This is a genomic window from Streptomyces sp. NPDC007088, from assembly GCF_042869355.1.
GTDB lineage: Bacteria > Actinomycetota > Actinomycetes > Streptomycetales > Streptomycetaceae > Streptomyces.
The window spans coordinates 631,552-689,222 of the sequence record NZ_JBIAFO010000001.1 but is presented as its reverse complement, the minus strand read 5'-3'; the positions used below and the strand labels follow the sequence as shown (position 1 = coordinate 689,222).

At 71.2% G+C, this 57,671-nt stretch carries 42 protein-coding genes (2 of these 42 only partly in view); 33 read left to right on the top strand and 9 right to left on the bottom strand.

Annotated elements, in window-relative coordinates:
- Nucleotides 1-368: the beginning of a TAXI family TRAP transporter solute-binding subunit gene (locus ACFYMP_RS02970; protein WP_388849407.1), read on the bottom strand. It extends 628 nt beyond the left edge of the window; only the first 368 of its 996 coding nucleotides appear in the window; it begins with the start codon at nt 366-368; its stop codon lies beyond the left edge, outside the window.
- Between the two features lie 218 nt (nt 369-586).
- On the opposite strand from ACFYMP_RS02970, the gene miaB reads away from it, so the two are divergent.
- Together miaB and ACFYMP_RS02960 are read left to right on the top strand one after the other, a co-directional pair.
- Nucleotides 587-2,080, top strand: coding sequence for a tRNA (N6-isopentenyl adenosine(37)-C2)-methylthiotransferase MiaB (gene miaB / locus ACFYMP_RS02965; protein WP_388849404.1), 1,494 nt, complete (start codon nt 587-589; stop codon nt 2,078-2,080).
- 97 nt (nt 2,081-2,177) lie between these two features.
- The gene (locus ACFYMP_RS02960; RefSeq protein ID WP_388849401.1) at nt 2,178-2,903 is read left to right on the top strand and encodes a class III extradiol dioxygenase subunit B-like domain-containing protein; all 726 of its coding nucleotides are present in this window, start codon (nt 2,178-2,180) and stop codon (nt 2,901-2,903) included.
- Between the two features lie 152 nt (nt 2,904-3,055).
- Here ACFYMP_RS02960 and ACFYMP_RS02955 read toward each other — a convergent pair whose 3' ends face one another.
- Both ACFYMP_RS02955 and ACFYMP_RS02950 read right to left on the bottom strand, forming a co-directional pair.
- Nucleotides 3,056-3,319, bottom strand: coding sequence for an antitoxin (locus tag ACFYMP_RS02955; RefSeq protein ID WP_388849398.1), 264 nt, complete (start codon nt 3,317-3,319; stop codon nt 3,056-3,058).
- Nucleotides 3,320-3,445: 126 nt separating this feature from the next.
- The gene (locus ACFYMP_RS02950; protein ID WP_388849396.1) at nt 3,446-3,784 is read right to left on the bottom strand and encodes a hypothetical protein; all 339 of its coding nucleotides are present in this window, start codon (nt 3,782-3,784) and stop codon (nt 3,446-3,448) included.
- A gap of 181 nt (nt 3,785-3,965) precedes the next feature.
- Between ACFYMP_RS02950 and miaA the strand changes: the two genes are divergently transcribed.
- From miaA to hflX, 6 genes are all read left to right on the top strand, one after another.
- Complete coding sequence (miaA, locus tag ACFYMP_RS02945) at nt 3,966-4,904, top strand: tRNA (adenosine(37)-N6)-dimethylallyltransferase MiaA (protein ID WP_388849393.1); 939 nt, start codon at nt 3,966-3,968, stop codon at nt 4,902-4,904.
- A gap of 108 nt (nt 4,905-5,012) precedes the next feature.
- Nucleotides 5,013-5,489: a hypothetical protein gene (locus ACFYMP_RS02940; RefSeq protein ID WP_388849609.1), complete on the top strand. Its 477-nt coding sequence runs from the start codon at nt 5,013-5,015 to the stop codon at nt 5,487-5,489.
- 54 nt (nt 5,490-5,543) lie between these two features.
- Nucleotides 5,544-6,449, top strand: a complete 906-nt coding sequence (gene dapF / locus ACFYMP_RS02935) for a diaminopimelate epimerase (protein ID WP_388849391.1) — start codon at nt 5,544-5,546, stop codon at nt 6,447-6,449.
- A 196-nt stretch (nt 6,450-6,645) separates the two neighbouring features.
- Entirely contained in the window at nt 6,646-8,841 is a 2,196-nt protein-coding gene (locus ACFYMP_RS02930; RefSeq protein ID WP_388849388.1) for a RelA/SpoT family protein, read from the top strand.
- A gap of 140 nt (nt 8,842-8,981) precedes the next feature.
- Nucleotides 8,982-10,637 (top strand): M1 family metallopeptidase, encoded by a 1,656-nt coding sequence (locus ACFYMP_RS02925; RefSeq protein ID WP_388849384.1) that lies wholly within the window; start codon nt 8,982-8,984, stop codon nt 10,635-10,637.
- A gap of 212 nt (nt 10,638-10,849) precedes the next feature.
- Nucleotides 10,850-12,391: a GTPase HflX gene (gene hflX, locus ACFYMP_RS02920; RefSeq protein ID WP_388849381.1), complete on the top strand. Its 1,542-nt coding sequence runs from the start codon at nt 10,850-10,852 to the stop codon at nt 12,389-12,391.
- A gap of 120 nt (nt 12,392-12,511) precedes the next feature.
- On the opposite strand, the gene ACFYMP_RS02915 is transcribed toward hflX, so the two are convergent.
- The gene (locus ACFYMP_RS02915) at nt 12,512-13,747 is read right to left on the bottom strand and encodes a trypsin-like serine peptidase (RefSeq protein WP_388849378.1); all 1,236 of its coding nucleotides are present in this window, start codon (nt 13,745-13,747) and stop codon (nt 12,512-12,514) included.
- A gap of 282 nt (nt 13,748-14,029) precedes the next feature.
- On the opposite strand from ACFYMP_RS02915, the gene ACFYMP_RS02910 reads away from it, so the two are divergent.
- From ACFYMP_RS02910 to ACFYMP_RS02890, 5 genes are all read left to right on the top strand, one after another.
- Nucleotides 14,030-15,385 (top strand): diaminobutyrate--2-oxoglutarate transaminase family protein, encoded by a 1,356-nt coding sequence (locus ACFYMP_RS02910; protein WP_388849375.1) that lies wholly within the window; start codon nt 14,030-14,032, stop codon nt 15,383-15,385.
- Nucleotides 15,386-15,455: 70 nt separating this feature from the next.
- A complete protein-coding gene (locus ACFYMP_RS02905) occupies nt 15,456-17,654 on the top strand; it encodes an IucA/IucC family protein (protein WP_388849372.1) in 2,199 nt (732 codons plus the stop codon).
- 247 nt (nt 17,655-17,901) lie between these two features.
- The gene (locus ACFYMP_RS02900) at nt 17,902-18,645 is read left to right on the top strand and encodes a GNAT family N-acetyltransferase (protein ID WP_388849606.1); all 744 of its coding nucleotides are present in this window, start codon (nt 17,902-17,904) and stop codon (nt 18,643-18,645) included.
- Nucleotides 18,646-19,367: 722 nt separating this feature from the next.
- Nucleotides 19,368-21,464, top strand: coding sequence for an IucA/IucC family protein (locus tag ACFYMP_RS02895; RefSeq protein WP_388849369.1), 2,097 nt, complete (start codon nt 19,368-19,370; stop codon nt 21,462-21,464).
- A gap of 193 nt (nt 21,465-21,657) precedes the next feature.
- The gene (locus ACFYMP_RS02890; protein ID WP_388849366.1) at nt 21,658-23,673 is read left to right on the top strand and encodes an ATP-dependent DNA helicase; all 2,016 of its coding nucleotides are present in this window, start codon (nt 21,658-21,660) and stop codon (nt 23,671-23,673) included.
- Nucleotides 23,674-24,764: 1,091 nt separating this feature from the next.
- Here the strand turns inward: ACFYMP_RS02890 and lexA are convergent.
- Nucleotides 24,765-25,550, bottom strand: a complete 786-nt coding sequence (lexA, locus tag ACFYMP_RS02885; protein ID WP_388849363.1) for a transcriptional repressor LexA — start codon at nt 25,548-25,550, stop codon at nt 24,765-24,767.
- Nucleotides 25,551-26,481: 931 nt separating this feature from the next.
- Here lexA and nrdR point away from each other — a divergent pair.
- The 8 genes from nrdR (at nt 26,482) to ACFYMP_RS02845 (ending at nt 37,823) form a co-directional block, all read left to right on the top strand.
- Nucleotides 26,482-27,021, top strand: coding sequence for a transcriptional regulator NrdR (nrdR, locus tag ACFYMP_RS02880; RefSeq protein WP_388849360.1), 540 nt, complete (start codon nt 26,482-26,484; stop codon nt 27,019-27,021).
- Nucleotides 27,022-27,314: 293 nt separating this feature from the next.
- The gene (locus ACFYMP_RS02875) at nt 27,315-30,206 is read left to right on the top strand and encodes a vitamin B12-dependent ribonucleotide reductase (RefSeq protein WP_388849357.1); all 2,892 of its coding nucleotides are present in this window, start codon (nt 27,315-27,317) and stop codon (nt 30,204-30,206) included.
- A 209-nt stretch (nt 30,207-30,415) separates the two neighbouring features.
- The gene (locus ACFYMP_RS02870) at nt 30,416-31,213 is read left to right on the top strand and encodes a DUF1883 domain-containing protein (protein ID WP_329268142.1); all 798 of its coding nucleotides are present in this window, start codon (nt 30,416-30,418) and stop codon (nt 31,211-31,213) included.
- 176 nt (nt 31,214-31,389) lie between these two features.
- Nucleotides 31,390-31,527, top strand: a complete 138-nt coding sequence (locus ACFYMP_RS02865) for a hypothetical protein (protein ID WP_329268144.1) — start codon at nt 31,390-31,392, stop codon at nt 31,525-31,527.
- Nucleotides 31,528-31,630: 103 nt separating this feature from the next.
- Nucleotides 31,631-32,680, top strand: coding sequence for a tyrosine-type recombinase/integrase (locus ACFYMP_RS02860; RefSeq protein WP_388849353.1), 1,050 nt, complete (start codon nt 31,631-31,633; stop codon nt 32,678-32,680).
- Nucleotides 32,681-32,749: 69 nt separating this feature from the next.
- Nucleotides 32,750-33,073: a helix-turn-helix domain-containing protein gene (locus ACFYMP_RS02855; RefSeq protein WP_388849351.1), complete on the top strand. Its 324-nt coding sequence runs from the start codon at nt 32,750-32,752 to the stop codon at nt 33,071-33,073.
- Nucleotides 33,074-35,328: 2,255 nt separating this feature from the next.
- On the top strand, nt 35,329-35,670 hold the full coding sequence (locus ACFYMP_RS02850) for a hypothetical protein (protein ID WP_388849347.1): 342 nt from the start codon (nt 35,329-35,331) through the stop codon (nt 35,668-35,670).
- Nucleotides 35,671-35,894: 224 nt separating this feature from the next.
- Nucleotides 35,895-37,823, top strand: a complete 1,929-nt coding sequence (locus ACFYMP_RS02845) for an AAA family ATPase (protein WP_388849344.1) — start codon at nt 35,895-35,897, stop codon at nt 37,821-37,823.
- Nucleotides 37,824-38,315: 492 nt separating this feature from the next.
- Here the strand turns inward: ACFYMP_RS02845 and ACFYMP_RS02840 are convergent, their stop codons facing one another.
- Complete coding sequence (locus tag ACFYMP_RS02840; RefSeq protein ID WP_388849341.1) at nt 38,316-38,846, bottom strand: TerD family protein; 531 nt, start codon at nt 38,844-38,846, stop codon at nt 38,316-38,318.
- Nucleotides 38,847-39,003: 157 nt separating this feature from the next.
- Between ACFYMP_RS02840 and ACFYMP_RS02835 the strand changes: the two genes are divergently transcribed.
- The 5 genes from ACFYMP_RS02835 to ACFYMP_RS02815 all read left to right on the top strand — a co-directional run bounded on the left by ACFYMP_RS02835 (nt 39,004) and on the right by ACFYMP_RS02815 (nt 42,847).
- Complete coding sequence (locus ACFYMP_RS02835; protein WP_388849338.1) at nt 39,004-39,609, top strand: YdbC family protein; 606 nt, start codon at nt 39,004-39,006, stop codon at nt 39,607-39,609.
- Between the two features lie 102 nt (nt 39,610-39,711).
- On the top strand, nt 39,712-40,371 hold the full coding sequence (locus tag ACFYMP_RS02830) for a histidine phosphatase family protein (protein ID WP_388849335.1): 660 nt from the start codon (nt 39,712-39,714) through the stop codon (nt 40,369-40,371).
- 12 nt (nt 40,372-40,383) lie between these two features.
- Nucleotides 40,384-41,295 (top strand): ADP-ribosylglycohydrolase family protein, encoded by a 912-nt coding sequence (locus ACFYMP_RS02825; RefSeq protein ID WP_388849333.1) that lies wholly within the window; start codon nt 40,384-40,386, stop codon nt 41,293-41,295.
- Between the two features lie 168 nt (nt 41,296-41,463).
- Nucleotides 41,464-42,165: a ribonuclease HII gene (locus ACFYMP_RS02820; RefSeq protein WP_388849331.1), complete on the top strand. Its 702-nt coding sequence runs from the start codon at nt 41,464-41,466 to the stop codon at nt 42,163-42,165.
- Between the two features lie 67 nt (nt 42,166-42,232).
- A complete protein-coding gene (locus ACFYMP_RS02815; protein WP_388849329.1) occupies nt 42,233-42,847 on the top strand; it encodes a hypothetical protein in 615 nt (204 codons plus the stop codon).
- A 321-nt stretch (nt 42,848-43,168) separates the two neighbouring features.
- On the opposite strand, the gene ACFYMP_RS02810 is transcribed toward ACFYMP_RS02815, so the two are convergent.
- Together ACFYMP_RS02810 and ACFYMP_RS02805 are read right to left on the bottom strand one after the other, a co-directional pair.
- Complete coding sequence (locus tag ACFYMP_RS02810; RefSeq protein ID WP_388849326.1) at nt 43,169-43,825, bottom strand: hypothetical protein; 657 nt, start codon at nt 43,823-43,825, stop codon at nt 43,169-43,171.
- A 243-nt stretch (nt 43,826-44,068) separates the two neighbouring features.
- Nucleotides 44,069-46,231 (bottom strand): RecQ family ATP-dependent DNA helicase, encoded by a 2,163-nt coding sequence (locus tag ACFYMP_RS02805; protein ID WP_388849323.1) that lies wholly within the window; start codon nt 46,229-46,231, stop codon nt 44,069-44,071.
- 172 nt (nt 46,232-46,403) lie between these two features.
- Here ACFYMP_RS02805 and ACFYMP_RS02800 point away from each other — a divergent pair, with 172 nt between their 5' ends.
- The 6 genes from ACFYMP_RS02800 to ACFYMP_RS02775 all read left to right on the top strand — a co-directional run bounded on the left by ACFYMP_RS02800 (nt 46,404) and on the right by ACFYMP_RS02775 (nt 56,183).
- Complete coding sequence (locus ACFYMP_RS02800; protein WP_388849320.1) at nt 46,404-48,599, top strand: DUF4192 family protein; 2,196 nt, start codon at nt 46,404-46,406, stop codon at nt 48,597-48,599.
- Between the two features lie 488 nt (nt 48,600-49,087).
- Nucleotides 49,088-51,004, top strand: a complete 1,917-nt coding sequence (locus ACFYMP_RS02795) for a glycogen debranching N-terminal domain-containing protein (RefSeq protein ID WP_388849603.1) — start codon at nt 49,088-49,090, stop codon at nt 51,002-51,004.
- An 83-nt stretch (nt 51,005-51,087) separates the two neighbouring features.
- Nucleotides 51,088-51,861, top strand: coding sequence for an NUDIX domain-containing protein (locus ACFYMP_RS02790; protein WP_388849317.1), 774 nt, complete (start codon nt 51,088-51,090; stop codon nt 51,859-51,861).
- 290 nt (nt 51,862-52,151) lie between these two features.
- The gene (locus ACFYMP_RS02785; RefSeq protein ID WP_388849314.1) at nt 52,152-53,090 is read left to right on the top strand and encodes a FadR/GntR family transcriptional regulator; all 939 of its coding nucleotides are present in this window, start codon (nt 52,152-52,154) and stop codon (nt 53,088-53,090) included.
- Nucleotides 53,091-53,619: 529 nt separating this feature from the next.
- Entirely contained in the window at nt 53,620-55,167 is a 1,548-nt protein-coding gene (locus ACFYMP_RS02780; protein ID WP_388849311.1) for an RNA polymerase sigma factor, read from the top strand.
- 182 nt (nt 55,168-55,349) lie between these two features.
- Nucleotides 55,350-56,183, top strand: a complete 834-nt coding sequence (locus tag ACFYMP_RS02775) for a S1 family peptidase (protein WP_388849308.1) — start codon at nt 55,350-55,352, stop codon at nt 56,181-56,183.
- 218 nt (nt 56,184-56,401) lie between these two features.
- Here the strand turns inward: ACFYMP_RS02775 and ACFYMP_RS02770 are convergent, their stop codons facing one another.
- Entirely contained in the window at nt 56,402-56,629 is a 228-nt protein-coding gene (locus ACFYMP_RS02770; RefSeq protein ID WP_363146327.1) for a hypothetical protein, read from the bottom strand.
- A 446-nt stretch (nt 56,630-57,075) separates the two neighbouring features.
- Here ACFYMP_RS02770 and ACFYMP_RS02765 point away from each other — a divergent pair, with 446 nt between their 5' ends.
- Nucleotides 57,076-57,671 carry the start of a type IIA DNA topoisomerase subunit B gene (locus ACFYMP_RS02765; protein WP_388849305.1) on the top strand. It continues 1,525 nt past the right edge of the window, so only the first 596 of its 2,121 coding nucleotides appear in the window; its start codon is at nt 57,076-57,078; the stop codon falls past the right edge of the window.

Genomic DNA, 57,671 nt, shown 5'->3' with positions numbered 1-57,671 from the left:
CGGGCGCAGCCGCGCAGCCGTGCCGCCCCCGGGCCGCCCTCCTCCTTGTACTTCTCGACGGCGTCGGCCGCCGCGATGGTGAAGTCGGCCTTGCCCGTGGCCACCCGCCGTACGTTCTCCTGGGAGCCCTGACTGCTGAGCAGTTCGACCCGCACATGCGGCAGGTCCTCGTCCGCGGCGGCCTTCAGCAGGTGGCCGTACCGCTGGTAGACGCCCTTCTTGACGCCCGTACTGAAGACGACCGTGCCGTGCGGGGAGTCCTCGCCCAGCGGGAGCAGCCACCACAGCAGCAGCGCCAGGACGACGGCCAGGGCCGCCGGGACCTGGAGCGCGCGACGCCGGCCGAACCGGGCGAGAGTCTCTGACATGCAGCAGATCCTGCCAGCGCGCGCACGGTCGGCACCAGAGCGGACGGGCTTCGGCCGGGGTCCGGCGTGCGCCGGCGGGCGACGGTCCCGGGCCGCGGGGGCGGGAGGGGACGGGGAAGGCCGGTACGGGGCGCGAAACCGTAGACTGTCTCGTCAGCCGCTCTGCCAGGTTGTGCCGGGCGCACGCCGTCACCGTCTCGTCTGGAACGTAGTTGATCATGACCGAGCTTCCCCGCACGTACGCCGTCAAGACCTACGGCTGCCAGATGAACGTCCACGACTCCGAACGGCTCTCCGGCCTGCTGGAGGACGCCGGCTACGTACGTGCGCCCGAGAGTGCCGAGGACGGGGACGCCGACGTCGTCGTCTTCAACACCTGCGCCGTCCGCGAGAACGCGGACAACCGGCTGTACGGCAACCTCGGCCGGCTCGCCCCGATGAAGACGAAGCGTCCCGGCATGCAGATCGCCGTCGGCGGCTGCCTCGCCCAGAAGGACCGCGAGACGATCGTGAACCGCGCCCCGTGGGTCGACGTCGTGTTCGGGACGCACAACATCGGCAAGCTCCCCGTCCTCCTGGAGCGCGCCCGCGTCCAGGAGGAGGCGCAGGTCGAGATCGCCGAATCGCTGGAGGCGTTCCCCTCCACCCTGCCGACCCGCCGCGAGTCGGCGTACGCCGCGTGGGTCTCGGTCTCCGTCGGCTGCAACAACACCTGCACCTTCTGCATCGTGCCCGCCCTGCGCGGCAAGGAGAAGGACCGGCGGCCGGGCGACGTCCTCGCCGAGGTCGAGGCGCTCGTCGGCGAAGGCGTCAGCGAGATCACCCTGCTCGGCCAGAACGTCAACGCCTACGGCAGCGACATGGGGGACCGCGAGGCGTTCAGCAAACTGCTGCGCGCCTGCGGCCCCGTCGAGGGCCTGGAGCGGGTGCGGTTCACCTCCCCGCACCCGCGCGACTTCACCGACGACGTGATCGCCGCGATGGCCGAGACCCCCAACGTCATGCCCCAGCTCCACATGCCGCTCCAGTCCGGCTCCGACAAGGTGCTCAGGGCGATGCGCCGCTCCTACCGGCAGGACCGCTACCTCGGGATCATCGAGAAGGTCCGCGCCGCGATCCCGGACGCCGCGATCACCACCGACATCATCGTGGGCTTCCCCGGGGAGACCGAGGAGGACTTCGAGCAGACCATGCACGTCGTACGGCAGGCGCGCTTCGCCCAGGCGTTCACCTTCCAGTACTCCAAGCGGCCCGGCACCCCCGCCGCGGACATGGAGGACCAGATCCCGAAGGAGGTCGTCCAGGCGCGCTACGAGCGGCTCGTGGCCCTCCAGGAGGAGATCTCCTGGGAGGAGAACAAGAAGCAGGTGGGCCGCACCCTCGACGTCATGGTCGCCGAGGGAGAGGGGCGGAAGGACGGCGCCACGCACCGGCTCTCCGGCCGGGCCCCCGACAACCGGCTCGTCCACTTCACGAAGCCCGACGAGCCGGTACGCCCCGGCGACGTCGTGACCGTGGACATCACCTACGCCGCGCCCCACCACCTGCTCGCCGAGGGGACGCCGCGCGGCGTGCGGCGTACCCGGGCCGGCGACGCGTGGGACAAGCGCAACGCACCGGAGGCGAAGAAGCCCGCGGGCGTGCTCCTGGGACTGCCCGGCGTGGGCGCCCCCGCCCCGCTGCCGGTCGCCCAGGGCTGCGGCTGCGACTGACCGGGGAGAGCCGGGCCGCGCCCCACGGGGCGCCGGGCGGTGAGCCGCCGCCCGTTCCCGGCCCGTGTGCCCGCGGCTGCGCGTTACGCTGCGGATCATGCTTGCCGCCGCCGTCGTGTGCCCGTGCCCGCCCCTGCTCGTCCCCGAGGTCGCGGCGGGCGCCGCCCCCGAACTGGACACCCTCCGCGCGGCCTGCGCCGACGCCCTGGGCATCCTCGCCGCGGCACGCCCCACCAGGCTGCTGGTGATCGGCGCCTCGGCCGACACGGTCTCCGCCGGGACCGCGCGGCATCCCGAGGGAGCCGCGGGCACCTTCCGGGGCTACGGGGTACCGCTCGACGTACGGCTGGGCCGCGGCGGAGAGCGCTCCGGGCCGCACGCCGCGCTTCCCCCGTCGCTCACCGTCGCGGCCGCGCTCCTGACGAGCGCCGACTGGACCACCTGCCCCGTCGACGGTCTCAGTGTCGGACCGGCGCGATCGTCGGCCGACTGCCTCGAAACGGGGCGTGAGGCCGTGGCCGGCCCCGGGCGGACGGTGCTGCTCGTGATGGGGGACGGCAGCGCCTCGCGCACCGTGAAAGCCCCCGGCTACCTGGACGAACGGGCCGAGCCCTTCGACGCCGAGGCGGGCCGCGCCCTGCGCACCGCCGACACGGAGGCGCTCGCCGCGCTCGACGCGGACCTCGCACGGGAACTGCGGGCCACCGGCCGCGCACCGTGGCAGGTGCTCTCCGGCGCGGCGTCGGGAGCCGGACTGCGCGGCGAGTCGCTGTACGAGGAGGCGCCCTACGGCGTCGGCTACTTCGTCGCGGCCTGGTCCTGACCACGACCCGCTCGCCCCGCCCTCCACGGAGACCGGGCACGGGAGACCGGGCACGCCCACGAGGCGGACGTACGGATGGCCCGGTACGCCTTCTCGCGTACCGGGCCACCCGCACGTCGAGCCGCGCCCGCGGTCAGCGGTCGCGGTGACCGTCAGCCGGCGGGCGGCGGCGAGGGCGGCGTCGTGCCGCCACCCCCGCCCTTGTTCTTGTCGGCCGCCATCCTGCCGACCGCGTCCTTGGCCTTCTCGGTACCCGACTGAATGCGGTCCGAGTACTTGCCCTTGGTGCGCTCGTCCACCGTCCTGGCCGCCTTGTCCAGACCCTGCCCGACCTTGTCCCCGTGCTGCTGGGCGAGATCCGCGACCTTGTCCTTGGCGGGGGAGAGCCGCGCTTTCATATTGTCCAGGAAGCCCATGGGGTCACCCTCCTCGCAAAAAAGGACGCGCGCGTCTGCTGACGCTGTCCTACTGCTGGCTTACTACGGAATGGCCGGCCGCGCCCCTCGGAGGGCACGCCGCACCCCCCCGCCTGCCCGCTGTCGCTACTTCGAGACGCTCTCCTCGGACGCGCTGTCCACGGCCCGGCCCGCCGACTGCTGCTGGGGGATCTCCACGGCCTCGGCGGCGTCCTTCTCCACGGCCTCGGCATCGGGGGCCGGGGGGCCTGCGACGTCCGCCTCACCGGTCCCGCCGGCCTGGGACACGGGGCCCTCGTCAGCGGTCGTCTTCGCGTCGTCCGCCGCCGAGGAGGACGGCGTGCCGGTGGCCGCCTCGTCCGTGGCGGCCTCGGCCCGCGCCGTCGGAGCGGTCGCGGGAGCCTCGGCGGTGGACGCCTCCTCCGTGGTCTTCGGCTTCCTGCGGAACAGCGAAAAAACGCCCATAACTACTCCAAGAGCTGGCTCATGAGGATGAAACCCCGCCCGTTCCGGTGTGTCCGGTGGTGCGCCGGGGTCTGGGGAACCCGAAGCCGACGGCCGGGACCTCGCAACTGGAAACGAGGTCACCGCCGCTTCGTCACGTAACTCGTTCGAGCAGTGCTCCACGGTTTGGGAGACTTGGAAGGTGAGCACCGCACCCCCCACCCACCGGGTCATCGCCGTCGTCGGTCCCACCGCGGCCGGCAAGTCCGATCTCGGCGTCTTCCTCGCCCAGCGCCTGGGCGGGGAGGTCGTCAACGCGGATTCCATGCAGCTGTACCGGGGGATGGACATCGGTACCGCCAAGTTGACGCAGGCGGAGCGTGGCGGCGTCCCGCACCATCTGCTGGACATCTGGGACGTGACCCGGACGGCGAGCGTCGCCGAGTACCAGGCCCTCGCCCGCGCCGAGATCGACCGGCTGCTCGACCAGGGACGCGTCCCGGTCCTCGTGGGCGGCTCCGGACTGTACGTACGCGGCGTGGTGGACCAGATGGAGTTCCCCGGCACCGACCCCGTCGTCCGGGCCCGTCTGGAGGGTGAACTGGCGGAGCTCGGCCCGGGGGCGCTGCACGCGCGGCTGGCCGTCGCCGATCCCGAGGCGGCCCGCGCGATCCTGCCGAGCAACGGGCGCCGCATCGTCCGCGCCCTTGAGGTCATCGAGATCACCGGCAAGCCCTTCACCGCGAACCTCCCGGGTCACCGGTCCCACTACGCGACGATCCAGATCGGCGTGGACGTGGCGCGCCCCGAACTCGACGCGCGCATCGCCGACCGCGTCGACCGGATGTGGGCCCAGGGCCTCGTGGACGAGGTGCGGACCCTGGAGGCGCAGGGGTTGCGTGAAGGCCGTACGGCCTCGCGCGCGCTCGGCTACCAGCAGGTGCTCACCGCACTCGCCGGCGAGTGCGGTGAGCAGGAGGCGCGCGCGGAGACGGTGCGGGCCACCAAACGCTTCGCCCGACGTCAGGACACGTGGTTCCGTCGCGACCCCAGGATCACCTGGCTGCCCGGCGGAATCGCCGAACGGGGGGAACTTCCCGGGCGGGCGCTCGCGTTGGTCGAACGGGCGGTCACAGCCTGATCACGTCCTGGCATCGGGACGCTCAGGCCGCCGTACGGGCCCTCCGCCCCGTGCCATCATCGACCATCGATCGACCTGGCGTAGTCCGACTGGGAGGGCACAGTGGCGATGGAGGCCGGCCCTCGTGACACCGGACACGGAGAGCGGGAGCAGCTCGTCCAGGACGGCCCCGAGGACTCCGACGGTACCGTCCCCGACGGGGCGGGCGTCGAGGACCTGGCCGCCCTCCAGGCCGGCCACGAAGCCCCCGAGGTCGAGGTCGAGCTGCGTCCGCAACGCCGGATGCGGCTGTGGCAGATCGCCCCGATCGTCCTCCTCGCCGCCGTCGGCTCGCTCATGTTCGCCTTCCCCCTCGCCTTCGAGATCGGCGACGGCGGGGCCGTGGTCGCGATGCTCGGGCTGCTGCTCAGCTCCTCGGCGGCGGGCGGCGCCGTCATGGCGGCGCGCCGGGTGGGCTACCACTGGCCGGGGCTGTCCACGACGGGGGCGGAACGCGGGCCCCGCTGGCGGGTCCTCGCCGTCTACGCGCTGATCGTGCTCGGGGCCGTCGTCCTGGCCGTGTGGCGCGTCGCGCGGCTGCGCTGACCGGCCCGCGTCCCCGCACGGCGCGCTGTCCGCGCCTGCCCGTACGATCGAGGAATGACCACGCGGATCGCCTTCCTCAAGGGGCACGGGACCCAGAACGACTTCGTGATCGTCCCCGACCCGGACAACGACCTCGACCTGAGCCCCGCGGCCGTCGCCGCGCTGTGCGACCGGCGGGCCGGGATCGGCGCCGACGGAGTCCTGCACGTCGTGCGCTCCGCCGCCCACCCCGAGGCGCGCGCCCTCGCGGACGAGGCCGAGTGGTTCATGGACTACCGCAACGGCGACGGCTCGATCGCCGAGATGTGCGGGAACGGCGTCCGCGTCTTCGCCCGCTACCTCCAGCACGCCGGCCACGTCGGCGCCGGCGACCTCGCGATCGCCACCCGCGGCGGCGTCAAGACCGTCCACATCGCCAAGGACGACGAGACGAGCCCCGGCGGGGGAGCGGCCGGGCGCGGCGCCATCACGGTCGGGATGGGCCGGGCGCTGTTCCCCGAGGGGGACGTCAGCGTCCTGGTCGGTACCGGACACCGGCCGGCCACCCACGTCAACATGGGCAATCCGCACGCCGTCACCTTCGTGGACGACCTCGCGCAGGCGGGGGATCTGCTGACCGCCCCGCAGGTGCACCCCGCCACGGCCTACCCCGACGGGGTCAACGTCGAGTTCGTCGTGGACCGGGGCCCCGGCCGTCTCGCGATGCGCGTCCACGAGCGGGGTGCCGGGGAGACGCGCTCCTGCGGCACCGGGGCCTGCGCCGTGGCCGTGGCCGCCGCCCGCAGGGACGGCGCGGACCCGGCGCTCACCGGCAGGCCGGCGACGTACGTGATCGACCTGCCCGGCGGCAGCCTCACCGTGACGGAGCATCCGGACGGGGAGATCGACATGACCGGCGAGGCCGTCATCGTCGCCGAGGGCGAACTGGACGCGGACTGGGCGGCCGCCCTGCCGGACTGACCGCCGGACCCCGTGGAGCGACACACCGCGCATCGCTCGAATGGGTGATCCGTTTCACGCTCGGCGAGAGCGGGCCGACGCGGCGTGGTGGGCTCGGTAGCATCAAGCACCGGCCCGGACGGGGAGCCCGCTCTCCCCCTCAGCGCTTCAGCGGCCTGGGGTGCCCCGTCGACCGGTCGACGCAGCCGGAGGTGCCATGAGTGCGGAGGCAATGAACCCTGTGACACCGGGGAGCCCCCCCCAAGTCCGGGCCGTGGCGGAGCCCCGGCCCGCCGCGCCCGCCCGCAAGCGCCCACGGCACCGCATCGACCTGCGACGCCTCGGCCGGGCCGCACTGCTCGGCTCGACGAGCCGCGACCGCCTCCCGGACGCCATCAGCCACGTCGTGGAGGCGCATCGCGCCCACCATCCCGAGGCGGACCTGGAGATCCTGCGCCGCGCCTACGTACTCGCCGAGTCCTCCCACCGGGGCCAGACGCGCAAGAGCGGCGAGCCCTTCATCACGCACCCCCTCGCGGTGACCCTGATCCTCGCCGAACTCGGCGCCGAGACCACCACGCTGACCGCCTCACTGCTGCACGACACCGTCGAGGACACCGACGTCACCCTCGATCAGGTACGGCGCGAGTTCGGCGAGGAGGTGAGCTACCTCGTCGACGGGGTGACGAAGCTGGAGAAGGTCGAGTACGGGGCGGCCGCGGAACCCGAGACCTTCCGCAAGATGCTCGTCGCCACCGGCAACGACGTCCGCGTCATGTCGATCAAACTCGCCGACCGGCTGCACAACGTCCGCACGCTCGGCGTCATGCGCCCCGAGAAGCAGGTACGCATCGCGAAGGTCACCCGCGACGTCCTCATCCCCCTCGCGGAACGCCTCGGCGTGCAGGCGCTCAAGACGGAGTTGGAGGACCGCGTCTTCGCCATCCTGCATCCCGAGCAGTACGCCGAGACCCGGCAGCTCATCATCGATCACTTCGCGGTCCCCGACCCGCTCGCCGCCGTGGCCGACCGGGTGCGCGAGGTGCTGCGCGAGTCCGGTATCGCCGCCGAGGTGCACATCAGGCCACGGCACTTCGTCTCCGTCCACCGGGTGCGCAGGAAACGCGGGCAGCTCCACGGCACCGACTTCGGGCGGCTGCTCGTCCTCGTCGCGGAGGACGCCGACTGCTACGGCGTCCTGGGGGAACTGCACACCTGCCTGACCCCGGTCGTCGCGGAGTTCAAGGACTTCATCGCGGTCCCCAAGTTCAACCTGTACCAGTCGCTGCACACCGCGCTCGCCACGGCCGACGGGGAGATCGCCGAAGTCCTCATCCGGACCCACCGGATGCACAAGGTCGCCGAGGCCGGCGTCGTCGCCCTGGGCAACCCGTACGCCCCCGCGGCTCCCACCGCGGCCGAGCCCGCCGGGGAGCGGTCCGAGGGCGAGCGCAGCGATCCGACCCGTCCGGGCTGGCTCTCGCGGTTCCTCGAATGGCAGCGGTCCGCCCCCGACTCCGACATCTTCTGGTCCACGCTGCGGGCCGACCTCGCGCAGGACCGGGAGATCACCGTCTTCCGGCCGGACGGCGGGGCCCTGGGCCTGCCGGGCGGAGCCACCTGCGTGGACGCCGCGTACGCGCAGTACGGGGAGGACGCCCACTCCTGTATGGGCGCGGCCGTCAACGGCCGCCTCGCCACCCTCGGCACCGTCCTGGAGGACGGCGACACGGTGCAGCTGCTCATGGGCCAGGACCCGGGGGCCGGGCCGTCGCCGGACTGGCTCGAACACGCCCGTACGCCCGCGGCGCGCATCGCCATCCGCCGCTGGCTCGCCGCCCACCCCGAGGACGGCAAGGACACCGGGTCCGGCGGTGACCGCGCCGACCCGGCCGCCACGCACCGTACCGGCGCGGCCGGCTCGCCCGCGCTCCCCGCCCCGGCCGCCCGCCCCGTCGCCGCGGTCACGGTCGACGAGGCGGGGGCGACGGTGCGGCTGGCCGGTTGCTGTCTCCCCGCGCCGCCCGACGAGATCACCGGCTTCGCCGTGCGGGGCGGCGCCGTCACAGTCCACCGCGCCGGCTGTTCGCGCGCGGACGGCATGGCCGCGACGGGGCGCCGCAGGGTCGGCGCGCGCTGGGGCGACTCGGGGGACCACCGGGTCACGCTGCACGCCGAGTCCTTCGGCCGCCCCCACCTGCTCGCCGACCTCACCGAGGCCATCGCCAGGCAGGGCGTCGCCGTCGTCGCCGCCACCGTCGAACCGCCCAGCGAGCACGGGGTGTGCCACACCTACACCCTGGAGCTCCCCGACCTCGCGAGGCTGCCCGCGCTCGTACGCGCGATGCGGTCGGTGCCCGGCGTCTACGACGTGACGGAGACCGGCCGGCACGCGAGCCCCGCCGCGCCCTGACACGGCGCGCGGGGAGCGTCCCCTCGGGCACGGTGACGCTTCTGTGCGGACGGCTCGCGAAACCCGGTCGACCAGACACGTTCGGGTGGACTGGCGGCGGTCCGCCACGTGGCCCGGTCACGCCCTGGTAACCGTGAGTCATGCAGCTCTCGCCCCGCTCCCAGACCGCCCCGTCGGCGCCTTCCGCGAACGCCGCCCCGGCCGCCCCGTCGCCCCGTGCCGCGAACGGCGCCTGCGCCCCGTCCACGGGTTCCGCGGCGGCCGGCCCGATCGCCGTCCCTCGGCGTACGCCCTCCCGCACCGTCCGGCGGCTGCGTGCTGGGGCGCTCGCCGCCGTGTGCCTGAGTCTCCTGGTCGGCGCCGCTCCGGCCCCCGAAGCACGGGGCATCGGGGACCGCCTCTTCCCGGGTCTCGGAAATCCCGGCTTCGACGTCACCGCCTACGACCTCGCGTTCACGTACTCCGGTGACAACCGGAAGCCGCTCGACGCCGTGACGACGATCGACGCGCGCGCCACCGCGGCGCTGGACCGGGTCAACCTCGACTTCGCCCACGGCACGGTCCGTTCCGTCACCGTCAACGGGGCGCCCGCGGGGCACGTCGCGGTGGGTCAGGACCTCGTCCTCACCCCGGACCGGCCCGTGGAGGAGGGGGAGCCGCTGCGGATCACCGTCCGGCACACGAGCGACCCGAGGACCCCGGCCGAGAGCCTGGGGGAGGGCGGCTGGGTGCGCACCGAGGACGGGCTGGCCATGGCCAACCAGGCCGACGCGGCCCACCGCGTCTTCCCGGGCAGCGACCACCCCTCGGACAAGGCCCGCTTCACCTTCCACGTGACGGTGCCCAAGGGCCTCACGGCCGTGGCCAACGGCCTGCCCACGGGGCGCACGCCCGCCGCGGACGGTGCCACGACTTGGTCGTACCGCACGGCGCATCCGATGGCGACGGAGCTCGCCCAGGTCTCCATCGGCCGCTCCGCCGTACTGCGCCGCGGTGGCCCGCACGGCGTGCCGGTACGCGACGTGATCCCCGAGGCGGACCGCACCGCCCTCGAACCGTGGCTCGCGAAGACCCCCGGGCAGATCGCCTGGATGGAGCGGAGGGTCGGCCGGTACCCCTTCGAGACCTACGGCGTCCTCGCCGCCGGGGCCACGACCGGCTTCGAGCTGGAGACCCAGACCCTGTCCCTGTTCGAACGCCGCATGTTCACGGAGAAGGGCTACCCCAAGGGGTACGTCGACTCGGTGATGGTGCACGAGCTGTCGCACCAGTGGTTCGGCGACAGCGTCAGCCCCCGGACGTGGTCCGACCTCTGGCTCAACGAGGGGCACGCGAGCTGGTACGAGGCCCTGTACGCCGCCGAGAAGGGCGGCACGTCCCTGGAGAAGCGCATGCGGGCGGCGTACGGCCGGTCCGACGCCTGGCGCGCGTCCGGCGGCGCCCCGGCCGCGCCGAAGGAACCCGGCAGCGGGAAGATCAGCATCTTCCGCCCCGTCGTCTACGACGGCAGCGCCCTCGTGCTGTACGCCCTGCGCCAGGAGATCGGGGCCCCGGCCTTCGAGGAGCTGGAGCGTGCCTGGGTGCGTGAGCACCGTGACTCCACCGCGAGCACCGCCGACTTCGTCCGTCTCGCCTCCCGAACCGCCGGACGCGACCTCGACGGCCTCCTCACCCCGTGGCTTTACGGCTCGAAGACCCCGCCGATGCCCGGCCACCCCGACTGGAAGCAGACGTCCGAGAAGCCCAAGGCCGCTACCCGTCCGGGGCCGCACCCCGCCCACGACACCGCGAAGTGACCGCGCGGCGCCCCGGGGCGGCAGGGCCGCGACACGCGTCGGCGTAACTCGGATGACGCCGCGCGAGGCCCCGTGGCACCATCCTGTGGTCGGCAGCGCCCGCCCGGTCCGCCGGGACCGCCGGGCCCGGGGGGAATCTTCGGGAGGGCGGGAGCGTTGCCACAGATGACGGTACGAGACCGTCACCGTCCGATCCTCTACGTAAGGACCAAATGACCCACTCCTCTTCCTTTTCCCAGGACGCGCCGAGCACGGCGAACGCCGCTTCGGACCCCAAGAACACGCGGGACTCCTCCCCGTTGCACGCGGACGGCCTCAAGGCCGATGCCCTGATGGAAGAGGACGTCGCCTGGAGCCACGCGGCCGACGGAGCGCGTGACGGCGAACAACTCGACCGCTCGGAGCGTGCCGCGCTGCGCCGGGTCGCGGGCCTGTCCACCGAGCTGGAGGACGTCACCGAGGTCGAGTACCGCCAGCTGCGGCTGGAGCGGGTCGTCCTCGTCGGCGTCTGGACCTCCGGCACCGTGCACGACGCGGAGAACTCCCTCGCGGAGCTGGCCGCCCTCGCGGAGACGGCGGGAGCCCTCGTCCTCGACGGCGTCGTCCAGCGCAGGGACAAACCGGACCCGGCCACGTACATCGGTTCGGGCAAGGCCGTCGAACTGCGTGACATCGTGCTGGAGAGCGGCGCCGACACGGTCGTGTGCGACGGTGAGCTGAGCCCCGGCCAGCTCATCCACCTCGAAGACGTCGTCAAGGTCAAGGTCGTCGACCGTACGGCGCTGATCCTCGACATCTTCGCCCAGCACGCGAAGTCGCGGGAGGGCAAGGCCCAGGTCTCCCTCGCGCAGATGCAGTACATGCTGCCGAGGCTGCGCGGCTGGGGCCAGTCGCTGTCCCGGCAGATGGGTGGCGGTGGCTCCGGTTCCTCCGGTGGCGGCATGGCCACCCGTGGTCCCGGTGAGACCAAGATCGAGACCGACCGGCGCCGTATCCGCGAGAAGATGGCGAAGATGCGCCGGGAGATCGCGGACATGAAGACCGGCCGCGAGATCAAGCGTCAGGAGCGCCGCCGCAACAAGGTGCCCTCGGTCGCCATCGCCGGCTACACCAACGCGGGAAAGTCCTCGCTGCTCAACCGTCTGACCGGCGCCGGAGTCCTGGTGGAGAACGCCCTGTTCGCCACCCTCGACCCCACGGTGCGCCGCGCGCAGACCCCGAGCGGCCGGCTCTACACGCTCGCGGACACCGTCGGCTTCGTCCGGCACCTGCCCCACCATCTGGTCGAGGCGTTCCGGTCCACGATGGAGGAGGTCGGGGACTCCGACCTCATCCTGCACGTCGTGGACGGCTCGCACCCCGCCCCGGAGGAGCAGCTCGCCGCCGTGCGCGAGGTGATCAGGGACGTCGGTGCCACCGGCGTACCGGAGATCGTCGTGATCAACAAGGCGGACGCCGCCGACCCGCTGGTCCTCCAGCGGCTGCTGCGCACCGAGAAGCACGCGCTGGCCGTCTCCGCGCGGACCGGCCAGGGCATCGAGGAGCTGCTGGAACTGATCGACGAGGAACTGCCGCGTCCCTCCGTGGACGTCGAGGTCCTCGTGCCCTACACCGAGGGCAGGTTCATCGCCCGCGCCCACGCCGAGGGCGAGGTCCTCTCCGAGGAGCACAAGCCGGAGGGCACCCTGCTCAAGGCCCGGGTGCACGAGGAACTCGCCGCCGAACTGGCCCGGTTCGTCCCGGCCGTCCGATAGGCGGCCCGGCGGCCCCGGCCGCCTGACAGGCACAGCCCGCGGGCCCGTGTCCCCTTCTGGGACACGGGCCCGCAGTCGTTCCCGCCGGGGCGGGACCCCGCCCCGGTTCCCTCTCAGGAGTCAGGAAGAGCTGTCCGCCTTGGCGCTCACCGCGCGGTAGACGGCCTCCGCCTCCTTGCCGAGGCGCGGCCCCGCCAGCCAGCCGCCCGTCACCGGGCCGATCGAGGTGTTGGACACCAGCGCCGGCTTCCCGTCGGAACCCTGGGCGACCCAGCCGCCCCCGGAGGCCCCGCCGGTCATCGTGCACCCGAGGCGGTACATCGTGGGAGTCGACCCGGCGAGCGACAGCCGGCCCGGCCTCGCCCCGCACTGGTAGAGCTTCTGCCCGTCGAAGGGCGGGGCCGCCGGATAGCCGGTGGCCGTCAGCGCCGGGATCTCCGGCACGGCCGGGGCCGCGAAGTCCACCGGCAGCGCGCCGCCCACCGTCTCCTCCAGCGATGCGCCGCCGCCGTCCTCGGGGGCCACGTGCAGCACCGCGAAGTCGTACGGGGCGCCCTGGCCGCCCGTGGGGCCGCCCCCGGCGATCCACTGCTGCGAGGTCTGTGCCCAGTCGCTCCACCACACGCCGTACGGGGCGACCTGTTCCTTGCTCGCGCCCCGCAACTCCGCCGTGCTCAGACCCTGGTTGTTGTAGGCCGGCACGAAGGCGATGTTGCGGTACCAGCCGCCGTTCTTACCGGCGTGCACACAGTGCCCGGCCGTCCACACCAGATTGGACTTGCCCGGGTGCGCGGGGTCCTCGACGACCGTGGCCGAGCAGACCATCGAGCCCTCGGGGGAGTCGAACACGACCTTGCCCGCCTGCGGGACCGCGTCGTGGTAAGGCGCGGCCACGGCCTTCGCGGGCACCGGTGCGGGCACCGGGTCGGTCACCCCCCGATCGCCCTGGAGGTCGCCGCCGTCCACCGGCTTGTCGGGGTCCTCCGCCTCGCGCATGCGGTCCGGGTCCCAGAGCCCGTCGATGACGGGATTGACGAAGTCCTCGGCCTTGCGCAGCCACTCGTCCTTGTCCCAGTTCTTCCAGGCGCCGCCTTTCCACTTGTCGAGGTCGACGCCGTGTTCCCGCAGGCGCTCCTTGAGACCGTCGGGCAGATGTATCTTCCCGCCGTCCGCCGAGGACGAGGCCACCGGGGAGGAGCCGCCGCCCGCGTCGTCGCCGTCGTCGCCGGGCCCGCAGGCCGTCGCGGTCAGGGCGAGGACGCCGCACACGGCGACCGCCGCCGCGGCACGGGGCCGCCGCCCGACGCGTCCCGTGCCGGTGGACCTGACGCCGTTTCGCGGACGGAATGGTCGCATGGCTGTTCCCCCTGATACCTCGTGGAGCGTGCCGCCCCGCCCAGGTGGGAGGCCGGTCGGGCCGGCCGGCACGGCTCGGGTGGGGCGGCCGTGACGGCCACCCACACTATTGCCGCGTCTTCCACGACGAACCCCGGAACGGCAACAGTTCGGTCACGGCAAGGATCTTCGGGTCACCCGTTATCCGCGGCCGTCCGCGTCGTTGGTACGTACGGGGGCCATCGGCATGTCCGGGGCAGGCCCCCGTCACCCTGCCCTCGTACCGCCGGAGGACCAACCGCCTTGGCCGTGACCGAGTCCGCTCCCGTCGCACCGACCACCACCCACGAAGGGGTGCTGCGCCGCCAGTCGGCGCGCGAGTCGGCGGCCAGGACCTACGCCCGCTCGCTGCCCATCGTCCCCGTACGCGCGCGGGGCCTGACGATCGAGGGGGCCGACGGGCGGCGCTACCTGGACTGTCTCTCCGGCGCCGGCACGCTCGCCCTCGGGCACAACCATCCGGTGGTCCTCGACGCCATCCGCACCGTGCTGGACTCCGAAGCGCCCCTGCACGTCCTGGACCTGGCCACCCCCGTCAAGGACGCCTTCGTCACCGAGCTGTTCCGCTCCCTGCCGGGCGATCTCGCCTCCCGGGCCCGGGTCCAGTTCTGCGGACCGGCCGGTACCGACGCGGTCGAGGCGGCGCTCAAACTGGTCCGTCGCGCGACCGGCAGGCAGACCGTCCTGACCTTCACCGGCGCCTACCACGGGATGAGCGCCGGGGCCCTGGAGGTCTCGGGCGGCGCCACCGAGACCCGCGCCGCGCGGCTGCCCTACCCGCAGGACTACCGGTGCCCCTTCGGCATCGGCGGGGAGTCCGGCGCGGCCCTCGCGTCCCGGCTGACCGAGAGCTACCTCACCGACCCGAAGTCCGGCATCCCCGACCCGGCCGGCATGATCCTCGAACCCGTCCAGGGCGAGGGGGGCGTGCACCCGGCCCCCGACAACTGGCTGCGCAGGATGCGGGAGCTGACCCGGGAACACGGCATCCCCCTGATCGCCGACGAGGTGCAGACCGGGGTCGGCCGCACCGGCGCCTTCTGGGCCGTCGAGCACAGCGGCGTGGTCCCCGACGTCATGGTCCTCTCCAAGGCCATCGGCGGCAGCCTCCCGCTCGCCGTGATCGTTTACCACGAGGACCTCGACGTGTGGGAGCCCGGAGCGCACGCGGGCACCTTCCGGGGCAACCAGCTCGCCATGGCGGCCGGCACCGCGACCCTCGCCTACGTCCGCGAGCACGGCCTGGCACGGCGCGCCGCCGATCTGGGCGCCCGCATGCTCGGCCACCTGCGCGCCCTGGCCGTCGCCTATCCGTGGGTGGGCGACGTACGGGGCCGGGGGCTGATGCTCGGCGTGGAACTGGTCGATCCCGACGGGGCGCGCCCCGAACCCTCCGCGCCGCCGCCCGCCGCCCCCCTGCGCGCGGCCGCCGTACGCCGTGAATGCCTGCGGCGCGGGCTCATCGTGGAACTGGGCGGCCGGCACTCCGCCGTGGTCCGCCTGCTGCCCCCGCTCACGATCACCGACGAACAGGTGTCCGCCGTACTGGACCGGTTCGCCGAAGCCCTGGCCGCCGTCCACCGTGACCTGCCCGCATGAGTCGCCGCTCCCGCCGCCCCCGCTCGCGGCAGCACCCGCCCCACATCAGCCATTTCGCAAGGAAGCGCCCGTGAACCCCGACACCGCACCCGACGGCCGGTCCCGGCTCCACCCCCGCGAGGCGCACGGCGCGCGCTCCGCGCACACCGGAGAGGCCAGGGCCGTACCCCGGCAGCACTCCGGTGCGCCCGAGGGGGAGCAGCTCGGGGGCACCGCGGCCGACCTGCTGGAACACCCCGACACCCGGACCGCCGCCCAGGCGGCGGCCGTGGAGAACCTGCTGCGTTGCTGGGTGCGCGAGACGGGTCTCCGCGCACCGGAGCGCGGCACGCTGCGCATCCCCCTCCGCACCCAGGGCGGCGCTCTGGTGGTGCCGGTGCGGTACTGGTCGGCCGCGGGCTGGCACCGCTTCGGACTGCCGCGGCTGGAGTACGAGGGGCGGCGCCGTCACGAGGAGCTCGCGCGCGGCGCGACGTCTCGCGAGGAAGCGGCCTCCGCTCGTGCCGCCCAGGGCGGCACGCCCCTCGACGCGGTCACGCTCGCCGCCCTGCTGAGCCGCGAGGCGGCGGCCGGCGCGACGGCCCAGGGCGAGGTGGTGCGTCCCCGGGAGAGCGCAGACGCGGGGGGCGGACTCGACGGTCGCGGCACGGGCCGGACGGCGGACGCGCTGCCCGGCGGAGCGTCCCCGGCGAACGCCCCGGCGCGGGGCGCGACCGGTACCGCTCCGGCGCCCGGCTCCGGGCGGGACCCGGTATCGGCCGCCAGCGAGGGCGCCCCGGCGCAGGACGCCCCGACCTCTGCCGCGCCCTGCGACGACGACCTCGTCGGCCGGGTACGGGACTCGGTCCGCAGGACCGCCGTCTTCCTCACCGACCGCAGGCGGCACACCGCCGACCACTCGGCGCCCTTCCTCGCGGCGGAACAGTCCCTCCTCCTCGGCCACCCCCTGCACCCGACGCCCAAGAGCCGCGAAGGGCTGTCCGAGGCGGAGACCCGGCTCTACTCACCCGAGTTGCGCGGTGCCTTCCCGCTGCACTGGCTCGCCGTCGACCGCGAACTGCTCGCCACCGACTCGGCGTGGACCGAGCGGGGCCGTACGGTGAGCGCCGAGCGGCTCACGGCCCGGTTCGCGGGCTCTGGCCTCACCCTCCCCCCGGGCACCGGCGCCCTGCCCCTGCACCCCTGGCAGGCCCGCGACCTCGCCCACAGGCCCGAGGTCGTCGCGCTCATGGACGCGGGACTGCTCACACCGCTCGGCCCCTACGGGGACGCCTGGTGGCCGACCTCCTCGGTGCGTACCGTCCACCGCCCCGAGGCCGCCGCCATGCTCAAACTCTCGCTCGGACTGCGGATCACCAACTCCCGTCGCGAGAACCTCCGCAAGGAACTGCACCGGGGCGTCGAGGTGCACCGGCTGCTGCGGACCGGCCTCGCGACGCAGTGGCGCGCCGCCCACCCCGGCTTCGACATCGTGCGCGATCCAGCGTGGCTCGCCGTCGACGACACCCACGGCCGGCCGGTGCAGGGCCTCGACGTGATGATCCGGCACAACCCCTTCGGCCCGGACAGCGACGCCGCGTGCGTGGCCGGGCTGGTCTCCGCGCGCCCCGTGTCCGGCGCCCCGTCGGTCGCGGAGCACCATCCCATGCGCTCGCGGCTGGCCGAGATCGTGACGCGGCTCGCCGGACTCACCGGCAGGCCCCGGGGCACGGTGGCGGCCGAGTGGTTCCTGCGCTACCTCGAACAGGTCGTGCGCCCCGTCCTCTGGCTCGACGGACACGCGGGCGTGGCCCTGGAGGCCCACCAGCAGAACACCGTCGTACTGCTGGACCGGCACGGCTGGCCCGTCGGCGGCCGCTACCGCGACAACCAGGGGTACTACTTCCGTACCTCGCACCGTGAGCGGCTGGAGGCGCGGCTGCCCGGGATCGGGGCCACCTCCGACACCTTCGTCCCGGACGCGGTGACCGACGAACGCTTCGCGTACTACCTGGCCATCAACAACGTACTGGGGCTCGTCGGGGCCTTCGGCTCGCAGGGCCTGGCCGACGAGCGTCTCCTGCTCGCCGCGTTCCGCGGGTTCCTGAGCGACGCGGCCACGGGACCGGGCCGGCTCGGCTCCCCGCTGCCCGCGCTGCTGCTGGACACCCCGGTGCTGCGGTGCAAGGCCAACCTCATGACCCGGCTGCACGGTCTCGACGAACTCGTAGGCCCCGTCGACACCCAGTCCGTCTACGTCTCGATCACCAACCCGTTCCACGCGCCCTGATCACGGGGCGGCTTTCGCCCGGGAAGCCCGCACCCGGCGAGCCCGCCCCTTCCCGCCCCTTGATGAACGGAAGAGGCCGGGGCCGACCCCAGGCCGTCCCCGGCCCCGCCCCACCGGCCACACCCCGTCGACCGGCCCGCCGCTCGCTCGACCGAGAGGAACGTCCGTGCCCTCAGCAGAAGCCTCCTCACGCACCCCAGGTACCGATTCCACCGCGCCCCACGCGTCCCCGCGCCCCGACGAGGACATAACCGGCCGGGGCTGCGGGAACGGCGCGGGCGCCCCGTCGCGGGACAGACCCTCGCGGGACGGAACGGCGCGGGAGGAGCCGTCGCACGCGGGCACGGTGACCGCCCCCGTCCCCGGCCCTGTCCCCGTGGCCGCCGAGGCCCCCTCCCCGGACCTCCTCCCTGGCACGGACCTCCTCGACTCGGTCGCTTCCTGGGGCGGGGTCGACACGAAGCACGGCTTCCTGCGTCTCGTGCCCGTCGAACTGCCCCGCGATCTGCGGCTGGTGACCGGCTGGATGAACGAGCCCGAGGTGGCCGCCTTCTGGGAGCTGGCCGGCCCGCCCTCCGTGACCGAGGCCCATGTGCGCCCGCAACTCCAGGGCGACGGCCGCAGTGTGCCCTGCGTCGGCACGCTCGACGGCTCCCCGATGAGCTACTGGGAGATCTACCGCGCCGACCTCGACGTGCTCACCCCGTATTACGCGGCGCGTCCCGAGGACACCGGAGTGCACCTCCTGCTGGGCGGCGCCGTCCACCGGGGGCGGGGGCTCGGCCCCGTACTGCTGCGCGCCGTCGCGGACCTGATCTTCGAACACCGCCCCTCCTGCACGCGCGTCGTCGCCGAGCCCGACGTGCGCAACACGCGCTCCGTCGCCGCCTTCGCCCGTGCGGGATTCCGGCGCACGGCGGAGCTGAACCTCCCCAGCAAACGTGCGGCCTTGATGATCCGCGACAGGCAGCCGCACCCGCCACCTCACTGACGGCCCGGGTACCGCGCGGGGCGCTTGTCGGGCGACAGGGACGCGAGGCGAGGCGGGCACGCGTGACGGGTGCGACAGGACGGCACCGTGCCGTCGGTGTCCCGGTATCCGGTGTTCCGCCGTTTCGTCGGTCCGGTGATCCGCCGAGTGGCCGTGATCCGGCGTGGTCCACGCCGGTCAGCGCTGCTCTCCGTCGTGACCCCGGCTCTCGCGACGAGGCGGGTGGTCGTGCGGAGGGTTCGGCCCGGACGCGCGCGGACCGGTTCCGGCACGGAGCCGGCGAACCGGCACGGGGCCGTCTCAGCGTCGCCGGTCGGGGCCCGCACGGGCCAGGTCGCGGCTCCCCGCGAAGCGAGGGGCCGCGCCCCGTACCGCCTGCGCGGCCCCGCCCCGTGCGCGCCCGGCGGCGCGGGAACTGCCTCCCGGACGCCCATGCCCCACGTCGCCCCGCCCTCGCCTTGCTCCCACGGGCGCGCCGCGGCCCGCCCGTGCCTCCGCGGCCCGCCCACCCTCCGGACGGCGGGGCGGCGTCGGCGGTTCGCTGCTCACGCTCCACCGCATCCGCCCCGTCCCCGGACCCGGCCGGCCGTACCGCGCCCCCGGCCCGCCCCCGGCCCGCCCCTGGCCGGCAACAGGTCGGCACCGCCCGGCACCACCGCCACGCACGTACCGCTCAGCACCGGATCAGCAGCCCCACCGGCACTCACCGAAGGAGCCTCCCCGTGCCGCACTCCGCCGCGAACCACAGCGCGCAAGAGACCACCCCCCACACCGCCCCGCCCCGGGCACACCTCCCCGAACCGGCCCCGGCGCTGTACGACCCTCCGGAGCTGAACCCCGGGGCCTGGCAGCGGGCAGGCCGGCGGCTGCTGGCGAAGACCATCGCCGAGTTCGCGTACGAGGAGATCCTCACCCCCGTACGCAGGCCCGCGGCCCCCTCGCCCGTCACCGACGGGCCCGTAGACCCCGGCGCCGTCCACGGGAGCCCGTCCGATCCGTACGCCGAGTACACCTTGGCGCTCGACGCGCTGGAGGGGCCGGGCGCGCCGTCCGAGCCCGGCACGCCCGGCCGGGGCGGACGGCCGTCCGCCGAGGGCTCGTCCGCCCCGCGCGCCGGTGCGCCCCGCTCCGCGGCGGACGGGGCCCTCCCGGCCGGGGACGGGGCGGCCCCGGCCGCTCCCGCGTGCGCACGGCCGCACCTCCGCTTCCGGGCGCGCCGCAGCGCGTACGGCCACTGGGAGGTCGAGCCCGACAGTCTCCTGCTCGTCGAGGACGGCGCCGCTCCCGCCCCGTTCACCGACCCGTTGCGCTTCCTGACCCGGGCCCGCGCCGTGCTCGGTCTTGAGGGGGCCACCCTGGGACACCTCGTGCGCGAACTGAGCGCGACCCTCGCCGCCGACGCGCGGCTCGAACACACGGGGCTCTCCGGCGCCGCCCTCGCCGAACTCGACTACGCACACCTTGAGGGGCACCAGACCGGTCACCCCTGGATCGTGCTCAACAAGGGCCGCATGGGCTTCTCCGCGGCCGACGCCGCCCGCTGGGCCCCCGAGGCCCGCACCGAGACCCGGCTCCCGTGGATCGCCGTACGCTCCACGCTCGCCACCTACCGCGGCGTCCCCGGACTCGACACCGCCGAGCACCTCTACGCCCGCGAACTCGACGCGCCGGTACGGGCGTCCTTCGACGCCGCTTTAGAAGCCCGTGGGCTGGAGCCCTCCGCCTACCTGTACCTGCCGGTGCACCCCTGGCAGTGGGACGGCACGGTCCTGCCCCTGTTCGCCGCCTCGGTCGCCGCCCAGGACATCGTGCCGCTGCCCACCGACGGGGACGACCGGCTGCCCCAGCAGTCCATCCGCACCTTCCTCAACATCTCCCGCCCCGAGCGGCACACCGTCAAACTGCCTCTGTCGATCCTCAACACCCTGGTGTGGCGCGGGCTGCCCACACGCCGCACCGTCGCCGCTCCGGCGGTCACCGCGTGGGTGCACGCCCTGCGGGACGGCGATCCGTTCCTGAGCGAGGAGTGCCGCGTCGTCCTGCTCGGCGAGGTCGCCTCGGTGGCCGTGGAGCATCCGCTCTACGACGGTCTCGAAGAAGTCCCCTACCAGTACAAGGAACTGCTGGGCGCGATCTGGCGCGAACCCCTCGGATCGCGGCTGGACGCGGGGGAGCGGGCCAGAACCCTCGCCTCCCTCATCCACGTCGACCCGGCGGGCCGCGCCTTCGTCGCCGAACTGGTCCGGCGCTCCGGACTGGCCCCGGAGGTCTGGCTGCGCCGCCTGTTCTCCGCCCTGCTCCCTCCCCTGCTGCGTTTCCTCTACCGGTACGGGACCGTCTTCTCCCCGCACGGCGAGAACGCCATCGTCGTCTTCGACGAACAGGACGTCCCCGTACGGCTCGCCGTGAAGGACTTCGTGGACGACGTGAACCTGAGCGCGCGTCCGCTGCCCGAGCACGAGGGCATGCCCGAGGACGTACGGCGGGTACTGCTCACCGAATCGCCGGACTTCCTGCCCCAGTTCATCCACTCCGGCCTGTTCGTCGGAGTGTTCCGTTATCTGGCGCCGCTCTTCCGCGCACAGCTCGGCGTGGACGACGCCGTGTTCTGGTCGCTGGTGCGCTCCGAGGTCCTGGCCCACCAGGCCCGCTTTCCCGAGCTCAAGGAGCGCTACGAGCTGTTCGACCTGCTGACGCCGCGCATCGACCGGCTGTGCCTCAACCGCAACAGACTGCACCTGGACGGTTACCGCGACCGTCCCGAGCGCCCGCACGCCGCCGTGCACGGGACCGTGCCCAATCCGCTGCACTCGCCCTGACCACCATCGCCGCCCGCGCCCTGGCCACCGGCGGACCGCTCTGACCACCGGCGGACGCGCTCTGACCAGCGGCGGACGCGACGAGCGCGCCCGCGCCCCAAGCCGGCTCCGCCCCGTCCACCCGCGCGGGACGGAGCCGCCCGGACAGGGAAGGACCGGCGATGTCCGTGCCGCGTCGTAGGGTGGTCGGGCTATGACGAAGCCCTCACTCCCCGACCTCCTGCACGCCGCCGTCACCGCCGTGGGCGGCTCGGAGCGGCCCGGACAGGTGACCATGGCCCAAGCGGTCGGCGACGCCATCGACGACGGCTCCCACCTGCTGGTGCAGGCCGGCACCGGCACCGGGAAGTCCCTCGGCTACCTAGTGCCCGCGCTGGCCCACGGGGAGCGCGTCGTCGTGGCGACCGCGACCCTGGCCCTCCAGCGTCAGCTCGTCGAACGTGACCTCCCCCGTACGGTCGACGCCCTGCATCCCCTCCTGCGCCGCCGCCCCGAGTACGCGATGCTCAAGGGCCGCTCCAACTACCTGTGCCTGCACCGGTTGCACGAGGGCATGCCGAAGGACGAGGAGGAGGCGCTCTTCGACCAGTTCGAGGCCGCCGCGCCCAGCAGCAGACTCGGCCAGGACCTGCTGCGGCTGCGCGACTGGTCCGACGAGACGGAGACCGGCGACAGGGACGGACTGACCCCCGGCGTCTCCGACCGGGCCTGGGCCCAGGTGTCGGTGTCCTCGCGGGAGTGCCTCGGCGCGAGCCGCTGCGCCTACGGGGCGGACTGCTTCGCGGAGATGGCCAGGGAGCGCGCGAAGCTCGCCGACGTCGTGGTGACCAACCACGCCCTGCTCGCGATCGACGCGATCGAAGGGGCCCCCGTACTGCCCCCGCACGAGGTGCTGATCGTCGACGAGGCGCACGAACTGGTCTCCCGGGTCACCGGTGTGGCCACCGGGGAGCTGAGCCCCGGGCAGGTCAACCGGGCGGTGCGGCGGGCCGCGAAGCTCGCCGACGAGAAGACCGCCGACCTGCTCCAGACGGCGGCCGAGGGCTTCGAGCGCGTCATGGAACTGGCCCTGCCCGGCCGCCTCGAAGAGCTGCCCGAGGACCTCGGCCACACCCTCGCCGCCCTGCGGGACGCGGCTCGGCAGGTCATCACCGCGATCGGCAACACCCGCGACCGCTCGGTCCCCGACGAGGACGCGGTCCGCAAGCAGGCCCTGGCCTCCGTCGAGACGGTGCACGGGGTCGCCGAGCGGATCTGCGAGTCCTCCGAGTACGACGTGCTGTGGTGCGAGCGGCACGACCGTTTCGGGGCCTCCCTGCGAGTGGCGCCGCTGTCGGTCTCCGGCCTGCTGCGCGAGAAGCTCTTCACGGACCGGTCGGTCACCCTGACCTCGGCGACGCTCAAACTGGGCGGGGACTTCAACGGGGTGGGCGCCTCGCTGGGCCTGGCCCCGGAGGGCACCGCGGGCTCCGGCGCACCCGAGACGGACGAACTGCCGGTGTGGAAGGGCATCGACGTCGGCTCCCCCTTCGACTACCGCAAACAGGGCATCCTCTACGTCGCGCGCCACCTGTCGCCGCCCGGTCGCGAGGGGACCCGGACCGACATGTTCGACGAGCTGGCCGAGCTCGTCGAAGCGGCGGGCGGGCGGACGCTCGGCCTGTTCTCCTCGATGCGCGGCGCCCAGGCGGCGGCGGAGGAACTGCGCGGACGTCTCGACGTGCCCGTGCTGCTCCAGGGTGAGGAGACCCTCGGCGAGCTGATCAGGACCTTCGCCGAGGACCCCCGTACCTGCCTGTTCGGCACACTGTCCCTGTGGCAGGGCGTCGACGTGCCGGGTCCCAGCTGCCAACTGGTCGTCATGGACCGCATCCCCTTCCCCCGCCCCGACGACCCCCTCATGAGCGCCCGGCAGAAGGCCGTGGAGCAGGCCGGCGGCAACGGCTTCATGGCGGTGGCCGCCACACACGCCGCCCTGCTCATGGCCCAGGGCGCGGGCCGTCTGGTGCGGGCCTCCGGGGACCGGGGCGTGGTCGCCGTCCTGGACCCGCGCCTGGCCACCGCCAGGTACGGCAGCTACCTGCGTGCTTCCCTGCCCGACTTCTGGTACACGACCGACCGCAATCAGGTACGCAGGTCCCTCGCCGCGATCGACGAGAGCGCCAGGGCGACGGAGCAGGGCGCCGCCGTACCGGCTGGGAAGAAGTAGCCGAGCCGGGGCGGACCGCCGGCCTGAGGGACGCGGCGCCCGCGACCCCTCACGGCCCACGGCGCTGTCACGTCCTACCGCCCGGCCGATGTCTCCCGTCCGAGCCCGGTCGGCCGCGGCCTGCCCGCGGCGGCGGTCCCACGCGGCGGGGAGGTCCCGCAAGTCCTCCAAGGCGGCCTGGTACGTCTCGGAGGCGCGGGCGAAGTAGTCGAGGAGCCTCTGCCGCCGCTCGGGGGTGTATCGGCCGCTCGGGGGTGTATCGGGGGTGTAGTCGCCGATCAGGTCCGCGAGCCGCTGCCGGGCCGGCTCCATGGCTGATCGCGGCCGGCAGCTTTGCCGACGGGCTCGGCGATCACCTTCCGCCCGTCGTCGGGCGCAGGAACGCGGCGTACGGAGGCCGCCGCCTCCAGCCGGTCGCCTCCAGCCGGTCGACGAGACAAGTGGTGGGGCCTGCGGTCAGACCGGTGCGGGTGCCCCGTCCGCCCGGGGGCCTGGGGCCGCCGGGTTCCAGGCCGTCCAGCGCCTACAGGACGGTCTCCCCGAGTCCGCACGCCTCGACGCCGGCCCGGCCGTGCAGCGGCACAGCGCTCAGGTATCGCCGGCAGGTCGCACTCTCGCGCCCGGGGGCGGCGTGCGTCGGCAGGGCCCGTGGAGTAGTCCTCGCACCCTGCGGACCAAGCAGCCCGTACTGGCCCCACCGGGCGCGCTTCGAGAGCTTCCTCTAGGGCGCCCGCCTCGCCATCGACCTCGTCGAACCGCGTTGCCACGGACGGGACACCGCGGTCGCCGCCACCGGCGGCACCGTCCGCAAGCCCACCGCCCGTGGGGGCCGGCCCGACCCCGCCACCTACATACACCCTGGTCCGCGCGAGCGAGGGCCCGAGGGGCCGTCGTCGGTCCGGAAGACCCGGCACAGGCCCCTGAGGGAGGCGTTCTCCTTCCGAGTCCGGCCTGCGACCCGCCTCGCCCCGCACTGACCGGGGCAGGCCCCACCTCACCCGACCCGGCCCGGTGCCCGCCGGGTCCCAAGTGCACTGCGGGCCCCGAAACCCGGCGCAGTGGGTCTCAGGGCCCTGCTGGGGACGGCGGTCTCAGATCCGCCGGAGGACGGCGACGACCTTGCCGAGGATCGTCGCCTCGTCGCCGGGAATCGGCTGGTACGCGGAGTTGTGCGGGAGCAGCCATACGTGACCGTCCTCCCGCTTGAAGCGCTTGACGGTCGCCTCTCCGTCGAGCATCGCGGCCACGATGTCACCGTTCTCCGCGACCGGCTGACGGCGCACGGTGACCCAGTCCCCGTCGCAGATGGCCGCCTCGATCATGGAGTCGCCCACCACCTTGAGAACGAACAGCTCGCCGTCACCCACGAGTTGCCGGGGGAGGGGGAAGACGTCCTCGACGGACTCCTCGGCCAGGATCGGTCCACCGGCCGCGATGCGGCCGACCAGGGGGACGTAGGAGGCGGCCGGTTTGCCCGCGGTGTCCGTGGGCTGGGTGCTGGGCTGGTCGGAGCCCCGCACCTCGTAGGCGCGGGGACGGTGCGGGTCCCTGCGCAGGAAGCCCTTGCGTTCGAGTGCCATGAGCTGGTGGGCGACCGAGGAGGTGCTGGACAGGCCGACGGCCTGGCCGATCTCCCGCATCGACGGCGGATAGCCGCGGCGCTGGACGGAGTCCCTGATGACCTCGATGACGCGCCGCTGCCGGTCGGTGAGCCCCGAACTGTCGGCACGGATTCCTGGAGGACGTCCGGGCAACGAGCGGGCGGGCTTACCCCCCTCGTGGTGCGTGGCTGTTTCACTGATGGCGCGTGCCGGCTGGAATCGGCCCTGGGAGCGGTCCTGGCCAGTGATGGTGGCGCTGTCTGCGGTGGTGGTCACATTGGGCCCCTCTCGAATGGTCTCCCTGGCCGGTCAACGGTAGTTGCTTTCGAAAGGTTGCGCCAAACACACGTTCGAGTGAAAAACCGGCACTTACCTGTTCAGATCGCCTGTGTGGGTGTATGGGCGATGGCTCTTATGAGGGCAATGGGCGCCATTCGGCCCGGTGTTGCCTAAGTGGTGCGCACGTGCCGGGGCCCGCGTGTTCGACCCGCGCAGCGCGCTGCCGGACTTCGGCCGGACTCCCCGAAAGGCCGGTGCCCGCTGGGCGAGTCGGCGCCGGCAGGCCCGCCGGGGCCGGTTTTCGAGGTCGTGACGCTCCTCGGGTCGCCGGTCCCGGTGCGCACGGGCGGACCACGGCAGTCTTTCACCGTCGGCGGCGCGGGAGGCGGGGACCCCCCGGTGTGCCGCGTCCGTCGATCTCGTAGGGTCGACAGCCGTCGCGTGTACGCGAGCGTGAGCGGTCGTCCACGCTCAGGCGGGCGTGCGGTCGTCCACGCTCAGGCGGGCGTGCGATCGTCCACGCGCAGGCGGGCGTGAGCGGTCGTCGTGCACGCCGAGCGGAAGTGGGCCGCCCCGCGCGGGAGTGTGCGCGCTCCCCTCCGTGGGCGCCCGGCGCGCACGACTGGCCCTGCGTGCGACCGCCCCGCGCTTCCGGTGGGAGCCGGAAAGCCGCACTCCGTGACTTGCTGGGGCCTCCGCCCGGCCCCCGGCCCGCGCCCGGCAGCTTTCGCCGCGCGACACGCGGTCCTCGAAATCCGCGTCCTGGCCCAAGATCTAGTGGTTGGATTGGCAAAGCTACCCACAAGTTGTGGTCCGGGTCCGTGGGGGTCGGAGCCATCACCTATGCTGGGGGCTGCTTCGAGGGGCTCCTGTTGAGGGAGTGCCCGGTGAGCCCACCGCGTCGTGCCGTGAAGGAGGGTTGGGTTCCATGCACTGTCCCTTCTGCAGGCATCCCGACAGCCGGGTCGTCGACAGTCGTACGACCGATGACGGGGCCGCGATCAGGCGGCGCCGGCAGTGCCCGGACTGCTCCCGGCGGTTCACCACCGTCGAGACCTGTTCACTCATGGTGATCAAGCGGAGCGGGGTCACCGAGCCCTTCAGCCGCACCAAGGTCATCAACGGGGTGCGCAAGGCGTGCCAGGGCCGGCCGGTGACCGAGGACGCCTTGGCGAAGCTCGGCCAGCGCGTCGAGGAGGCCCTGCGCGCTACGGGCAGTGCCGAGCTGACCACGCACGATGTCGGGCTCGCCATACTCGGGCCCCTGCAGGAGCTGGATCTCGTCGCCTACCTGCGGTTCGCGTCCGTGTACCGGGCGTTCGACTCGCTGGAGGACTTCGACGCCGCCATCGCCGAACTGCGCGAGCAGACCGGTGACGCGGTGGACGCGGCCGGGCCCGCGCCGTGCGCGTGCGGCCGGGTGGACGAGGGCGCGCAAGCGGCCGTGTCCACCGCCGTGGCCGACTGACCCGGTCGGCGTCCGCCGCCCCGCACGGGGCGGTGACGGGGCGGGCCACGCGGGCACCGAGCACGTCACCTCCCGGTGACGCGGCCGGGAGGCACGGCCCGCGGGCCGTGGGTGAACGACTGAGGGGGCGGCCCCGACGGGGCCGGAGAACGACATGCGCGTCGGCCGGGTGGCGGGCCGACGCGAGAACTGGCCGAAGGTGCGCGCAGCATCTTCGGTCTGCACGGACACATCGTGCCGCAGGGGAAGTTTGCGGCACTGCGAGGCGTTTTAGCCTGGTACGAGGAGGCGGCATGACAGAGACGGCGAGCGGTTCGGCACGAGGGACCCGCAAGGGATCCAAAGGTGCGAAGGGGCTGCACATCGAGCGCATCCACACCACCCCTGGTGTGCATCCCTACGACGAGGTGTCCTGGGAGCGCCGTGACGTCGTCATGACCAACTGGCGCGACGGTTCGGTCAACTTCGAGCAGCGTGGCGTCGAGTTCCCGGACTTCTGGTCGGTGAACGCGGTCAATATCGTTACCAGCAAGTACTTCAGGGGTGCCCTGGGCACCCCGCAGCGCGAGACGGGGCTCAAGCAGCTCATCGACCGCATCGTGAAGACGTACCGCAAGGCGGGCGAGGGGAACGGGTACTTCGCCTCCCCGGCCGACGCCGAGATCTTCGAGCACGAGCTGGCGTACGCCCTCCTGCACCAGATCTTCAGCTTCAACTCCCCGGTGTGGTTCAACGTCGGCACGACCCAGCCGCAGCAGGTCTCCGCGTGCTTCATCCTGTCCGTCGACGACTCCATGGAGTCGATCCTCGACTGGTACAAGGAAGAGGGCATGATCTTCAAGGGCGGCTCCGGGGCGGGCCTGAACCTGTCGCGCATCCGTTCCTCGAAGGAACTGCTCTCCTCCGGCGGCAACGCCTCCGGCCCGGTCTCCTTCATGCGCGGCGCCGACGCCTCCGCCGGGACGATCAAGTCCGGCGGGGCGACCCGGCGGGCGGCGAAGATGGTCATCCTCGACGTCGACCACCCCGACATCGAGGACTTCATCAAGACCAAGGTCACCGAGGAGGAGAAGATCCGCGCCCTGCGGGACGCGGGCTTCGACATGGACCTCGGCGGCGAGGACATCACCTCCGTCCAGTACCAGAACGCCAACAACTCCGTCCGTGTCAACGACGAGTTCATGAAGGCCGTCGAGACCGGCGGCAAGTTCGGGCTGCGGGCGCGGATGACCGGCGAGGTCATCGAGGAGGTCGAGGCCAAGAGCCTCTTCCGCACCATGGCCGAGGCCGCCTGGGCCTGTGCCGACCCCGGCATCCAGTACGACGACACCATCAACGCCTGGCACACGTGCCCGGAGTCCGGCCGGATCAACGGCTCGAACCCGTGCAGCGAGTACATGCACCTGGACAACACCTCGTGCAACCTGGCCTCGCTCAACCTCATGAAGTTCCTCAAGGACGACGGCCTCGGCCACCAGTCCTTCGAGATCGAACGTTTCGCCAAGGTCGTCGAGCTGGTCATCACCGCGATGGACATCTCGATCTGCTTCGCGGACTTCCCGACCCAGAAGATCGGCGAGAACACCCGCGCCTTCCGTCAGCTGGGCATCGGCTACGCCAACCTCGGCGCCCTGCTGATGGCCACCGGTCACGCCTACGACTCGGACGGCGGCCGTGCGCTGGCCGGTGCCATCACCTCGCTGATGACCGGTGCCTCCTACCGGCGCTCCGCCGAGCTGGCCGGCGTGGTCGGCCCGTACGAGGGCTACGCCCGCAACGCCACCCCGCACCAGCGCGTCATGAAGCAGCACGCCGACGCCAACAGCGTGGCCGTGCGGGTCGACGACCTGGACAGCCCGATCTGGGCCGCCGCCACCGAGGCATGGCAGGACGTGCTGCGCCTGGGCGAGAAGAACGGCTTCCGCAACGCGCAGGCCTCCGTCATCGCCCCGACCGGCACCATCGGTCTCGCGATGTCCTGCGACACCACCGGCCTGGAGCCCGACCTCGCCCTGGTCAAGTTCAAGAAGCTGGTCGGCGGCGGCTCGATGCAGATCGTCAACGGCACCGTCCCGCAGGCCCTGCGCCGCCTCGGCTACCAGGAGGAGCAGATCGAGGCGATCGTCGCCCACATCGCCGAGCACGGCAACGTGGTGGGCGCGCCCGGCCTCAAGGAGGGGCACTACGAGGTCTTCGACTGCGCCATGGGCGAGCGTTCCATCTCCGCGATGGGCCACGTCCGCATGATGGCCGCGATCCAGCCCTGGATCTCCGGCGCGCTGTCCAAGACGGTCAACCTCCCCGAGACGGCGACCGTCGAGGACGTCGAGGAGGTCTACTTCGAGGCGTGGAAGATGGGCGTCAAGGCGCTCGCCATCTACCGCGACAACTGCAAGGTCGGCCAGCCCCTCTCCGCCAAGAAGAAGGAGGAGGAGAAGGCCGAGATCACCGAGAAGACCGAGGACACGATCCGTACCGCGGTCGAGAAGGTCGTCGAGTACCGCCCGGTCCGCAAGCGTCTGCCCAAGGGCCGCCCCGGCATCACCACCTCCTTCACGGTGGGCGGCGCCGAGGGGTACATGACCGCCAACTCCTACCCGGACGACGGTCTGGGCGAGGTCTTCCTCAAGATGTCCAAGCAGGGCTCGACCCTCGCGGGCATGATGGACGCCTTCTCGATCGCGGTCTCCGTCGGCCTCCAGTACGGCGTGCCGCTGGAGACCTACGTCTCGAAGTTCACCAACATGCGCTTCGAGCCGGCCGGGATGACCGACGACCCGGACGTGCGGCTGGCCCAGTCCATCGTCGACTACATCTTCCGTCGCCTGGCGCTGGACTTCCTGCCCTTCGAGACCCGCTCGGCGCTCGGCATCCACTCCGCCGAGGAGCGCCAGCGCCACCTGGAGACGGGCTCCTACGAGCCCGAGGAGCAGCTGGACACCGACTCGCTGGCGCAGTCCGCCCCGGTCCAGGAGAGCGCGCCCGCACCGGTGACGGTGATCGGGGGCAGCGACGAGGCCGCGAAGCCCGCTCCGCGGGAGGCCCACACCTCCGCCGAACTGGTCGAGATGCAGCTCGGTATCAGCGCCGACGCCCCCCTCTGCTTCTCGTGCGGGACGAAGATGCAGCGTGCCGGTTCCTGCTACATCTGCGAGGGCTGCGGCTCGACCAGCGGGTGCAGCTGAAACTGGGCGGAATTGCATCGAGTGCAACACTCGGCAAACGCTCACCTGACAAGTAATCCCTGATGAGAGGGGCGTCAGCCTCGCGCTGACGCCCCTCCCGCGTAGCGGCTGGCCTGGGGATACACCCGCCGCTGAAGCGCACGCAACAATGTTGCATCCAGCGCAACCGCCCTACAGGTCCCCGGTGAAGGTGATACAGAGGAAAAGTCATGGACTACGTAGTCCACGATCTCGGTCGTCAGTCCAAGGGCGCGACCGCAGTCATCAATCTGTCCGGAAGCGCAGCCAATGTGCGTCTGATGGACAGCAGCAACTATCAGAAATACAAAACCGGGCGAGACCACAGGTGTATCGGTGGGCTGGCAAGGACCTCTCCGGTACGTCTTGCGATTCCGAGTAGCGGCCACTGGTACGTGACCGTTGATCTGATGGGCCTCAAGGGCAAGGTGAGGTCTTCGGCCTCCGTCGAACCGCCCCCGCTGCCCGTGCTCCGCCCGAGCAATGCTGGTTCCCTGGCCGATATCAGGCATGAGCCGCCGCCTTACTCCGCAGGTCGTGGTGAGCCCGTACGAGATGTCTTCATCTCCCATGCCAGTGAAGACAAAGAAGCCGTGGCCCGACCGCTGGCGCAGTATCTGCAAGAAGCCGGCATCTCTGTGTGGCTCGACGTTCTCGAACTGAGGATCGGCGACAGCCTCCGCCGCAAGATCGACCACGGGTTGGCTAACAGCCAGTTCGGCATCGTAATTCTCTCGCGCCACTTCTTCGAGAAGGGGTGGCCCCAGTATGAACTTGACGGCTTGGTGACGAGGTACGTGACGGGGCAACAGAACCTGCTGCCCATCTGGCACAACGTCACCAAGGACGAGGTTATGGCGCAAAGCCCGTCCCTGGCCGACAAGTTGGCGAGAAGCACCGCTCAGTTCACGGTCGAGGAGATCGCCAGCGAGATTGCTGATGTGATTCGAGAGAGCCGAGAGGGCGGTGCTCAGCGTGATGCTGGGTAACTCGAATCTCATACCTGAGAATTCCGGCGGAGAAGCCGCCGGATGGTGATCGGCTGACCCTTCGGAGGGGTCAGCCGATCACCGCAGCCAGAACGAAACGTCCTGTACCGCATCCAGGCATGCATGACATCACGTTCTGAGCTGCAACGCAAAGTGGCACGAAAGGAACTGTGATCATGTCCAAGAACCCACGTCAGACAGGTAAGAAGGCCGCGTCGGCCGCAGCCAAGGTCCTGGCCAACCCGAAGTCGACCAAGGCCGAGAAGTCTGCGGCGGCAAGCGCGCTGTCGCAGACGCCGTCCAAGAAGAAGTAACACCTGAAGGTGCCCGGGGCCTGCGCCCTGGGCACCCCAATTCTCAAGGGCACCCATGGCAGGCCCAGCGTAACCAACTCAACGATGATGCGTTAGACGCAACATGAGCAGTGGGGTGGGCCTGCCAGGTGCTGCGCACCTGATGCTTGCTGACGGGGTCGTGCATCTGGACCCCGAGACAGCCGTCTGCGAGGCGATGCTGGAGGGGTGGGCCCGGCAGCAGCGGGCCAGGTTTTTGGACTGGGATGGAACGATCAAACCGCGCCTCGCCCTTATCAGGCGATTTGCCGACTTCACCAATGAGTACCCATGGCAATGGCAGCCTGCCGAAGTTGACGCATTTATGAATTCCCTTCGGGATAGGCGACCAACCTTCGCGGCGTCAACTGGGCGGAGCTATCAGAACGCGCTGCGAATGTTCTGCGGTTACGTCACGGATGCTCGTTATGGCTGGCCGGTAAAGTGCTTTGATTCCTTTGGTCAAGCGCCAGTGCAGATTCTGCACGAGTGGAACACCATCGGCCACTCTAGTGAATATGAAGGTGATTCGGAACGGCGCCCCCTCACTTATGACGAGGTGCAAGCCCTATTCGATGCAGCGGATGGACGGGTCGAGGACATCAGAGCCCGTCGCCGCAAGGGCACTTTGGCAGCCATGAGGGATGCCGTATTACTCAAAACGGTATACGCATACGGGCTGCGTCGGCAGGAGGCTGTGCGCCTAGATCTACATGATCTGAGGAGGAATCCCAAGGCTCCATCGTATGGGCGTTTCGGGGCGATTTTTATTCGCTACGGTAAATCCTCAAAGGGCGGTCCGCCGAAGCGGCGAACCGTGTTCACGGTTCCCGAGTTCGGCTGGGTGGTTGAATTGCTGGATCACTACATTGAAGAGATTCGGCCGCTTGCGTCGCCAGGTAAGCACCCCGCCCTGTGGATTACCGAGCGTCTAAGCCGTATCTCTATGCGCCGACTGGACGAGGCATTCGAAACGGCTCGAACCATGGCAGGGCTGCCTGGAGAGCTAAATCTTCACTGCCTTCGGCATCGCTATGTCACGCATCTCATCGAATTCGATTATCCGGAGCGATTCGTGCAGGATCAGGTGGGTCATGAATGCTTCCACTACAGCCATCTACTCAGGCGTATCTGACGAATATCGGAATCGGCTAGTTCAGAGATCCCTGAAATCCAGGTACTCCGACCTGTGGGGGACCTCGTCGTGATCAAGAAGATGGGGATCCGATGGAACCTGCGCCAACTTATGGCAGCTCGCGAGATGTTTCAAACCACGGACTTGGTTCCCTTACTTGCGGAGAGGGGAATCCACCTCTCTCGCGAGCAGGTATTTCGCCTAGTGACTCAACCACCGCAGCGATTGTCTATGGACACTTTAGCTGCTCTCTGTGACATCCTTGGATGCACTCCCAACGACCTCATTGGCGTTGAGGTTGTTCATTCGGAGGTGCGAAAGGTTTCTGGGGCTGACGCCAATCCTGTTCCGGCGTTGCGGCGCACCACAATCCGTCGCCCAGGCCAACGATGAGCAGCCGCGATCGTCAGATGTCCGAGAAGCGTTGGCAGCGAGTGCTACAGCATATGTCGTCAACGCTGCCTAGCCTCAATGAAGAGCGTGCGGCGGAGATTCTTCGGAATGCTAAGGCGGATCAGGGCATCTCGCTGCGACAGCTAGATCGGCACTTCCTCGAAGTACCAGACGCGCTCGGCTCCGGGGCATCAGACTGTCCCTTGGTTCTGATCAGGCTGGTTGAGCTTCTCGTCAACGCTGGGATTGAAGGAGTCGTGAGACCTGGTTGTTCTCAGTGTGGTGCGGTGGGTGTAGATCTTTCGAGAAAGGGGATAGGAGGACGTGTCTGTACTCCTTGCAACAATCGCTTGAAGCGGCTGCTCTGTGCACGATGTGGTCGTCTGGAACGTATCGCCGCTCGTTGGGAAGGAGAGCCAGTCTGCTATCGCTGCTACAGCAACGACCCAAGAATTACGGTCGAATGCTCCTCGTGTGGCCGCCTTCGAGCTCCTAGGTACCGTTCTCCTGGTGGCGCGGTACTTTGCTCCAACTGCGCTCCCAAGCCGGTCCACTTGTGCAGCGTATGCGGTGACCGAGCGCCAGCTCACTCACGTGTTGAGGGGAAGGCAGTATGCAAGCATTGTTACCGTGCCCCGCAAAGAGCGTGTGGTCAGTGTGGCAAGAATCGCCCTACGAAAATCAAAGGATTTTCGGGCAGGGTTGATCTATGCGCCCATTGCTATTACGGACCGGAAAATACCTGCACTACCTGTGGACTCCTTCGGCAGTGCCGACGCAGTCGCGTCACAGATGAATACACCTGTGAGCAGTGCTATAGGCGACCCACTCGAATCTGCTCGTGGTGCGGTCGAGACCGTCAGATCCACGCGCGATGGCCTGGCGGACCAGTTTGTGATACTTGCTATAACCGCACTCTGTCCGAACCAGGGGATTGCGGTGGATGCGGCAAGCGGCGAGCGCTAATTGCCACTAATTCATTTGGAAGGCGTGTGTGCGGCCCCTGTGGCGGCAGTAGGGTGGACTACCTTTGCCGCACTTGCGGAGAAGCCGGATTCCCGTATCAGGACGGGAATTGTGATCGTTGCGTCCTCAAAGTGAGGTTGCGTGACCTCTTCTCAGATCAAGGCGGCTTGATCAAGCCGGAAATTCAGCCGCTGATCGAGGTGCTCGGAAGCGTTCCGCGCCCATACCGCACACTTCAATGGCTAGCTAAGGGGTGTGCTGCACAGTTACTAGTCCGAGTCGCCCGGGAGGATAGGAAAGTAAGCCATGAACTATTGGATGAGATGCCGCTAGGGCCTGCCGCAGATTATGCTCGAAGTGCACTAGTTCATACTCGTGTACTGCCTGAGCGGGTGGAACACTTCGGACGCCTTGAGACTTGGTCAAAGAACCTACTAGTGGGCAAGCCTGCTCATCATGTGCGCTTGGTACGTCCGTTCATCCAATGGCATATCATCCTCCGAGTTCGGCGTAAGGTTCAGCGTCACCAACTCAGTTATGGTGCGGCTCAATCGACTCGGCGACGGATTAGCATTGCCATTCAGTTCTTGGATTGGCTGGATCGGCGAGGTCGTCTCTTTGAGGAGATCAGTCAGGAAGACGTCGACCAGTGGCTCGCAGAAGGCTCGACTATGCGATACCAGGGGTTCGATATTTTCTTGGTTGGGCTGTGAGTCGGCATTTGATTGATCCGGTATTGGTGCCATGTCGCACGCAAGCGAATCCTGAAGTTGTCCTCGACGATGATGACCATATCCGGCAGATTCACCGATGTGTAAATGATGGTGAAATTCCGCTGGATGTTCGGGTTGCCGGAGCGCTGGTTCTTGTCTTCGGAGCCACTCTCGCTCGGATTGTTTGCTTGACTGTCGATGATCTAGTTCATGAGGATGGGGAGAGTTACGTTTCTCTCGGTAGAAAGCCACTGCTCCTACCTCCAAAGCTTGCCTGCCTTGCTAAGGAACTCGCTGACTCTCCCCGGAGTTTGTCGGTCATTGGGGCGGCAGCGGGGGCGTCGCATTGGCTGTTCCCGGGAAGAAGGGCCGGCATGCATCTTGCTGCCGGAACCCTTGCCCAGAGGCTGAGGAGATTCGGAATCATGCCCCCGGGCGCTCGGAATGCTGCTCGCATGTCTCTCGCGACTGACCTGCCAGCACCTGTGATTGCCGAACTCTTCGGCATGCATATCAACATGGCCGTTCGGTGGGTTCGCTTCGCAAAGCGTGACTGGGGCGGGTACCTGGCGGCTCGTGCAGAGGATTCGGAGAGCCCGTGGCACTTCCACGCTGGACGGCCTCCGGTTCAAGATCAGGAGCGAGCTCCACGAGAAGGCCCGGGCCTCCGGTGAGACGCTCGACAGCGAGAAACCGCTGCGACGGCAGCTTGTGAAGACACAGGAGTTCCGTGGCCATGCTCTTGAGGAGCCCGAGCAGCTCAAGGCCGACCACGAGGCACTGGTCGGCCCACTGCAACAGGTCGTCCTGGAGAACCGCCGGCGCCGGCTTCATCGAAACCGCGTGGCCGAACAACCTCCACGTCCTGCCAAGGCAGCAGAGGCCACCAGCAAGGTGAGGGCACCGGGAGACAAATAGATGAGGGACTGTCAGTGGAGGGCGTTACCCTCAGATCTAGCTCAAATGAGGACCCCGGCGGCGTCGAGGTCGACGGGCACACCGGGGTCACTCCTGATTGGCGTCTGGAACATACCTCGAACACAACACCGAAGGCACCCAGTGTCACGCTGTTGTGATCATCGCCTCTCGACACGGCACGCCGGGACTCCTCCCAGGAAACCGAGGAAGGACCCCCAGGCAAAGTGCAACTCGTCAGAGCTCACATCACCGACTACCGGTCCGTCGAGGACTCCGACATATTTGATGTCGAGAAGGACGTCACCTGCCTTGTCGGCAAGAACGAGTCGGGCAAGACGACCCTTTTCCAGGCGCTCTTCCGGGTCAACCCCGTGGAGTCCGCCTCCTTCGACGAGGTGGTCGACTTCCCAGCCCGCAAGACCCGCGACCGTAAGCGGCTCCCGGCCGGCAAGAAGATCCCCGTGGTCCGGGCGACCTTCCGCTTCGACGACACCGAGATGAAGGCCATCGAGGAGGAGCTCGGCTCGAAGGCCATGAGGAGCCCCGAGTTCGAGGTCGTCATCGGCTACCGGGACAACTCCAAGACCTTCAACTTCTCCTACAACGAGGCCGCGGTCGTTGACCACCTGCGCTCCGCCCTGGACCTCCCGGCCGCGGCCGGGAGGTCCATCGGCGGCGCAAAGACCATCACGGACCTCCTCGACGCCCTCGACGGGCTGGAAGAGCCGCCGTCCGGTGCGACCGAGCTGGCCGATCGCATCCGCGCCTGGCGCAACAGCAGCCTCGGGTGTTACCTGATCGACCAGCACGCCAAGCCGTTCATGCCGAAGTTCGTCTACTTCGCGGACTACGACACGATGCCGGGCAAGGTCGCGCTGCCCGACCTGATCCGGCGCCGAGCGTCGGGAGAGATCACCCGCGGCGAGCGGGCGCTGCTGAGCCTGCTGAACATCGCCGGGGTCTCACCGGAGGAGTTCCAGGACTCCGACCAGCACGAACGGCTGATCCGTGAGCTGGAGAACTCGGGCAACGTCATCTCGGACGAGGTCTTCGAGTACTGGTCCCAGAACACCGAGCTGGAAGTACGCCTGGAGGTTTTGTTTCCCGAGCCGGAGGCCCAGCCGCCCCTCAACGAGGGACCGATCCTTCAGATCCGGGTCTTCAACCGTCGGCACCGCGCGTCGGTGCCCTTCGACGACCGGTCCCGCGGGTTCGTCTGGTTCTTCAGCTTCCTTGCGTACTTCAACGAGGTGGAGGCGGCGGGCACCACGAACCTGATCCTCCTCCTGGACGAGCCGGGCCTGTCCCTCCACGGCAGGGCCCAGGAAGACCTGCTCCGGCTGATCGACGACCGCTTGGCTCCCAAGCATCAGGTCCTCTACACCACCCACTCGCCGTTCATGGTCGACCCCGACCACCTCCAGAGGGTCCGGACAGTCGTCGATATGGAGCGCGGCGGCGCTAAGGTCTCCTCGGAGATCTTCAAAGCCGACGAAGACACCGCCTTCCCGCTGCTGACCGCGATGGGCGTCGAGATGACCCAGACCCTGTTCGTGGGCGAGCACACCTTGCTCCTCGAAGGCCCCAGCGACCTGATCTACCTCGACGTCCTCACGGACATCGCCGAGACGAACGGCTCCATCGGACTCGACCCGCGCTGGGTCAAGACGCCCATCGGCGGCTCCGGGAAGCTGTCCACCTTCGTGACCCTCCTGGGCGCGAACAAGCTGAACGTCGCTGTCCTCGTCGACTCCAGCACCAAGGACGTCGGGGCCGTCCAGCGCCTCCGGGACAACAACCAGCTCGCCAGGAACGGGCTCGTCGAGATCAGTGAGTTCACCGGCACGGCCGACGCAGACGTCGAGGACCTCTTCGACAGGGACTTCTACCTCGAACTCGTCAACCGTGCCTACGCCTCCGAGCTCACCAAGCCGATCAGCGCCTCCGAACTCAACGCCAAGGACCCTCGCGTCGTCCGGCAGATCGAGGCGGTGTTCAAGAAGCGAAAGATCGCCACACGCTTTAACCACTACAAGCCGGCCGCGGTTCTCCTCGGCGAGCAGGTGTCGCTCGTTCCTCAGATCAGCACCACCACCATCGCCCGCGCCGACCAGCTGTTCACTCGGCTCAACTCCTTGTTGCCGCGTCGCTGACCGACGGCGCGCTTGCATGCTGCTGGCCGATTCCGTGGCTCCGGACTCGGGCTGAGGGCCTTCCAGAGCGATGGGTCGGAAGCTGGGGAATAGCGCACGTCAGGGATAAGTGCTCTCCACCAGTACCGCGGAGGCCGGGGCGGCGCTGCTGAGGCGTCGCCCCGGGTGAAGCGGACCGCGTGATCCGCGTACGGTGACGCCCGGCCGGGTTCTTCCGGCCGGGCGTCGCCGTACGCGAGGCGGCGTCGGGCGTGCGGGGCGCGCGAGGGGGCGTCGATCAGGGGCGCCGAGGGGCGTCCGTCCCTGAGCGCGGGCATGACGCGAAGCCCCGTGTCCGTTGCGAGAATGGCAACATCCGCTACGGCGCAGGGGGCTTCGCGTGATCAATCCTGGCAGTCCGGCTCGTGCCCGAAACGGTTCTGCGCATGATCATCCACCGAAGGGGTGAGCGGGGCCGGGACGTTGCCGCGGGCGGGCCGGAGCAAGGGCGGATCAGGCCGGTTTGTTCCCCATGGCGGCGGTGAACGCCGTGAGATCCGTGTCGAAACCCTGGACCAGCGGGCGGTACGTCCACTCCCCGTCCGGCGCGCGCAGGAACTCGGCCACGGTGGCCGCCGCGGCGTCGGGCACGGCCGCGAAGTCCGTCGTCCCCAGCTCCTCGTAGCCCTCCCGGATGCGGGCCTCCGGCTGGGTCACGTCACGGAAGGCGCGCGCGCCCTCGCGCTGCTGGACGGCGACCCCGACGACCACGCGCCCGTACGCCGACGAGAGCCGGTCGAGTTCCAGCGTCAGCACCTCGTCCCAGCCGAAGCCCTGACCGGTGCGGCTGTCCCGGTTCAACGTGATCGTCCCGTCCGGGGCGCGCTGGTCGAAGTGCACCACGTAGACCGGGTGCTGGTGCGGATCGTCCGTCGCGTACACCGCGGCGACGAGGTCCAGGTCCATGGGCGGCGAACCGATCGGGCTCGGGTCCCACTTGAGAGCCGCCTCGACCTTGCGCAGACCTTTGTTGAGGCTGTCCACGGTCTCCCCTTCCTTCCCGGCAACCGGCGACGGGCCCGTGCTGACGGCAAGTCGCCGTGCGCACAGGGTGATTGTCCATAGTGTCACGCCTGGCTGACATCTGCCGGGCTCCTGGACGGCCCGACCCGGCAGGGCCGCGGCGCCGTACGATGGCGCGGTGCTGGTCAAGTGGATTCGCTGCGAAGTGACGGACCGTCAGAGGTTCGACCAGGGGCAGCGGAAATGGGCGGGGCTCGTGGGGGAGCCGGGGTTCCGGGCTCAGGCAGGGGGGTGGAGCCGGGAGCGGCCGGGGCAGGCGCACGTCTTCGGCTTCTGGGAGAGCCGGGCCTTCTACGACTCGTTCATGGCGCGCTCCCACGAACGGCTCGCCGCCGCGCAGAGCGGCACCTTCAAGGACACCGAGGTCCTTCTCTTCGACCACCGCTTCGACGTGAAGACCGGCTTCGAGCCGTACTTCCACGATGTGGACCTCGTCCGCGTCGCCCACCTGAGCGTCCACGAGGAACGCGTCGAGCACTTCACGCTCATGCAGCGGCACATCTGGAACCCCGCGATGGCCGGCTCCCCGGGCATGGTGCGCGGGTTCTTCGGTGAGGCACCGGGCCACGAGTTCCTGGTGCTCTCGATGTGGCGCGCGGCGGCCGAACGCGGCAAGTACCGCCCCGAGGGGCTGACCCGTCTGTCGGCCCGCGCGCGCACCGACGAGGACCTCCTCGACCTCTCGGGCGCCATCGTGGAACTCGAGCCGTCCTGGACGGTGTGAACGCGCCCCTCACCCCGGTGCCCCGCCTCCCGCGCGGGGGACTGCTCCGGATGGAGTCCGGCCGGTTGTCGGGGCCGCGCGACGGCGGCCTAGGGTTTGGGCATGGCACGTCCGCGGCGCATCGTCCTAGTCCGGCACGGGGAGTCCGAGGGAAACGCTGACGACAGCGTGTACGAGCGCGAACCGGACCACGCGCTGCCCCTCACCCCGGCAGGCCGTGAGCAGGCCGCCGCGACCGGGCGGCGGCTGCGCTCCCTGTTCCGGGAGGAACGGGTCAGCGTCTACGTCTCCCCGTACCGCAGGACCCACGAGACCTTCCGCGCCTTCGGTCTCGACCCCGCGCTGGTGCGGGTGCGCGAGGAGCCCCGGCTGCGCGAGCAGGACTGGGGGAACTGGCAGGACCGCGACGACGTACGGCTCCAGAAGGCGTACCGCGACGCCTACGGGCACTTCTTCTACCGCTTCGCGCAGGGCGAGTCGGGCGCCGACGTGTACGACCGGGTCGGGGCCTTCCTGGAGAGCCTGTTCCGCAGCTTCGAGGACCCCGATCACCCCGCGAACGTCCTGCTGGTCACCCACGGGCTCACGATGCGGCTCTTCTGCATGCGCTGGTTCCACTGGACGGTCGCCGAGTTCGAGTCGCTGTCGAACCCGGGCAACGGGGAGACCCGCTGCCTCGAACTCGGCGCCGACGGCCGCTACCGCCTCGACCGGCCCTTCGTCCAGTGGCGCAAACCCGAGCCGTACGGAGTCACCGGATAGAGTGCTACCGCCATGACCGCACAGAACACCCTCGCCCCACGGCTGGAACACGCGCTCGCGAGTCTGGCCGGGCTCCGCGTCGGGGACGCCCTCGGTTCGCGCTTCTTCGCCCCGGCCAACCTCCCGCTGCTGCGTCGACGTGAGCTTCCGCCCGGTGTGTGGCAGTGGACCGACGACACCGAGACGGCCTGTTCGGTCGTCGCCGTACTCGCCCGTCACCGGCGCGTCGACCAGGACGCGCTGGCCGCCTCCCTCGCCGCGCACCACGACGTCGACCGGGGGTACGGCGCGGGTACGAGCCGCCTCCTGCGGCTCGTCCGGGAGGGCGGCGACTGGCGCGAACTGTCCCGCGGCCTCTTCAACGGACAGGGCTCCTGGGGCAACGGAGCCGCGATGCGCGTCGCGCCGCTCGGCGCCTGGTACGCGCAGGACCCCGAGCAGGCCACCCACCAGGCCGAGATCTCCGCCTACCCCACCCATCAGCACCGCGAGGCCGTGGCCGGGGCGATGGCCGTGGCCGCTGCCGCCGCCCTCGTGGCCGGCGCCCCGCGGCCGCCCGACCCGGAGCGGCTGCTGGACGCCGTCGTCGACCTGCTGCCGCGCAGCGCCGTGCAGGCCGGACTGCGCCGGGCGAGCGGCATGCTCGACTACGACGACCCCGGCACCGTCGCCGCCGTCCTGGGCCGTGGCCGACGCACCTCCGCGCACGACACCGTGCCCTTCGCGCTCTGGTCGGCGGCCCGCAACCTGGACGACTTCGAGGCCGCCTTCTGGACCACCGCACAGGTCGGCGGGGACATCGACACCACCTGCGCCATCGCCGGCGGCGTGGTCGCCGCCGGCGGACCCCGAGGGGCCCCGCCCGCCACCTGGCTGGAGCACACCGAGCCCCTGCCCGACTGGACACCGACAGAGCCGGCCTGAACGCCCGCACGGGCACGGCGACCGCTGCCGCAAGGGCCCCGAACACCCCGAAGTCGCCCGGCCCGGGACGGCCGCGAGTACCGCGAGGTCTCCGGTAGGTCTCATTCCCGCGCGGGAGGGGAGCCGGGGTGTCGCACCGGAACCGGGGCGCGTACGCTGTCACCCGCTATGCCGTACGAAGCACCCACCCACAGCGTCGAGCGATCTCTGCGCGCCACGACCGGAGCCAAGGTCGTCGCCGGAGTCGACGAGGTGGGCCGCGGCGCCTGGGCCGGACCCGTCTCGGTCTGCGCGGCCGTCACCGGACTCCGACGCCCTCCCGAGGGGCTCACCGACTCCAAGCTCCTCAGCCCGAAGCGGCGCGACACTCTCGCCGTGGTGCTGGAGAGCTGGGTGAGCGCGCACGCGCTCGGACACGCCTCGCCGGAGGAGATCGACGAGCTGGGCATGACCGCGGCGCTGCGGCTCGCCGCCGTCCGCGCGCTCGAAGCCCTGCCCGTCCGTCCCGACGCCGTGATCCTGGACGGCAACCACGACTACCTCGGCTCGCCGTGGAAGGTCCGCACCGTCATCAAGGGCGACCAGTCCTGCGTACCGGTCGCCGCCGCGTCCGTGATCGCCAAGGTCACCCGCGACCGGATGATGGCCGAACTCGGCTCCGACCACGCAGACTTCGCCTTCGCCGCCAACGCCGGATATCCCTCGCCGGTGCACAAGGCGGCCCTGGCGGAACGGGGTCCGACCCCGTACCACCGGCTTTCCTGGTCGTACCTCGATGCGCTGCCCCAGTGGCGGCATCTCAAGAAGGTCCGCACCCGGACGGACGGAAGCCCGACGGAGATCGAAGGACAACTAGGTTTCGACTTCTGACACTTCCGGCCGCACGCAGGTGCACACGCCGGGGCGCTGTGCCCCGGCGGTGACAAAACAACCCGTCATGCCTCTCAGTCCCGAGGAGCCTCAGATTCACGAGAGTGCCCAGGGTCCCCGCACGACTCCGGCCCCCAGCCGCAGCGCGCAGACCCCCCGTCCCGTACCCGGCCCGCGTCCCGCGGCGCCGCCACGCCCCGGTCGCCCGGGGCCCGCTCGACCGGCTCCCGCCCAGCGCACGCAGCGTGAGCAGGCCAAGCCCCTGCCCAAGGCCTCCGACGCCCCGGCGTCCGCCCCGCAGCTCCAGATCATCCCCGCCCCGGCGAAGGGTGCGCTGGACGCCGCGGAGGAGGCCGTCGACCTCCTGCTCGACTCGGGCCGTGCGCCCGGCGAGATCCTGCTGGTCACCACCGGCGACCTCCACCCCTGGGCAGCGCACGAGCTGTCCTTCGGCGAGGACGCCTACTGGGCCCAGCACGATGCGGGCGACGACGTCTTCTACACCGACGCCACCCGCGCCGCCCGCGTCTCGGCGCGTCCGGTCGTCGTGGTCGCCGTCAACGGCGGCAGTGACGCCGTCATCACCCAGACGCTCCCGGTGACCCGCGCCAGGGCCGGCGTGCTGATGATCGTCTGCGGCGATCCCCAGCTCGCCAACACGGCGCTGGGCGCGGGCGTCTGACCGAGGACAGCCGCCCCCGCCCGGCCGGTCACGGCCGGGCGGAGCGGATGCCCTTCCCTTCGGGACCCGCGCCCCACCGCCACCGCGCGCTTCACGTGGCGCGAGGCGCGCCCTGCGTCCCGCCCGTAGTCCGTATTTACGTGATGCACGTGACGCACGTGATCCACGTGCGTGCCCGCGTTGTCCCGCCGCCGCTCGTACCGCCTGGGCGCGTGCTGAAGTCCGCCTCTGTACCCGCGCCTGTCGTCGACGCGGGTCGGCGCTACGGGGGACGGGCCCTCGCCCGTTGCCTCGGCGGGTTCGGTCCGAGGCCGCCAGGGCTCAGCGAGCCGCGCTGCGCCGCAGGGCCTCCGGTGCGCCCACCGCTGAGCGGAGTCCCTCGGAAACCGCCTCCCCGATGACCCCGGGCGGCGAACCGACGTGCGGGCGACGGCCCCCGCGCCCCTCGCCCACCACCTGCCAGCCCGTCTCCGTCAGCGTGATGTACGCCCCGCAGCGCAGTCCGTGCAGGGTGCACGCGTCGCGCAGCCCCCACATCCAGGCGCCGTCCTCCTCCGTCCACCGGCCCTCGCCCGCACGGCAGTACAGAAGCACCGCCGTGCGCACCGGCGTCCGCAGCCGCAGGTCGTGCGGGATGACACGGCGCAACTGCGCGAGCAGCGCGTTGCGGAGCAGCCACCCGTCCGCCGGGGCGGGACGGCGGACGAAGGACGCGCTCGCCCTGAGCCGCTCGTCCGGATCGAGGACCGCGATCACCGCGGTGGACGGCGTCGGAAGGTGACGGGAGTAGAGACCACTGACGACCTCACGCGGATCGCGCAGCAGCGGTATCCCCGCGGCGGTCCACTGGGCCGGTTCGAGGACCCGGCCGGTCCCCACCGCGGAATCGGAGAGACGGGACGGGACCGACGGGACGGTCGAAGCGGCTGCGGACGGCGTCTTCTTCGACGCCGAGGACGGAGCGAATCCGAAGGTCACGATCCTCCCTTCGGCTGCGCGCCCACACTGCGGGCGGGATCGGGACGTAGGGGAGCGCGCCGCAGCACGGTCCTGCCGGACCACGGGAAACCGCGTGGGGAGCGAGTACCAATTCTTGCCCCCGCACGGTCTTGCGGCAACGAGCAATTGACGCCGCCGACCCTTATCTGACGAAGCGTTCCCTATATCCCTGCCCCGGAGACCGGATGGCGATACCGCCGTGTCCGCCGGCGGTGCGCGGGCTCAGCCCTGCACAGCGAGCACCAGCGGCATCACCCCCTGCGCCCCGGACCGGCGAAGCAGCCGCGCCGCCACCGCCAGGGTCCAGCCGCTGTCGGAGAAGTCGTCGACGAGCAGCACCGGACCGCTCTGCCTGGCGAGTGCCTCGGCGAGGGGCGGGGGCACCACGAGAGCACCGTCGAGCGCCCGCAGACGCTGGGCGCTGTTGCTGCGCGAGATCCGCCCCGGCTCCGCCCCTTCGGCGTAGGTCAGCCCGCCGAGCAGGGGCATCCTTCCGATCTCCGCGATGCGCTCCCCGAGCGAGGCGACCAGTCGCGGCCGTGTGCTGGACGGGAGCGTCACGACCCCCACCGGCCGCGGGCCCGCCTGCGGTGCGGACGGGGACCAGCCTCCCGGCCCCTTCGCCCAGTCGGCCAGCACCTCGACCACTGCCCGCAGTACGTCGTCGGGCACCGGGGCGTCGCCGGACTGGGGCGCGAGCAGGGGACGCAGTCGATTACCCCAGCCGATGTCGGAGAGCCGGCCCAGCGCACGGCCCGAACCGGCCTGTTCGCCCGCCGGGATACGGCCCTTGAGATCCATGCCGACCGAGGCGAGCCCCGTGGGCCACATCTTGCGTTGCTCCACCTCGACCCCGGGCCGCCCGAGTTCCCCCCGGGCGGCGTCGAGAGCCGCCGGGGAGACGGTGGCCGCGAAGCGCGCTCCGGCACAGTTGTCGCAGCGGCCGCACGGCGCGGCCGCCTCGTCGTCCAGTTCTCTGCGCAGGAACTCCATGCGGCAGTCGGCCGTGGTGACGTACTCCCGCATCGACTGCTGCTCCGCGGCACGCTGCTTCGCCACCCAGGCGTACCGCTCCGTGTCGTACGACCAGGGCGCGCCGGTCGCCGTCCACCCCCCCTTGACCCGGCGTACGGCACCGTCCACGTCGAGCACCTTGAGCATCGTCTCCAGCCGGGACCTGCGCAGCTCCACCAGGGGTTCGAGGGCGGGCAGGGAGAGCGGGCGCCCCGCGTCCGCGAGGACCTGGAGAGTGCGCCGGACCTGTTCCTCCGGCGGGAAGGCCAAGGACGCGAAGTACTCCCAGATCGCCTCGTCCTCCCGGCCGGGCAGCAACAGCACCTCCGCGTGGTCGACGCCACGCCCGGCCCGCCCCACCTGCTGGTAGTAGGCGATGGGCGAGGAGGGGGAACCGAGATGCACCACGAAACCGAGATCCGGCTTGTCGAAGCCCATGCCGAGTGCGGACGTCGCCACCAGAGCCTTGACCCGGTTGCCGAGCAGATCCTCCTCGGCCTGCTGCCGGTCCGCGTTCTCCGTGCGGCCGGTGTACGAGGCCACGGTGTGCCCGCACTGTCGGAGGAAGGCCGTGACCTCCTCGGCCGCGGCCACGGTGAGTGTGTAGACGATGCCCGAACCGGGCAGTTCGTCGAGGTGGTCGGCGAGCCAGGCCAGCCGGTGGGCCGCGTCCGGCAGCCGCACCACCCCGAGACTCAGGCTCTCCCGGTCCAGCGGCCCGCGCAGGACCAGGGCGTCGGTGCCGCCGCCCGTCCCCAGCTGCTCCGCCACGTCCGCGGTGACCCGGGCGTTCGCCGTGGCCGTCGTCGCCAGTACGGGAACGCCCTCGGGCAGGTCGGCCAGCATGGTCCGCAGCCTGCGGTAGTCCGGGCGGAAGTCGTGCCCCCAGTCGGAGATGCAGTGGGCCTCGTCCACCACGAGCAGCCCGGTGGCGGCGGCGAGGCGTGGCAGGACCTCGTCCCGGAAGTCCGGGTTGTTGAGCCGCTCAGGGCTCACGAGGAGCACGTCGACCGTCCCGGCCCGGATCTCCTCCTGAACCGACTCCCACTCCTCGGTGTTCGACGAGTTGATCGTCCGGGCGCTGATACCGGCTCGCGCGGCCGCCTCGACCTGATTGCGCATGAGGGCGAGCAGGGGCGAGACGATGACGGTGGGGCCCCCGCCACGTTGCCTGATGAGCGCCGTGGCCACGAAGTAGACGGCGGACTTCCCCCACCCGGTGCGCTGAACGACGAGCGCCCTGCGCTGGTGGGCGACGAGCGCCTCGATGGCGTGCCACTGGTCCTCGCGCAGCCTGGCCCGGCCGGTGGGGTCGCCGACGAGCCGGGCGAGGACGGAGTCGGCGGTGGTCCGCAGGTCGTGTTCGTTCATGCCTCCATGCAACCCGATAGCTCCGACATCGGGCGAACAGGGCCGTGCGTTCCTGTGGATAACCTCTTTCTCTGCATATGGGTATACCGCAGGGCGAAGCTGTGGAAAAAGAGGGAAAGAGAGTTATCCACAGGCAAAGGCGGAAAACACAGATCTAGTGCACAGTCACCGCATGACTTCACACATCGAACCCAGCGGTGACCCCGTCGGCCGTCATCCGGTATCCGTCCGCTCCCGCGGCGAACTCGTGGACGCTCTGCCCTACTTGATCGGCTACCGGCCCGAGAACAGCATCGTCCTGCTCGCCGTGCACGGCGAGCAGGGGAGGGTGGGACGGCACGTACGCGTGGGCATCCCCGCCGCGCGGCGGGACTGGCCGGCGGCCGCGGAGCGGATCGCGGCCCGCCTCCTCGACCCGTTCGGAGAACCGACCGTCGCGCCGCTCGTTCAGGACGCCGAGGGAGACGCGTGCCGGGAGGAGAAGAGGGCCGCCTCACGCCGCGCGCATCCGGCCGGCAGAGCCCGCGGGGACGTGGGGGCGGGCGCGACCGCCCCCGCCACGGGGCAGGAGCCGACGGGGCAGGGTGACGCGAGAGGACCCTCGACGCCCTGCGGGGGAGCCGAGCCCCCCGAGCGGGCCCCTTCGGGCGGTGGACCCGGTTCCCGGGACTCTCGCGCGACGGACGAGGGCTTCGGCCCGGCCGGACGCCCTGACCGCGTCCTCGTCTTTCTGTGGCAGGAGCCCGATCCCGCCGTCCCGGCCCAACGGTCCCCTTCTCGTTCCCTGCCGGACCGGGGGTCGGCCGCGACGGTTCCGGGACGTGAGCTGATGGAGTACCTGCGTCCACTGGCCCAGGCGCTGCGCGTCGCGTGCGGCAGGCTCGACGTGCCGGTCTTCGAGGCCCTCTGCGTCTCGGCCGGACGCCACTGGTCCTATCTGTGCCCCGAGGACGCGTGCTGCGCCGTGGAGGGGGAGCCGCTCGCCCCGGCGGGCAGTTCGGCCCTGGCCGCGGCGAGCGTGTACGCGGGGCGGCCGGTACCACGAGGGATCGAGGCGATCGAAAGGCGACTGCGGCCCTGGGAGACAGCCGCCGCCCGGGACCAGGAGCAGGCTCTCGACGCCGCCGTGCCGTCCCTGCTGCCCCGGCTGGTCGGCAGCGCCGAGGAGAAGGCCGAGGTCCGGTCGCTGACCCTGGGCCTCGCCGATCTCCTGATCGCCCGCCTGCACGCCGCCCCGCCTGCGGAAGGCCCCCTGGAGAGCGATCTGCGCGACGACGGACTGCTGGCCCACGACGAGGCCGCCGCAGTCATTCTCGGGCTGCAGGACCGCGTCACCCGTGACTGCGCCGCCGCATGGATGGAAGGGCCCTCCGCCCCGGCCGCGCTGCGTCTGTGGCGGGCCCTGGCGCGCCGGTGCGTGGGCGCCTACGCGGAGCACGCGGCCGCCGCGCTGACGCTGGCGGGCTGGGTCGCCTGGTCCCTCGGGGACATCTCGGAGGGCCGGGTCGCCTTCCACCTCGCCCTGGCGGTCGACCCCCGATGTCTCTTCGCCGCGCTCCTCGACGAGGCGTGCGACCGTGGGGTGGACGTGGAGTCGATCCGGGGGTACCTCCGCCGGGCCCATGGGGCAGCCGTCACGGAGACGGCCGAGGTCCCCGGAGCCGCCGCGGACCCGGTGGCTCGGGGCGCGCTCCCGCACGGTGCCGACCGGGAGGGCGATCGCGCACCGCTCGGCAGCCGCAGGCGGGTACGCGGCGCGGCGGCCGACCCGGCCCGGGGCGCCAGGCGCAGGGCACTGACCCGTCCTCCCGGCGTTCCGGCAACGGGCCGCCGCCCTGACGGGCGCCGTCTCTCGGGCGGGGCGGGCGACATCTCCGGGCCGCCGCGCGGACGGGGCGGCAATCGCGGTCGCGGCGCGGGACGGGGGAGCGGCGCCGGAGTACCGGGAGCGGGGCCCGTCGGCGCCCGTGGCAGCCGGAGCGTCCGGCGTGGCGTGTCCGACTGCGGCGCCGCCGCGGCAGGGCTCGCGGGCGCGGCGCCGCCCCAGGCCCCGGGCGCCATCGCGTCCTCCGTGCACAGCGGCGAGAGCGGACCGCAGCCCGGCCGCAGCGCGCTGAACGGGCCCGATGCGCTCGATGACGGACACGGACACGATCCGCTCGACACGGGGGCCTCACGGGAGGAGAAGGGTTCCCCGCGCCCGCCCGGCCAGAGTGCGACGCGGTCGCCGAGCGCCGCCGAGGACGAGTACGTCGTCCGTGGGCAACCGACGGAGCAAGCGCGGGTCCCCTCACCCCGCGCCACCGCTCCGGCCCGGGATGGGGAAAGGCCCACCCGCTCCCGGGCGCGGAAGAAGCCCGAGCAGTGAAGAACCCGGAGAGTGAGGAAGGGGAGGGCGGGGCGCCCTCGTGGGTGGTGACGGCACACAGTCCTTCCCGGGCGGTACGAAGCGGGCCCCCGCCCTGTACCGCGGACGAGGGGGAGCCGGCGGGACAAGCCCGCCCGGAAGACGGCCGGCGGCGCCCCGGTGCACTCCGGAAGACGACGGGGCCTCGGAGGAGGGGCGGTGGAGCGATGGGAAGCGCCGATTCCGCGCGCTCCCGAGCCAGTTGACGGCCGGGTGGCCGTGACCCGCGCGCCTTCGGCGCCGTTCAACCGGGTGCCGGGCGGCTCGCTTCCGCTCAACCGCCCGGCGCCCAGCGCTCGTAGCGTGGAAGAAGACCTCGAATGCCCTTGACCGCACAGCCGCCCGGCGGCCGGGACCAGCGTCCGGCCGTCATATCGTCCCCCAGCCCGACCAGACCCGCCCCACCGGCTCCCCGCCGTACCCCCGAACTCCCGGCCGCACACGACGCGTTGATGTGTGTGGCCCTTCCCGCACTCGCCGTCTCGGCGCCGCACGGGCAGCTCACCGGCGAGGGGCTCGACGGCTTCTACCTTGCGGGCCGACGCCTCCTGTCACGCTGTCGACTGCGGGTCGCGGGGCGTGAACCCCTCCCGGTCCAGGCGAGGATGGAAGGCTCCGACCGGGCCAGATTCCTGGGTGTCCTCAGGTCGTCCGGGGGACAGGGGCCCGATCCCGACCTCGTCGTGGAACGGCTGCGGCGGGCCGTGGGCGTGGAGCGGATCACTCTGCGCAGCTCGGCCGCGCATCCCGTACGCGTACTGGTGGAGATCTCGCTCGGTACGGACCTCGCGGATCTGGGCACGGTGGCCGCCGGCCGGTCCGTTCCGGAGGTGCCCGCGGCCGTGCACGGCACGGGTCTGCGCTGGTCCTCCCCGCAGGGACCGGTGGCGATCACCGCCGCGCCGCCCGCCGAGGACGCGGTCGCCGCCGTCGGCCTGCTGCGGTGGCACCTGGAGATCCCGGCGGGTGGCAGCCGCACCGTCGAACTCCGGTTGCGACAGGAGCGGCCGGGGGGCGTCGGGCCGGCGCGTGCGTCCGGCGGCGCGGTGCTCAGCGAGGCGACCGCGACCGGAGACGACCCGAGGGCGCGGGCCCTGCTCGCGGCGGCGACGGCGGACCTCCGGGCCCTGCTGCTGCGCGACCCCGCTCATCCCGCGCATATCCATCTCGCGGCGGGGGCGCCCTGGCGTTGCGGGCTCGCCCCGGCCGACGCGCTCGCCGCGGCCCGGATGGCCCTGCCGCTCGGTACCACCCTCGCCCACGGGACCCTGCGCACCCTGGCCCGAACCCAGTTCGCCACCGGCCCCCGACGGGGCAGCCTGCCGGGGCCGCCGCGCGACGCGGGCCCCCATCTGCCGCCGGGCAGTACCGGTGTCGAGGCGACGCTGCTGTTTCCGGCTCTGCTGGCCGAGGCCCGCCGCTGGGGGCTGGGCGAACGCGAGGTGACCGAACTGCTCCCGGCTGCCGAGGGCTGCCTGGCCTGGTTGCGCCGGGAGACACGCGCCGACCCCTTCCTCCGCGACCGGGAGACCGGGGGCGCGGCCCGAGTGGAGACGCAGGCCCACGCGTACCGTGCGGCACTGCTCGGCGCCGATCTGCTCGAAGCCTTCGACCGGCCGGGAGCCGCCGAACTCCGCTCCTGGGCCGCTGACTTCGGCCCGCTCTTCCGCCGCAGTTTCTGGACCGAGGACCGGGGTGGCGGGCGACCGGCTGCCGCGCTCCTCGCGGACGACCGGCCGGTCCCCCACCTGGGCGGTGCGGCCGCTCACTTGCTGGACACCGGGTTGCTCGGCGCGGGCCGCCCCGCCCCCGGGCTGCTCGACCGGGTGCAGACCGGACAACTCGCCCGGCTCCTGGGCGGCCCGGCCATGGACTCCGGCTGGGGGCTGCGCAGCCTGGCCGCGGGAATGCCGCGCTACAACCCGTTCGGGCACCGGGGCGGCGCCGTCCGCGTGCACGAGACAGCGGTCGCGGTCGCGGGACTGGCGGCCGCCGGACACGAAAAGGAGGCGCACGGACTGTTGCGGGGGCTGCTCTCGGCCGCGGAGTCCTTCGACTACCGGATGCCGGAGATGTTCGCCGGTGAGCAGCGCACCGAGGGCGCCCAGCCGTGGCCGCATCCTGCCGCCTGCCGCCCGGCGGCTCTTCCGGCGGCGGCCGCCGTCCATCTGCTTGTCGCCCTCACGGGCCTCCGGCCCGACGTGCCCGCCCGGTCCGTGACGCTGAGACCGACGCGCGGCGCTCCCCTCGGCGAGCTGGGGCTCACCGGGCTCGTGGTGGCCGAGCGCGCCTTCGCGGTCCGGGTCAGCCGCCTCGGGGTCGCGATGGTGGAGGAAGCGTCTCCGGCTCTCCAGCTGGGGGCCTGAGCAGCGCGCACCCGCGTCGGCCAGCCGTACGGCTTCTCCTGAAGGGAGTGTTTATCGTCAGGCAGACGACTATGATCTGTCACATGCCTCCCTACAACCCCTCCGCTTTCCCGCCTTTCGCCGTCACCGTGGATCTGGTCGTGCTGACCGTGCGCCGGCAAGGGCTCTGGGCGCTGGTGGTCCGCCGGGGAGAGCCTCCCTATCAGGGCAGGTGGGCCCTGCCCGGGGGGTTCGTGCGGGAGGACGAGGACCTGGCGGAGGCGGCCGCCCGGGAGCTCGGCGAGGAGACCGGTCTGTGTGCCCAGGCCGTGGACGCGGGGGCCACGGACCACCGCGAGGGTGGCGGGGCGCATCTGGAACAGCTCGCGACGTACGGCGACCCGGGCCGGGACCCGCGGATGCGTGTGGTGAGCGTCGCGCACCTCGCCCTGGCGCCCGATCTGCCCACCCCCCGGCCAGGGGGCGACGCCAGCGGCGCCCGGTGGGCCCCGGTGGACGAACTCCTCGACCGGGACGGGCACGGCCGTGACGGCGAACAGGCGGTCCCGCTCGCCTTCGATCACGCCACGATCCTGTCGGACGGTGTGGAGCGCGCCCGTTCGAAGATCGAGTACTCCTCGCTGGCGACGGCGTTCTGCCCTCCCGAGTTCACCGTGGGGGAGCTGCGCCGGGTGTACGAGGCGGTGTGGGACGTCGTGCTCGACCCCCGCAACTTCCATCGCAAGGTGACCGGCACCCCCGGCTTCCTCGTTCCCACCGGCGGCACCACCACCCGCCAGGGTGGTAGGCCCGCACAGTTGTTCAGGGCCGGTGGGGCGACTCTGCTCAACCCGCCCATGCTGCGCCCCGAAGTCTGATCACGCGCGAAAGGGGGAAGGGGACCTCTGCCTCAGCCGCGGGAGGCCCGGAACCGAAGGCGGGATCCAAGCTTCGTCGTGGGGGCCCAGGGGGCGAAAGCGCCTGCTCCATAAGCGAGTTGGCCTGCCCGACCGGAGGCGGGTGAAGCGCGGCGCGGTGCGGGCGGGGACGCGGCAGGCCGAGAGCGTGCGATCTCTTTCGACTGGTTAATGGGCACAACTACCCCTGCGGCGTCCGGGTATTTCCGATAAGGCGTCAATTCTCTACGAGTAGGCGATCACCCTTTCGTGTGCTTTTCACCAAAGACCTCAAGGGTGTTGGGAGGGACGCCGACAAAGGTTCCGTGAGTACCGTTGCGCACACCATGATGACCACCGCCCGCCCCACCGACTCCGGTCTCGCCGGCTCGGGCGATATCGATCGCTACCCCTACGCGGATACCCCCCAGGGTCGGATGGCTCCTTCCTCCTGGAGCGCCGCGGAACCAGATCTAGGGAGGGTGTCACGCCGGGCAGGCGGCAGCCGGGGCCGCGGACTGCACGGCCAACTCGTTCAGCAACTCGGCCAGATGATCGTCTCCGGGGACCTGGGGGCGGACAGGCCGCTCGTGCCCGAGGAGATCGGGCAGCGTTTCGAGGTCTCCCGCACCGTCGTCCGTGAGTCCCTGCGGGTGCTGGAGGCGAAGGGGCTGGTCAGTGCCCGCCCCAACGTCGGGACCCGGGTGCGACCGGTGAGCGACTGGAACCTGCTGGACCCCGACATCATCGAATGGCGCGCTTTCGGGCCACAGCGGGACGACCAGCGCCGTGAACTGAACGAACTGCGCTGGACCATCGAACCGCTGGCCGCGCGGCTCGCCGCGGGGCACGGCCGCGAGGACGTCCAGCAGCGGCTGGTCGACATGGTGGAGATCATGGGCCACGCCCTCGGCCAAGGAGACGGCATCACGTTCTCCCGTGCGGACGCCGAATTCCACTCCCTGCTCATCCAGGTCGCGGGCAACCGCATGCTGGAGCACCTCTCGGGCATCGTCGCGGCGGCCCTTCAGGTCTCCGGGGGGCCGGCCAACGGCTGTGAACGCCCCACGGAGGCCGCTGTCGCCCACCACGCCAGGATCGTCGACGCGCTGGCCTCGGGGGACGAGGCGGGGGCTGAGTCGGCCATGCGCCAGCTGCTCACGGTCCACCCCGAGGTGGAGCGTGTGGTGCCCGCGCCCCGCGAGCACTGATCCCACGGAGCGGCGGCCCCGCCCCGGTCGTCCGGGCGGGACCGCGAGGGGCCCGCGGCGCACGCCCCCGGGTCACCACGGTGCTCGCGCGTCGGGTGCCGGGCGGGTGCGCGGAAGGTGACGCGGCCCGGCACGGCTCCCGGCGCGAGCGCGGGAGTCGCACGTGCGGGGCGCGCGCGAATCGACCAGTGCGCCGGGCGTGCGCTCACCCGGCCGAGCGATCGCGAGCGTCTTATGGCTGGTGGACGACCACCTCGTTCCGTGATCTGTCCGCGTATGCTCGGATACGTCCGTCCTCGCGTCTTTTCGGGGTGTGACTCGGGCCACGCAGATTGCGCGTAACGCTCGGGGGAACAGTGCGATGACCTAAGAGGTGAGAGTCGAGAAGGGAATACGGCAGCCGTGTCCGGCGCTGTGATCCCCTGCGACACCCGCCCGCGTCGTCGGTCATCCCCAGCCGACGGTCGTCGGCTCCGGTCCGTTAAGGACGGGGCCGGAAGCCGTTTTCCAACGTTCCGAGAGGTTGTTCGTGTCGGCCAGCACATCCCGTACGCTCCCGCCGGAGATCGCCGAGTCCGAGTCTGTCATGGCGCTCATCGAGCGGGGAAAGGCTAATGGGCAGATCGCCGGTGACGATGTGCGTCGGGCCTTCGAAGCTGACCAGATTCCGGCCACTCAGTGGAAGAACGTTCTGCGCAGCCTCAATCAGATCCTCGAGGAAGAGGGTGTGACGCTGATGGTCAGTGCCGCGGAGCCGAAGCGCGCGCGCAAGAGCGTCGCGGCGAAGAGCCCGGTCAAGCGCACCGCCAGCAAGACCGTCGCGGCGAAGACCGCCACGGTGAAGAAGACGACCACAGCCGCAGCGGTCACGTCGGCCCCCGCGACCGAGCTTCTCGGTGAGGACGACGAGGCGGACAAGAAGACCGTCGCCAAGAAGACCACGGCCCGCAAGGCCACCGCCAAGAAGGCCACGGTGAAGAAGACCGCGGCCAAGAAGACGGCGGGCAAGAAGGGCGCCGACGAACTGGTCGACGAGGAGACCGAGGAGACCGGTCCCGCGGGCAAGGCCGAGGAGGGTGCCGAGGGCACCGGCGGCGAGAGCCAGGGATTCGTCCTGTCCGACGACGACGAGGACGACGCCCCCGCGCAGCAGGTCGCGGCGGCCGGTGCCACCGCCGACCCGGTCAAGGACTATCTCAAGCAGATCGGCAAGGTCCCGCTCCTCAACGCGGAGCAGGAGGTCGAGCTGGCCAAGCGCATCGAGGCCGGCCTCTTCGCCGAGGACAAGCTCGCGGGCAGTGACAAGCTGGCCCCGAAGCTCCAGCGCGAGCTGGAGATCATCGCCGAGGACGGCCGACGCGCCAAGAACCACCTGCTGGAGGCCAACCTCCGACTCGTGGTCTCGCTGGCCAAGCGCTACACGGGCCGCGGCATGCTGTTCCTGGACCTGATCCAGGAGGGCAACCTCGGTCTGATCCGCGCGGTCGAGAAGTTCGACTACACCAAGGGCTACAAGTTCTCGACGTACGCGACTTGGTGGATCCGGCAGGCGATCACCCGCGCCATGGCGGACCAGGCCCGTACGATCCGTATCCCGGTGCACATGGTCGAGGTCATCAACAAGCTCGCCCGTGTGCAGCGCCAGATGCTCCAGGACCTGGGCCGCGAGCCCACCCCGGAGGAGCTGGCCAAGGAACTCGACATGACCCCGGAGAAGGTCATCGAGGTCCAGAAGTACGGCCGTGAGCCCATCTCGCTGCACACCCCGCTCGGTGAGGACGGGGACAGCGAGTTCGGTGACCTCATCGAGGACTCCGAGGCGGTCGTCCCGGCGGACGCGGTCAGCTTCACCCTGCTCCAGGAGCAGCTGCACTCCGTGCTCGACACGCTCTCCGAGCGTGAGGCGGGCGTGGTCTCCATGCGTTTCGGTCTCACCGACGGTCAGCCGAAGACCCTCGACGAGATCGGCAAGGTCTACGGCGTGACGCGTGAGCGTATTCGTCAGATCGAGTCGAAGACCATGTCGAAGCTGCGTCACCCCTCCCGGTCCCAGGTGCTGCGCGACTACCTGGACTGATCCGGCTCCCGGCACGGCTGCTCGTACCGAGCCCGAGAAAGGGCCCGCTCCCTCACGGGGGGCGGGCCCTTTCCGCGCACCGTTGCGCCGACTGGGCGCCCGCCACCGTCTGGGCGTGCGGGTGACTGCGCGCTGAACGACTCTGAGTGGGAGACCGACACTCTGAGTGAAGGAGCACATCCATGCCGCTTCGCAGCCTCCGCTCCCGGCTGTGCGCAGGAGCTCTCGCCACCGCCTCCGCACTGGTCCCCGTCCTCGCCGCCGCGCCCGCCTCGGCCGACGGAGTAGTCGTCGGCGGCCGGCCCGTGAGCGTGAGCGACCATCCATGGGTGGTGGCCCTCGCGAGCCGCGAGCGGTTCGGCTCCGCACGTTCCGGCCAGTACTGCGGGGCCGTTCTGATCGGGCCCAGGACCGTCGCCACTGCGGCGCACTGCCTCAGCAACCGGGTGCTCGGCGCCCCACTGAGCCAGGTACGTGACCTACGGGTGCTCGTGGGGCGGGACGATCTGACCGGCCAGGGCGGCACCGAGGCCACCGTCGCGGACACCTGGGTCAACCCCGGGTACGAGCCCGGCAGCAATGCCGGGGACGTCGCGACCCTCACCCTGGACAAGGCTCTGCCGCAGAGCGACGTACTGCCGCTGGCCCAGGCGGGTGACCCCTCCTACGAGCCGGGAACCAAGGCGGAGGTGTACGGCTGGGGAGACACGACGGGGGCGGGCGCCTACTCCCGTACGCTGCGCGCGGCCACGGTGAGCGTGTTGCCCGACAGCGACTGCGCGCGGGCCTACCCCGGTAACAAGGACGGTGCGTACCAGCCCGCGACGATGTTGTGCGCGGGGGAGAAGGAGGGTGGGCGGGACGCCTGCCAGGGCGACAGCGGAGGCCCGCTGGTCGCCGCGGGGAAGCTCATCGGCCTCGTCTCGTGGGGCAGCGGCTGCGCCCAGGCGGGCAGCCCGGGTGTCTACACCCGCATCTCCGGCGTCGCCGACACCGAGGGGCTGCGGGAGCGCTGAGAAGGTCCCAGTGCCCTCGTAGGCCCTCTTCCCGGCCCGCGGGGCCGCCCCCGATGTCTTCGCGGGCGGTGCGGGCCGGCTCTCGCGCTCAGGGGCTGTCCCGGGGGGACGAGCAAGTGGGGAGGGCAAGCGAAAGCGGGCGTCGCGCCCATGGGTCGGGAGCGGCGCCCGCTTTCCGGTGTCCTACCGGTGCCGGCTCGTCGTAGGGGTGCGAGGCGTCAGCGGTCCTCGTCACTTACGGGGCTGGGAGCGGTCAGCCGCTCCGTCTCGTCCTGTATCTCAGCGGCGATCTTCTTGAGTTCCGGCTCGAACTTGCGTCCGTGGTGGGCGCAGAAGAGCAGTTCACCGCCGCTGATCAGGACAACGCGCAGATATGCCTGGGCGCCGCACCGGTCGCAACGGTCAGCGGCCGTCAGCTGGCTCGCGGGTGTCAGAACAGTAGTCACGTCGCCTCTTCTCTAGCTCGACGAGCTGTCGTACCAGGGTCAACATCCAACCAGGCCCAAAACGTTCCCGCTCGTGGCCTTTCCTCGAAAAAAGTTCTTTACGAGGGGGCTGTCCGTTGCCGGTTGGCGGCGAATGTGCCGTATTACAGCGTGCGTGCTTTACGGTTTCGCGTGATGTGCAGGGTCGGGTGGTCCTCCCGGCTGGCTTGCCGGTTGTTCATGAGGACGTGCCCGGAGCCTAAATGGTTCATGCGCGAAAGGGAACGTGACATGGGAGGCATCGCCCCCCGATGTTCGAACGCCTGTGTGATTTTGCACTAGGGTGGGTTTGAAGCGAGGGTGGCGTAACAACGGCTCTACCTGGCCTCGGTACCCTCTGAGCGGCAACCCGATCCGGGCCCGGGGGCTCTCAGCCCCCACAAGAAATTCAGCGAGGAGCGAACCGCGTGACCGCCGAGACGTCCGTGTCGTCGACAGCTCTGCTGGCAGGAGCAGACCGCGACGACTCCAATTACACCGCGCGGCACCTGCTCGTCCTGGAAGGGCTCGAAGCAGTCCGCAAGCGCCCCGGCATGTACATCGGGTCGACCGACAGTCGCGGCCTCATGCACTGTCTGTGGGAGATCATCGACAACTCCGTCGACGAGGCCCTGGGCGGGCACTGCGACCACATCGAGGTGATCCTCCACGAGGACGGCTCGGTCGAGGTCCGCGACAACGGTCGTGGCATCCCCGTCGACGTCGAGCCGAAGACCGGGCTGTCCGGCGTCGAGGTCGTCATGACCAAGCTGCACGCCGGCGGCAAGTTCGGCGGGGGCTCCTACGCCGCCTCCGGCGGCCTGCACGGCGTCGGCGCCTCGGTGGTGAACGCGCTCTCCGCCCGGCTCGACGTCGAGGTGGACCGCAACACCGTCCACTCCGTCAGCTTCCGGCGCGGCACCCCCGGCCAGTTCGACGGCGAGGGCCCCGACGCCCCTTTCCAGCCCACCGTGGGACTGCGCAAGGGCAAGCGGGTACCGAAGGGCCGCACCGGTACGCGTAT

Excerpts from the sequence above, each read along its gene's own strand:
- miaB (WP_388849404.1), top strand. The coding sequence starts at position 587 with ATGACCGAGCTTCCCCGCACGTACGCCGTCAAGACCTACGGCTGCCAG.
- ACFYMP_RS02960 (WP_388849401.1), top strand. The coding sequence starts at position 2,178 with ATGCTTGCCGCCGCCGTCGTGTGCCCGTGCCCGCCCCTGCTCGTCCCC.
- ACFYMP_RS02955 (WP_388849398.1), bottom strand. The coding sequence starts at position 3,319 with ATGGGCTTCCTGGACAATATGAAAGCGCGGCTCTCCCCCGCCAAGGAC.
- ACFYMP_RS02950 (WP_388849396.1), bottom strand. The coding sequence starts at position 3,784 with ATGGGCGTTTTTTCGCTGTTCCGCAGGAAGCCGAAGACCACGGAGGAG.
- ACFYMP_RS02940 (WP_388849609.1), top strand. The coding sequence starts at position 5,013 with ATGGAGGCCGGCCCTCGTGACACCGGACACGGAGAGCGGGAGCAGCTC.
- dapF (WP_388849391.1), top strand. The coding sequence starts at position 5,544 with ATGACCACGCGGATCGCCTTCCTCAAGGGGCACGGGACCCAGAACGAC.
- ACFYMP_RS02930 (WP_388849388.1), top strand. The coding sequence starts at position 6,646 with ATGAGTGCGGAGGCAATGAACCCTGTGACACCGGGGAGCCCCCCCCAA.
- ACFYMP_RS02925 (WP_388849384.1), top strand. The coding sequence starts at position 8,982 with ATGCAGCTCTCGCCCCGCTCCCAGACCGCCCCGTCGGCGCCTTCCGCG.
- hflX (WP_388849381.1), top strand. The coding sequence starts at position 10,850 with ATGACCCACTCCTCTTCCTTTTCCCAGGACGCGCCGAGCACGGCGAAC.
- ACFYMP_RS02915 (WP_388849378.1), bottom strand. The coding sequence starts at position 13,747 with ATGCGACCATTCCGTCCGCGAAACGGCGTCAGGTCCACCGGCACGGGA.
- ACFYMP_RS02890 (WP_388849366.1), top strand. The coding sequence starts at position 21,658 with ATGACGAAGCCCTCACTCCCCGACCTCCTGCACGCCGCCGTCACCGCC.
- nrdR (WP_388849360.1), top strand. The coding sequence starts at position 26,482 with ATGCACTGTCCCTTCTGCAGGCATCCCGACAGCCGGGTCGTCGACAGT.
- ACFYMP_RS02875 (WP_388849357.1), top strand. The coding sequence starts at position 27,315 with ATGACAGAGACGGCGAGCGGTTCGGCACGAGGGACCCGCAAGGGATCC.
- ACFYMP_RS02870 (WP_329268142.1), top strand. The coding sequence starts at position 30,416 with ATGGACTACGTAGTCCACGATCTCGGTCGTCAGTCCAAGGGCGCGACC.
- ACFYMP_RS02865 (WP_329268144.1), top strand. The coding sequence starts at position 31,390 with ATGTCCAAGAACCCACGTCAGACAGGTAAGAAGGCCGCGTCGGCCGCA.
- ACFYMP_RS02860 (WP_388849353.1), top strand. The coding sequence starts at position 31,631 with ATGAGCAGTGGGGTGGGCCTGCCAGGTGCTGCGCACCTGATGCTTGCT.
- ACFYMP_RS02830 (WP_388849335.1), top strand. The coding sequence starts at position 39,712 with ATGGCACGTCCGCGGCGCATCGTCCTAGTCCGGCACGGGGAGTCCGAG.
- ACFYMP_RS02825 (WP_388849333.1), top strand. The coding sequence starts at position 40,384 with ATGACCGCACAGAACACCCTCGCCCCACGGCTGGAACACGCGCTCGCG.
- ACFYMP_RS02820 (WP_388849331.1), top strand. The coding sequence starts at position 41,464 with ATGCCGTACGAAGCACCCACCCACAGCGTCGAGCGATCTCTGCGCGCC.
- ACFYMP_RS02815 (WP_388849329.1), top strand. The coding sequence starts at position 42,233 with ATGCCTCTCAGTCCCGAGGAGCCTCAGATTCACGAGAGTGCCCAGGGT.
- ACFYMP_RS02805 (WP_388849323.1), bottom strand. The coding sequence starts at position 46,231 with ATGAACGAACACGACCTGCGGACCACCGCCGACTCCGTCCTCGCCCGG.
- ACFYMP_RS02800 (WP_388849320.1), top strand. The coding sequence starts at position 46,404 with ATGACTTCACACATCGAACCCAGCGGTGACCCCGTCGGCCGTCATCCG.
- ACFYMP_RS02790 (WP_388849317.1), top strand. The coding sequence starts at position 51,088 with ATGCCTCCCTACAACCCCTCCGCTTTCCCGCCTTTCGCCGTCACCGTG.
- ACFYMP_RS02775 (WP_388849308.1), top strand. The coding sequence starts at position 55,350 with ATGCCGCTTCGCAGCCTCCGCTCCCGGCTGTGCGCAGGAGCTCTCGCC.